At 65.6% G+C, this 57,671-nt stretch carries 48 protein-coding genes; 23 read left to right on the top strand and 25 right to left on the bottom strand.

The annotated features are described in order from the left end of the window. Positions 1-5: 5 nt before the first annotated feature. Genes ACH6CV_RS05010 through ACH6CV_RS05000 form a run of 3 tightly spaced genes read left to right on the top strand, consistent with a single transcriptional unit; the run spans position 6 to position 3,515 of the window. Positions 6-1,040: an extracellular solute-binding protein gene (locus ACH6CV_RS05010; protein ID WP_456357074.1), complete on the top strand. Its 1,035-nt coding sequence runs from the start codon at positions 6-8 to the stop codon at positions 1,038-1,040. A 2-nt stretch (positions 1,041-1,042) separates the two neighbouring features. After that, positions 1,043-2,755, top strand: coding sequence for an adenine deaminase C-terminal domain-containing protein (locus ACH6CV_RS05005; protein WP_456357073.1), 1,713 nt, complete (start codon positions 1,043-1,045; stop codon positions 2,753-2,755). 13 nt (positions 2,756-2,768) lie between these two features. Continuing rightward, positions 2,769-3,515, top strand: coding sequence for a nucleoside phosphorylase (locus tag ACH6CV_RS05000; RefSeq protein ID WP_456357072.1), 747 nt, complete (start codon positions 2,769-2,771; stop codon positions 3,513-3,515). 21 nt (positions 3,516-3,536) lie between these two features. Here the strand turns inward: ACH6CV_RS05000 and ACH6CV_RS04995 are convergent, their stop codons facing one another. From ACH6CV_RS04995 to ACH6CV_RS04970, 6 genes are all read right to left on the bottom strand, one after another. Continuing rightward, positions 3,537-4,895 (bottom strand): hypothetical protein, encoded by a 1,359-nt coding sequence (locus tag ACH6CV_RS04995; RefSeq protein WP_456357071.1) that lies wholly within the window; start codon positions 4,893-4,895, stop codon positions 3,537-3,539. A 2-nt stretch (positions 4,896-4,897) separates the two neighbouring features. After that, positions 4,898-5,425, bottom strand: coding sequence for a sigma-70 family RNA polymerase sigma factor (locus tag ACH6CV_RS04990; protein WP_456357070.1), 528 nt, complete (start codon positions 5,423-5,425; stop codon positions 4,898-4,900). Positions 5,426-5,544: 119 nt separating this feature from the next. Continuing rightward, complete coding sequence (gene whiA, locus ACH6CV_RS04985) at positions 5,545-6,486, bottom strand: DNA-binding protein WhiA (protein WP_456357069.1); 942 nt, start codon at positions 6,484-6,486, stop codon at positions 5,545-5,547. 1 nt (position 6,487) lies between these two features. Further along, a complete protein-coding gene (murB, locus tag ACH6CV_RS04980; protein ID WP_456357068.1) occupies positions 6,488-7,396 on the bottom strand; it encodes a UDP-N-acetylmuramate dehydrogenase in 909 nt (302 codons plus the stop codon). A 192-nt stretch (positions 7,397-7,588) separates the two neighbouring features. Next, positions 7,589-8,794 (bottom strand): alginate O-acetyltransferase AlgX-related protein, encoded by a 1,206-nt coding sequence (locus ACH6CV_RS04975; protein WP_456357067.1) that lies wholly within the window; start codon positions 8,792-8,794, stop codon positions 7,589-7,591. A 19-nt stretch (positions 8,795-8,813) separates the two neighbouring features. Beyond that, on the bottom strand, positions 8,814-10,217 hold the full coding sequence (locus ACH6CV_RS04970; protein ID WP_456357066.1) for an MBOAT family O-acyltransferase: 1,404 nt from the start codon (positions 10,215-10,217) through the stop codon (positions 8,814-8,816). Between the two features lie 177 nt (positions 10,218-10,394). On the opposite strand from ACH6CV_RS04970, the gene ltaE reads away from it, so the two are divergent. Next, positions 10,395-11,423, top strand: a complete 1,029-nt coding sequence (ltaE, locus tag ACH6CV_RS04965; protein ID WP_456357065.1) for a low-specificity L-threonine aldolase — start codon at positions 10,395-10,397, stop codon at positions 11,421-11,423. Between the two features lie 67 nt (positions 11,424-11,490). On the opposite strand, the gene ACH6CV_RS04960 is transcribed toward ltaE, so the two are convergent. After that, complete coding sequence (locus ACH6CV_RS04960) at positions 11,491-12,117, bottom strand: flavodoxin family protein (RefSeq protein ID WP_456357064.1); 627 nt, start codon at positions 12,115-12,117, stop codon at positions 11,491-11,493. A gap of 15 nt (positions 12,118-12,132) precedes the next feature. After that, positions 12,133-13,611: an FGGY-family carbohydrate kinase gene (locus tag ACH6CV_RS04955; protein WP_456357063.1), complete on the bottom strand. Its 1,479-nt coding sequence runs from the start codon at positions 13,609-13,611 to the stop codon at positions 12,133-12,135. A 190-nt stretch (positions 13,612-13,801) separates the two neighbouring features. Between ACH6CV_RS04955 and ACH6CV_RS04950 the strand changes: the two genes are divergently transcribed. From ACH6CV_RS04950 to ACH6CV_RS04915, 8 genes are read left to right on the top strand one after another with little or no spacing between them, the layout of a single operon-like run. Then, positions 13,802-16,639 (top strand): hypothetical protein, encoded by a 2,838-nt coding sequence (locus tag ACH6CV_RS04950; protein ID WP_456357062.1) that lies wholly within the window; start codon positions 13,802-13,804, stop codon positions 16,637-16,639. Then, entirely contained in the window at positions 16,636-17,571 is a 936-nt protein-coding gene (locus tag ACH6CV_RS04945; RefSeq protein WP_456357061.1) for an ABC transporter ATP-binding protein, read from the top strand. Before ACH6CV_RS04950 ends, ACH6CV_RS04945 begins: the two co-directional genes overlap by 4 nt. Beyond that, positions 17,568-18,476 (top strand): ABC transporter permease, encoded by a 909-nt coding sequence (locus ACH6CV_RS04940; protein ID WP_456357060.1) that lies wholly within the window; start codon positions 17,568-17,570, stop codon positions 18,474-18,476. The genes ACH6CV_RS04945 and ACH6CV_RS04940 overlap by 4 nt, the downstream gene beginning before the upstream one ends. Then, entirely contained in the window at positions 18,473-20,068 is a 1,596-nt protein-coding gene (locus ACH6CV_RS04935; protein WP_456357059.1) for a hypothetical protein, read from the top strand. The genes ACH6CV_RS04940 and ACH6CV_RS04935 overlap by 4 nt, the downstream gene beginning before the upstream one ends. 5 nt (positions 20,069-20,073) lie before the next feature. After that, positions 20,074-21,057, top strand: coding sequence for an AAA family ATPase (locus tag ACH6CV_RS04930; protein ID WP_456357058.1), 984 nt, complete (start codon positions 20,074-20,076; stop codon positions 21,055-21,057). Beyond that, positions 21,058-21,909, top strand: a complete 852-nt coding sequence (locus ACH6CV_RS04925) for a DUF58 domain-containing protein (RefSeq protein WP_456357057.1) — start codon at positions 21,058-21,060, stop codon at positions 21,907-21,909. Positions 21,910-21,922: 13 nt separating this feature from the next. Continuing rightward, the gene (locus tag ACH6CV_RS04920) at positions 21,923-23,665 is read left to right on the top strand and encodes a vWA domain-containing protein (RefSeq protein WP_456357056.1); all 1,743 of its coding nucleotides are present in this window, start codon (positions 21,923-21,925) and stop codon (positions 23,663-23,665) included. Further along, the gene (locus ACH6CV_RS04915) at positions 23,655-26,309 is read left to right on the top strand and encodes a VWA domain-containing protein (RefSeq protein ID WP_456357055.1); all 2,655 of its coding nucleotides are present in this window, start codon (positions 23,655-23,657) and stop codon (positions 26,307-26,309) included. Before ACH6CV_RS04920 ends, ACH6CV_RS04915 begins: the two co-directional genes overlap by 11 nt. On the opposite strand, the gene ACH6CV_RS04910 is transcribed toward ACH6CV_RS04915, so the two are convergent. Together ACH6CV_RS04910 and ACH6CV_RS04905 are read right to left on the bottom strand one after the other, a co-directional pair. After that, positions 26,304-26,768 carry a hypothetical protein gene (locus ACH6CV_RS04910; protein WP_456357054.1) on the bottom strand — a complete coding sequence of 155 codons (465 nt, stop codon included), beginning with the start codon at positions 26,766-26,768 and terminating at the stop codon, positions 26,304-26,306. The two genes, ACH6CV_RS04915 and ACH6CV_RS04910, sit on opposite strands and share 6 nt — an antisense overlap. Continuing rightward, positions 26,765-26,998, bottom strand: coding sequence for a helix-turn-helix transcriptional regulator (locus tag ACH6CV_RS04905; protein WP_456357053.1), 234 nt, complete (start codon positions 26,996-26,998; stop codon positions 26,765-26,767). Before ACH6CV_RS04905 ends, ACH6CV_RS04910 begins: the two co-directional genes overlap by 4 nt. 159 nt (positions 26,999-27,157) lie before the next feature. Between ACH6CV_RS04905 and ACH6CV_RS04900 the strand changes: the two genes are divergently transcribed. Continuing rightward, entirely contained in the window at positions 27,158-27,787 is a 630-nt protein-coding gene (locus ACH6CV_RS04900) for a helix-turn-helix domain-containing protein (RefSeq protein WP_456357052.1), read from the top strand. Further along, positions 27,784-28,650 carry a diacylglycerol/lipid kinase family protein gene (locus ACH6CV_RS04895; RefSeq protein ID WP_456357051.1) on the top strand — a complete coding sequence of 289 codons (867 nt, stop codon included), beginning with the start codon at positions 27,784-27,786 and terminating at the stop codon, positions 28,648-28,650. Before ACH6CV_RS04900 ends, ACH6CV_RS04895 begins: the two co-directional genes overlap by 4 nt. 61 nt (positions 28,651-28,711) lie before the next feature. On the opposite strand, the gene ACH6CV_RS04890 is transcribed toward ACH6CV_RS04895, so the two are convergent. Next, positions 28,712-30,229 carry a DUF3794 domain-containing protein gene (locus ACH6CV_RS04890; protein WP_456357050.1) on the bottom strand — a complete coding sequence of 506 codons (1,518 nt, stop codon included), beginning with the start codon at positions 30,227-30,229 and terminating at the stop codon, positions 28,712-28,714. Between the two features lie 129 nt (positions 30,230-30,358). Between ACH6CV_RS04890 and ACH6CV_RS04885 the strand changes: the two genes are divergently transcribed. Continuing rightward, positions 30,359-31,456, top strand: coding sequence for a DUF362 domain-containing protein (locus ACH6CV_RS04885; protein ID WP_456357049.1), 1,098 nt, complete (start codon positions 30,359-30,361; stop codon positions 31,454-31,456). 53 nt (positions 31,457-31,509) lie between these two features. On the opposite strand, the gene ACH6CV_RS04880 is transcribed toward ACH6CV_RS04885, so the two are convergent. The 4 genes from ACH6CV_RS04880 to udk form a co-directional block, all read right to left on the bottom strand. Continuing rightward, entirely contained in the window at positions 31,510-32,877 is a 1,368-nt protein-coding gene (locus tag ACH6CV_RS04880) for a phage terminase large subunit (RefSeq protein ID WP_456357048.1), read from the bottom strand. Next, positions 32,877-33,185 (bottom strand): hypothetical protein, encoded by a 309-nt coding sequence (locus ACH6CV_RS04875; protein WP_456357047.1) that lies wholly within the window; start codon positions 33,183-33,185, stop codon positions 32,877-32,879. The genes ACH6CV_RS04880 and ACH6CV_RS04875 overlap by 1 nt, the downstream gene beginning before the upstream one ends. 78 nt (positions 33,186-33,263) lie before the next feature. Further along, a complete protein-coding gene (locus ACH6CV_RS04870) occupies positions 33,264-35,780 on the bottom strand; it encodes an AMP-binding protein (protein ID WP_456357046.1) in 2,517 nt (838 codons plus the stop codon). A 593-nt stretch (positions 35,781-36,373) separates the two neighbouring features. Then, positions 36,374-36,988 (bottom strand): uridine kinase, encoded by a 615-nt coding sequence (gene udk / locus ACH6CV_RS04865; protein ID WP_456357045.1) that lies wholly within the window; start codon positions 36,986-36,988, stop codon positions 36,374-36,376. Between the two features lie 63 nt (positions 36,989-37,051). Here udk and ACH6CV_RS04860 point away from each other — a divergent pair, with 63 nt between their 5' ends. The 4 genes from ACH6CV_RS04860 to ACH6CV_RS04845 all read left to right on the top strand — a co-directional run bounded on the left by ACH6CV_RS04860 (position 37,052) and on the right by ACH6CV_RS04845 (position 40,598). After that, positions 37,052-37,783 carry a hypothetical protein gene (locus tag ACH6CV_RS04860; RefSeq protein WP_456357044.1) on the top strand — a complete coding sequence of 244 codons (732 nt, stop codon included), beginning with the start codon at positions 37,052-37,054 and terminating at the stop codon, positions 37,781-37,783. A 249-nt stretch (positions 37,784-38,032) separates the two neighbouring features. Continuing rightward, on the top strand, positions 38,033-39,046 hold the full coding sequence (locus ACH6CV_RS04855; RefSeq protein ID WP_456357043.1) for a methionine ABC transporter ATP-binding protein: 1,014 nt from the start codon (positions 38,033-38,035) through the stop codon (positions 39,044-39,046). Continuing rightward, positions 39,043-39,705: a methionine ABC transporter permease gene (locus tag ACH6CV_RS04850; protein WP_456357042.1), complete on the top strand. Its 663-nt coding sequence runs from the start codon at positions 39,043-39,045 to the stop codon at positions 39,703-39,705. The genes ACH6CV_RS04855 and ACH6CV_RS04850 overlap by 4 nt, the downstream gene beginning before the upstream one ends. 68 nt (positions 39,706-39,773) lie before the next feature. Continuing rightward, positions 39,774-40,598, top strand: a complete 825-nt coding sequence (locus tag ACH6CV_RS04845) for a MetQ/NlpA family ABC transporter substrate-binding protein (protein ID WP_456357041.1) — start codon at positions 39,774-39,776, stop codon at positions 40,596-40,598. Positions 40,599-40,714: 116 nt separating this feature from the next. Here the strand turns inward: ACH6CV_RS04845 and ACH6CV_RS04840 are convergent, their stop codons facing one another. The 4 genes from ACH6CV_RS04840 to glmS all read right to left on the bottom strand — a co-directional run bounded on the left by ACH6CV_RS04840 (position 40,715) and on the right by glmS (position 45,452). Next, entirely contained in the window at positions 40,715-41,980 is a 1,266-nt protein-coding gene (locus tag ACH6CV_RS04840; protein WP_456357040.1) for a methylaspartate ammonia-lyase, read from the bottom strand. A 244-nt stretch (positions 41,981-42,224) separates the two neighbouring features. Next, positions 42,225-43,673 (bottom strand): methylaspartate mutase subunit E, encoded by a 1,449-nt coding sequence (locus ACH6CV_RS04835; RefSeq protein WP_456357039.1) that lies wholly within the window; start codon positions 43,671-43,673, stop codon positions 42,225-42,227. Next, on the bottom strand, positions 43,657-45,024 hold the full coding sequence (gene glmL, locus ACH6CV_RS04830) for a methylaspartate mutase accessory protein GlmL (protein ID WP_456357038.1): 1,368 nt from the start codon (positions 45,022-45,024) through the stop codon (positions 43,657-43,659). The genes ACH6CV_RS04835 and glmL overlap by 17 nt, the downstream gene beginning before the upstream one ends. Next, positions 45,021-45,452 carry a methylaspartate mutase subunit S gene (gene glmS / locus ACH6CV_RS04825; protein WP_456357037.1) on the bottom strand — a complete coding sequence of 144 codons (432 nt, stop codon included), beginning with the start codon at positions 45,450-45,452 and terminating at the stop codon, positions 45,021-45,023. Before glmS ends, glmL begins: the two co-directional genes overlap by 4 nt. Positions 45,453-46,011: 559 nt before the next feature. Here glmS and cysE point away from each other — a divergent pair. Together cysE and cysS are read left to right on the top strand one after the other, a co-directional pair. After that, on the top strand, positions 46,012-46,725 hold the full coding sequence (gene cysE, locus ACH6CV_RS04820; protein ID WP_456357036.1) for a serine O-acetyltransferase: 714 nt from the start codon (positions 46,012-46,014) through the stop codon (positions 46,723-46,725). After that, on the top strand, positions 46,712-48,112 hold the full coding sequence (cysS, locus tag ACH6CV_RS04815; RefSeq protein WP_456357035.1) for a cysteine--tRNA ligase: 1,401 nt from the start codon (positions 46,712-46,714) through the stop codon (positions 48,110-48,112). The genes cysE and cysS overlap by 14 nt, the downstream gene beginning before the upstream one ends. Positions 48,113-48,241: 129 nt before the next feature. On the opposite strand, the gene ACH6CV_RS04810 is transcribed toward cysS, so the two are convergent. The 3 genes from ACH6CV_RS04810 to ACH6CV_RS04800 form a co-directional block, all read right to left on the bottom strand. Further along, positions 48,242-49,465 carry a L,D-transpeptidase family protein gene (locus ACH6CV_RS04810; protein ID WP_456357034.1) on the bottom strand — a complete coding sequence of 408 codons (1,224 nt, stop codon included), beginning with the start codon at positions 49,463-49,465 and terminating at the stop codon, positions 48,242-48,244. 318 nt (positions 49,466-49,783) lie between these two features. Beyond that, positions 49,784-50,566 (bottom strand): HAD-IIA family hydrolase, encoded by a 783-nt coding sequence (locus ACH6CV_RS04805; RefSeq protein WP_456357033.1) that lies wholly within the window; start codon positions 50,564-50,566, stop codon positions 49,784-49,786. A gap of 17 nt (positions 50,567-50,583) precedes the next feature. Further along, a complete protein-coding gene (locus ACH6CV_RS04800) occupies positions 50,584-51,153 on the bottom strand; it encodes a xanthine phosphoribosyltransferase (protein ID WP_456357032.1) in 570 nt (189 codons plus the stop codon). Between the two features lie 134 nt (positions 51,154-51,287). Between ACH6CV_RS04800 and ACH6CV_RS04795 the strand changes: the two genes are divergently transcribed. Then, a complete protein-coding gene (locus tag ACH6CV_RS04795) occupies positions 51,288-52,694 on the top strand; it encodes an NAD(P)/FAD-dependent oxidoreductase (RefSeq protein ID WP_456357031.1) in 1,407 nt (468 codons plus the stop codon). 65 nt (positions 52,695-52,759) lie between these two features. Then, a complete protein-coding gene (locus ACH6CV_RS04790; protein WP_456357030.1) occupies positions 52,760-53,305 on the top strand; it encodes a hypothetical protein in 546 nt (181 codons plus the stop codon). A gap of 87 nt (positions 53,306-53,392) precedes the next feature. Here ACH6CV_RS04790 and ACH6CV_RS04785 read toward each other — a convergent pair whose 3' ends face one another. From ACH6CV_RS04785 to ACH6CV_RS04775, 3 genes are all read right to left on the bottom strand, one after another. Beyond that, positions 53,393-54,892 carry an FGGY-family carbohydrate kinase gene (locus ACH6CV_RS04785; RefSeq protein WP_456357029.1) on the bottom strand — a complete coding sequence of 500 codons (1,500 nt, stop codon included), beginning with the start codon at positions 54,890-54,892 and terminating at the stop codon, positions 53,393-53,395. A 13-nt stretch (positions 54,893-54,905) separates the two neighbouring features. Further along, positions 54,906-55,823 carry a homoserine O-acetyltransferase MetA gene (gene metA, locus ACH6CV_RS04780; RefSeq protein ID WP_456357028.1) on the bottom strand — a complete coding sequence of 306 codons (918 nt, stop codon included), beginning with the start codon at positions 55,821-55,823 and terminating at the stop codon, positions 54,906-54,908. Between the two features lie 225 nt (positions 55,824-56,048). Next, a complete protein-coding gene (locus tag ACH6CV_RS04775; protein WP_456357027.1) occupies positions 56,049-57,344 on the bottom strand; it encodes an O-acetylhomoserine aminocarboxypropyltransferase/cysteine synthase family protein in 1,296 nt (431 codons plus the stop codon). Positions 57,345-57,671: the final 327 nt, after the last annotated feature.

The raw sequence follows: 57,671 nt of genomic DNA, 5'->3' as shown, positions 1-57,671 counted from the left end.
CTACCATGAAGAAGGTCATCGTCACCCTGCTGGTCCTTATGCTGCTGATCGGCTGCGCGTCCGCCCTGGCCCAGGAGAAGCAGAAGCTGGTCATCTCGGCCTGGCCCACCAACATCGACCTGATCGAGAAAAACGTCCACAAGCCGTTTGAGGAGGCCAACAACTGCGAAATCGTGGTGGAGGTGGGCAACAACGCCGACCGCCTGACCAAGCTGCGCGAGAACCCGTCGGCCTACGACATCGTCTACTTCTCCGACAAGTACGTCAAGGACGCCGCCGCCGAGGGGCTGCTCGAGGCGTTCGACAACACGAAGCTCGCCAACCTCGGCGAGCTGTACGACATAGCGCAAAACCCCAATCCCGGCTACGGCCCGGGCTACACCTTCACCGGCTTCGGCATCGCCTACGATCCGACCGTGATTACGACCCCGATCACCAAGTGGGCCGACCTGTGGCGCGAGGACGTGACTTCCCAGCTGGTCGTGCCCGCGATCACCGTGACCTCCGGCCCCTACTTTGTGCAGGTGGCGGGCAAGGTGGCCGGCACCGACGTGGCGGTCGACGACGGCCCGGCCTTTGCCAAGCTCAAGGAACTGGCCCAGGGCGGCGCGTACTTCTACGAGAAGTCGGGCGACATCGCCAGCAAGTTTTCGCTGGGCGAGGTGGCGGTCGCGGTGCTGCAGGACTTCGAGTATTCGACCGTCAAGCAGGCCTGCCCGGACGTCGAGTACGTGATGATCCCCGAGGAGGGCACCTTCCTCGGCATCAACCAGATCAACATCGCCAAGGGCAGCAAGAACCAGGAACTGGCTTACAAGTACATCGACTGGGCGATCAGCCGGCAGGCGCAGCTTGCGCAGGCGCTCGACAAGGTGGAGGCCCCGGCGAACAAGCTCGTGGAGCTGACCGACGAGCAGGCCGTGGGCCTGTGCTACGGCGAGCCGGTGACCGAATCGCAAGCCCCCAACTGGGACCTGATCCGCGCGAAAAATGCCGAGTGGGTAGACCGCTACAACAACGAAATCTATCTGGGGAACTGAGCATGGTAATGCGCATCCGCAACGCGAAGGTGTTCAACAGCGCGCTGCGCCGCTTTGTGGACGGCGACATCGTGGTCCGGGACGGCCGCTTCCTGTACGCCTTCCTCGATGAAACGGCGGATGTGCAGGCGGATCAGACGATCGACGCGGAGGGGAGATTCGCTCTCCCCTCCCTGATCGATATCCACCTGCACGTCGAAAGCTCGATGGTCACGCCGCGCGTGTTTTCGGACATGCTGATCCGAAACGGCGTGACCACCTGCGTCGCCGAGCCCCACGAGATCGCCAATGTGTTCGGCGTGGAGGGCGTGGAGGCGTTCCTGCGCCAGGGCCGCACCTGCGCGGCCGATATCTTTGGCGCGATCCCCAGTTCCGTACCCTGCACCCCGTTTGAGACCACCGGCGGCCGGATTGAGCTCGACGATGCGCTGCGCCTGATCGAGCGCAATCCGGACATCGTGGCGCTGGGCGAGGTGATGAACTGCGTGAGCGTCTTGAACGAGCCGGACGGCAAGATCCGCACGTGGCTTAAAGTACTCCGCGAACGTTATCCGAATCTCACGCGCGAGGGGCATATCAGCTATTACAACGGCAAAGAGCTGTGCGAAATCGCCTATCACGGCGTCGACTCCGACCACACCTCGCAGGGGCTCGACTGCTTCATCAACCGCATTACGCAGGGCGTGTTCGTGGAATTGCAGGAAAAGACGCTGACGTCTGAAACGGTTAAGTGGATCGAGGACAACGACCTATGGCAGGGTTTTGGCATCGTGACCGACGACGTGATGCCCGACCGGCTCTTTTCGCGCGGGCATCTCAATGTGCTGTTCAGGAAGGCCATTGCGCTGGGCATGAAGCCCGAGCGCGCGATTATGGCCACCACTTACAACCCCGCGCAGCGCATGAAGCTGCACGACCGGGGCATGATCGCGCCGGGCAAGCTGGCCGACTTCGTACTGCTCGACAGCGTCGAGGACTTCAAAATCCACTCGGTTTACAAGGGCGGCGCGCCGGTCTTCGAGGCGTCGAATCCTGCGCCGGTTACCCGGAAGACCGAACCGTTCTTCCCCGCGCACTTCTACCAAAGTGTGCGGCTCGACCCATTGACGGCCGAAGACTTCCGGCTCCGCGCCCCCGAAAACGCGGGCGCACGCGTTCTGGCGCGCATCATGGCGATCGAATACGCGACCACGCTGACCATGGAACGCTTTGACGAGCTGTCGGTCGATGACGGCCTCGTGGACTACGAAAACTCGCCCTACTGCCTGATCGCGGTGTTCGACCGCTACAGCGGCGAGGCGAAGCGCGCCTACGGGCTGATCGGCGGGCCCGACTTCATCCACGCCGGGGCGATCGCCAGCAGCTATGCCCACGATCACCACAACCTGCTGGTGGCGGGCAAGACCGCGCGCGACCTGATGACCGCGGCCAACTGGGTGATCGAGCATCAGGGCGGCATCTGCGTCGCGAACGACGGCAAAGTGATCGCGGCGCTGGGGCTCGAGGTGGGCGGCATTGTGACCGAAGCGCCGATGGCCGAAGTGGCGCAAAACGCGAGTGCGGTCACAAAGGCGATGGAAGCGCTCGGCTACCACCACCCGAACCCGCTGATGTCGTTTGGCTGCCTGGGCCTCGGCGTCTCGCGCGCGCTGCGCCTGACCGACATGGGCTACGTCAAGACTGCCGAAGGGCGGCTGGTGCCGCTGTTTGAATGATATGGGGGATACCATGCCAGAGATCAAACTGCAAAAACACATCCGCTGCGTGCCGGGCGACGTGGCGCGCTACGTGCTGATTCCGGGCGACCCGGCGCGCGCGCACCGAATCGCGCGGCAGCTTACCGGCGCGCGGCTCGTAGCCGAAAACCGCGAGTACACGGTGCTCACCGGCAGCTACGAGGGCGTGCCCGTCTCGGTGTGCTCGACCGGGATCGGCGGGCCGTCGACGGCGATCGCGATGGAGGAGCTTCAGCGCGTGGGCGCGGACACCTTCATCCGCGTGGGGTCGGCGGGCGCGCGCCACGACAGCATCCCGATCGGCAGCGCAGTGATCGTGAACGCCGCGGTGCGCGCGGGCGGCACGGCGCGCGCGTACCTGCCCGACATCTACCCGGCGGTGGCGAGCCACGCCGTGACCTGCGCGCTGGAATCGGCGGCGCGATCGCTGGGCATAACGCCGCGCGTCGGCTGTTCGCTGAGCCGCGACGCCTATTACCAGCAGGACGAGGGCCTGAACGACGTGCTGCGCGGCGTGCGCGATCTGCTGGTCAGCGAGATGGAGTGCGACACGGTCTACGTGGTCGGCGCGCGGCGGGGCCTGCGCACCGGCGCGGTGGTGGGCACCGACTCCAACCGCTACCTTGCGGTACAGCCGCCGCTCGAGGAGCTCGAGCACCTTTACATTGGGGCCGAGCGGCAAACGATCGCCATCGCGCTCGCCGCCGTTTCGATCCTGGCGAAGCGGGACGCGGGGTAACCCCCGCGTCCCGCCCCTTGGCTATTTGAGCTTGTACGAGCGCAACACCTTCCCACTCTCGTCCCTGACATTCAGCGTGAGGGTATCCTGCTTCTGCGTCAGGCAGTACATGGTTGCCCGGTAACGCGTCGCGCCATCGTCCTGATTGACCTTCTCTATCGAATCGAGCTCGGCGATCGTCTGCCCGCCTTCGTCCACCAACGTGAATCCGGGAAAACGCGGCCGTCCATAGAATATGGAGTTGGCATTCGACGCCACAGGTTCTCTGAACACCCGATCATCCAACGCATGAAAATCGACCGTGACGTACGCGGGATAGATCACCGCGCCATCGATGGTGTACGCCAAGTCATCCATGGTAATGCGCCCGCCGATCGGCACTTCGGTGCGTTCTTCCATGCTGCGCGGCATTTGAAACCTAAGTTTCCAAACGCCGTCCAGCGCCGGAGCCTCGCGCGCGTAGTCCACGATCAGCTCATAGTCTAAAACCTTTTCCAACTCCAACCCGGCAAATCCGTGATGCGATTGGACTGCCGATTGTTCCCCTAACATCCTGTTGCGGCTGCTGCCGATTTTGTCCATCAGCCTGCTGCCCGGCGCTCTGAGCGCCAGGCCGCCAAACCTCATCAACCCATCGGAGGGCCATTCGACCGAGATGACCAAGCCGCCCTCCGCCATACGGATGGCCGTGAACCGGGCCTCGGGCACACCGGGCACCGGGAAGGGCATGGGCTTTTGCACGGCCTCGCCCAGCGTGAGCGCGGTGGGTTGGCTGTAGAACCTTTGAATCTCGGGTATGATGCCGTCGATGGTAAGCTCTACATTTTGTCCGGCCAGCGATTGATCATTCGGGAAGGTCACCAGTGCGTTCGTCCTTCCGTCCGGCGATTTCTTGGGCAAGTAATAAGAACCGCCTTCGCTGCCGGTGAGGGCCAAATTACATTCCATCCCCTCGCCCAACCGCCCCTGCGCGTCCTCGAAGCTCAGCGCGACCATGCTCTCCGCTTCGCCGGCAAAGGCAGCCTCCACGCGCACGGTGAGGCCGTCCTGCGTATCCTTGCAGCCGACCGCGCCGCCATATACACCGAGCGCATCCAGTACCTCCTTTGGCCCACCGTAATCTCGGAACATGTCCGCGACCATCACGCCCAGGTCGGTGGTCGCCAGCGCCGTGGCGAATGCCAGCATCACGGTAAGCAGGGCCGCCAGCACGATCGCCGCGCGCCTGCCCGCGCGCCGCCTGCCCGCGAGGCGCGGGGCGAGACCCACGCGCTCAAGCACCCGGTCGCGTACGCGCCGCATCGCGTCCTCGTCCCACACATCCCGCAGCTCCGCATCCCGCTCGCGGGCGGGGATCGTCTCGCTCAATTTGATCTTCACGCTTACAGCCTCCCTTCCAAGTAGGCCTTGAGTTGCCTGCGGCCGCGGTACAGCCGGCCTTCCACCGCGCGCTCCGTCAGCCCGAGCGCACGGGCGATGTCTGAAAGCGCCTCGCCCCAGTAGTACCGCCGCTCGAAGATTTCGGGGTCGGGCGGGCCCAGCGACCGCACGGCCTCGCCCAGCAGCGCTTCCAGCTCGGCCTGCTCGTATTGCGCGGGCGGATCGGGCACGTCGAGCTCGAGGATGTCCTCGTCCAGCGGCAGGAACGGGGCCGAGCGGCTCAGCCGTTCGCGCAGCTTGACCGCCTTGTTGCGCGCGATGGCGGCAACATAGGGCTTGAGGTCGCCCTTCTCGGGGTCGTACCGGTCCCGCGCTTGCCAAAGTGCCAACAGCGCGTCGGCGGCGCACTCCTCGACGTCCTCGCGCGTGGCGCGATTCCCGGCGACGCGGCTGACGATGGCGTAAACGTACCCGCCGTACCGCGCGATCAGCGCTTCGCACCGCTCGCGCTCGCCGGAGGCGTCTTCCATTGCGCACCGCCTCATGGCCTCACCCGCTTTCTGCCGCCCTCATCCATCTATTTCCCCCCGCGGAGCAAAAACCCACGCGGAATCGCATAAAAAAAGTGGCTTCCCAAGCCACCGGTCATTCACCCGTTCACCAGTTCTTCCGCCAGCGCCTCCAACTTCCGCATGCGCGCCTTGACCCCGGATTTCCCCAGCGCGGGCGTCAGCATGCCGCCCAGTTCCGCCAGCGACGCGTCGGGGAAGCGCACGCGCAGCTCGGCCACATCGCGCAGCGGTTCCGGCAGCGCCTCCACGCCCAGCTGCCTGTCGATCACCTCGATCACGCTGAGCTGCTGCTCGGCCGCGGCCAGCGCCTTGTCCACGTTGGCCGAGTCGCAGTTGGCCTGGCGGTTGGCCTCGTTGCGCAGATCCTTGACGATGCGCACGTTTTCGAGCTGAAGCATCGCCTGGTGCGCGCCGATCAGCGCCAGCGCGGTCGCCATGTGCTCGCCGTCCTTCAGGTACACCACCCACTGCGCCTTGCGCTGCACGCGCCGCGCGGGCAGCCCAAACGACAGCAGCACCGCCTCGGCGCAAGCGGCCAGCGCTTCGTCGCCGACCGCGATCTCGAAGTGGTAGGACCTGCGCGGGTCGCCCGTCGAGCCGCCCGCGAGGAACAGCCCGCGCAGGAACGCCTGCTTGCAGCATTCCCCCTGGATCAACTCCGGCGCGGGCACGCTGCGCATGCCGAACGGCTGATCCTTGTCGAGCAGCTTGAGCGCCTTGAGCACGCGCGGCAGCTCGTTTTCGGGCGGGCTCACTTCATAACGCACTTGCCCGCCCAAGCGGCTCGATTTGACCGCCGCCATCAGGCAGTCGCAGTGCAGAAAACGCTTGAACAGCCGCAAATACCGCTCGGCCGCAAAGGCGCCGCCCACACTCAGCGACAGCGCGTACCGGCCCGGTCCCTTGAACGTCAGCGCGCCCGAGCCCAGCGCCGCGCCGGAAAGCTCGGCCAGCGCGCAGCAACGCTTCTCGCAGGGCACGCGCGCCGCCTCCTTGCGCGCCTCCACCGAAAAGGACAAGCTAATCCTCCCCTACGATGCGCACCTCGGGCGTCAGCAGCACCCCTGAATGCGCGTGTACCTTCTCGCGCACCAACTCGATCAGCTCGATCACGTCGCGCGCGGTCGCGCCTCCCGCGTTTACCACGAACCCGGCATGCTTGGTCGACACCATCGCGCCCCCGACCGCCAGCCCCTTGAGCCCGGCCTGCTCGATCAGCGCCGCCGCGTAATGGCCCTCGGGCCGCTTGAACGTCGAGCCCGCCGAGGGCAGGTGCAGCGGCTGCTTGTCGCGCCGGCGCTCGGCCAGGTCGCGCATCCTCTCCTCGATCGCCTCGGGGTCGCCGGGTTTGAGCTCAAACACCGCGCTCAGCACCACGCCACCCTCGCGCATCACGCGGCTGTTGCGGTAGCTGAACTCAAAACCCCGATTGTCGTACTCGGTCACGATGCCGCCGCTGAGCACCCGGCCGCTGATGAGCACATCCACGATCTCGCCGCCGTAGGCGCCCGCGTTCATCAGCACCGCGCCGCCCACCGAGCCCGGAATGCCGGCGGCGAACTCGAAGCCGGAAAGCCCCTCGCGCTGCGCCAACAGCGCCACCGCCTTGAGCCGCGCGCCCGCCTGCGCGTGGATCCGGTTGTCCCGCTTCTCCAGCCGCGCGAACCGATCCGCCAGCTTCACCGTCAGCCCCCGCACGCCGCCGTCGCGCACGATCAGATTCGATCCCCCGCACAGCGTCAGCACCGGTACGCCCATCCCGCGCGCGATCTCAAGCGCCGCGAGCAGCTGCGCCTCGCCGTCCGGCTCGACCAGCAAATCGGCCGGGCCGCCCACCTTCATCGTGGTGTGCCGGCTCATCGGCTCGCGCTCGTATAGCTGTCCGTCCGCAAAACCGGCCTCGCGCAGCCGCCAAATCAATTCGCGCATGCTCGTCACCCCGATCTATATGTTATTTCAGGCGGCCGGGGCGCATACGCAAAACCCCGGGAGGGTCGGAAGGCCGCAGCCCTCCATGTTCAATCGTACCGGCGCCGCCCGGAAAATCCCTCAGGCTTTTTAGGCGCCGTCCCCCGTCACCCTCTCACGCGAATACGGCCGCAGCCAGATTCCCGTGACCTGTCAGTCGACAAACACATAATTCTTGCTGCCCCTGAACATTTCCTGGCAATGCACCACCAGCACCGCGTCGGGCTTGAACTCCTCGATCATCTGCTCGGCCGTTATGCGCGTACGCCTGAGGTCCAGCGTGCACACCTCGCGCGCCGCCAGCGATAAAAACGACGCGGTGGGCGTGCCGAACGAGTCCTTGATGACCAGCACTCGCCCCGCGGGCGCGGCCTCGTTGGTATAGTATGCCTGATCGGTATGGCGGCCATAGGCGTCGTAGATGTTGTGCGGCAGCGCTCCGTTATCCAGCACGTCGCGGTTGAGCACCGCGGCCTCGAATGAACCCTCGCGCTCCTGCCACTCATTCGACGAGCGCTTGACGCGCGAGCGGATCATGGTCGCGTACTTGGGCGTGATCCAGTAGAAATCGTCGGGCGCGACCGCATCCGCCCCGATCCGCGCGCCCACGTCGCCCAGGTGCGCGCCGGGCAACTGCTTGATTTCAAAGTTGTCCAGGTCGATCGCCTGGTCATCCAGCGCGACCTTGCCCGTCTGGTTGAGCGCCTTGACCGCCGCACGGTAGGCTTCGAACGCCATGCGGATCGCCCAATGCTGGTCGGTGCGCATCGCGGCTTCCTGCATCGCAAAGCCCTGTTCGCGGTACAGCGCGCGGCTGTCGATCGTCGTCACCCCGCTCGCGCGCAGGCCGTCCACGATCTTATCGGCGGTCTGGTTGTTGAAATCCCGCACCCCGGTCGGCAGCAGCCCATCCTCGTACAGCTCGCTGTGCGCGTACACAAAGGCCATCGGAATGCCCTGCTCGTCAAGTTTGTCCTTCAGCCGTGCCATCGCGTCCACCTCGGACCCAATCCGCTCGTCGCTGGCCGGCCCCTGCACGTCGTAGAGGTGGCCGGTCTTGAGCCGAACCATCGTGGTGCCGCCGAAGGACAGCATCTGCTTACCGAGCGAGAGCTGAAACCGCGCGTTGAGTTTTTGAAACTGATCCTTGCCCAAGAGGTTCGCGTTGATCTCGCCCCTCAGCGATTCAATGCGAGGCTTGAGCGTTTGCAGGCCTCGCTCGCCCTTGGCGTTTTGCGTGTAGGTTACGAAGAAGGCATAGGCCATGCCCTTGTAATTTTTCGCCAACGTCACGCCGCCGATGGTAAAGACCGCGATCAGCAGCGCCGCCGCCAACACCATGTTCACTTTCTTGGTCATATCGCACCCCGTCTTCGCATTAGAAGTTGAAGTAGATGAACGGGTTGTAGCCGCCCATTACCACATAGCTCAGCGCCAACACGAACGCCGCCAGCAGCCCGATGCCGCCGAGCACTTGCATCGCATTGTCCGAAATACGCAGCGTGCGCCGGATGAACGGCCCGACCGGCAACGACGCCACGACGCCCGCCAGCACAAACCAGCCGTACTCGCGCACGTACATGGTCGCGGTGGCATCCCAGAATCCGCGCCCCGCGGCACCGTACATCGCCGCGATGAACCGGCCCGCCTGCGGCAAGGTAGCCGCCTTAATCAGCACCGTCACCGTGAGCACCATCGCCGTGGTGTACAGGTAGCCGAGCGGCCGCTTCCCGATCCACTTGCCGAACGGCGTGTACTTCTCGATGACCAGCAGTACGAAGAAGCCGAGGCCCCACATAAGGAATGTCCACGCCGCGCCGTGCCACAGGCCGGTCAGCGCCCACACCACGAACATATTGAAAATGGCGCGCCCCTTCTTTACCCGGCTGCCACCCATCGGGAAGAACAGGTAGTCGCGAAACCAGGTGCCCAGCGATATGTGCCACCGACGCCAGAACTCGGTGATCGAGCGCGACATCATCGGATAATTGAAGTTTTCGAGGAAGTGGAAGCCGAACATCCAGCCCATACCGATCGCCATGTCCGAATAGCCGGAAAAGTCGAAGTACACCTGCCAGTGATAGGCGAATGCGCCCAGCCAGGCCGCGGCGGTGCTCAGTTCGCCCGCGGGCAGAGCGAACGCGTCGTCGGCCAGCATCGCCAGGGTGTTGGCCAGCAACACCTTTTTGCACAGCCCGATCAGGAACCGCCGGCAGCCCGCCGCAAATTCGTCGGGGTTTTCATGGCGTTCTTCGATTTCCGCGGCCACCGTCTCATAGCGCACGATGGGGCCCGCGATCAACTGCGGGAAAAACGACACGTACAGGCAGACGTTGAAAAAGTTCTTCTGCATCGCGCCGTTGCCCCGGTACACGTCGATCACGTAGCTCATGGCCTGGAACGTGAAGAACGAAATGCCGATCGGCAGCGCGATCTTGGGCACGGGCCAACCCAGCCCGAACGCCCAGTTCAGGTTGCTCATGATGAACATCAGATATTTGTAGACGCCGAGCAGCCCGAGGTTGAAGATCACCGCCAGCGTAAGCGCCCACTTACGGCGCTTCTCGGACGCGCCCGGCCAGCCCACGCCCAGCCCGCCCAGCCAGTTGACGGTGATCGACAGCAGCATCGTAAGCACGAACACCGGCTCGCCCCAGGCGTAGAAGATCAGGCTCATGAACGTCAGGAGCAGGTTGCGCGCCGTGCGCCCTCTGAGCAGGAAGTAGACCAGCAGCACGATGGGCAAAAAAAAGAACAAAAATATCGAGTCCGAAAAGACCATGGCGTACTTTGTCCTCCGTTCGTAAGTGTACGGCGAGCCCTATATTACCATACTCACGCCGATTTGTCGACCGGCGTGTTTGCGCCGTGTCTTAAGTACGCGCTAAAATTGGCGCTTGACAGCGGCTTTTTCGGCTCCTATAATCGGAAATTGAAGCACACAAAGGGGGGATCATCCATGAAGATCATCGATCTGCGCAGCGACACCGTAACGGAGCCCACCCAGGCGATGCGCGAGGCCATGTTTCGCGCCGAGGTGGGCGACGACGTCTACCGCGACGACCCCACGATGAACGCGTTCGAACGGGACGCCGCACACATCCTCGGCAAACAGGCCGCGCTGTTCGTGTCCTCGGGCACCATGGGCAACCAGTTGGCCATCATGAGCCAGACATCGCGCGGCGACGAGATCATCGTGGGCGCGGCCTCCCACATCTTTGAGCACGAGGTGGGCGCGGTAGCGGTGCTGTCGGGCGCGAACCAGCGCCAAATTCCCTTTGAAGACGGCATCCCGGACGCCCGGTCCATCGAGCGCGCGATCCGGCCCGCGGGCGACATCCACCTGCCCGAGACCCGCCTGATCTGCCTGGAAAACGCGCTGGCGGGCGGGCGCGTGGTGCCGCTTTCCACGATGCGCGAGATCTACGCGATGGCGAAGCGGCGCGGCATCGCGGTGCACCTGGACGGCGCGCGGGTGTTCAACGCGGCGGTGGCGCTGGGCGTCGAGGTCACCGAGCTGACCGCCTGCTGCGACACGCTGTCCTGCTGCCTGTCGAAGGGGTTGTGCGCGCCGGTGGGCGCGCTGCTGGCGGGACCTGCGGACGTGATCGAGCGAGCGCGCAAATACCGCAAGCTGCTGGGGGGCGGCATGCGTCAGGTGGGCTTCCTCGCCGCCGCCGGCCGCATCGCGCTGACCGAAATGACGCGGCGGCTGCACGTAGATCATAAAAACGCCCGCCGCCTGGCCGAGGCGCTTATGGCGTTGCCGGGCGTGACGCTCGATCCGGACGCGGTCGAGATCAACATGGTGTTCTTCCATCTGGACCGCGACCGCGACTTCCTCGATAAACTGCCGGGCCTCATGCTGGCCGAGGGCATCAAGATGAACGGCCACGAGGAAGGCGTGTTCCGCTTTGTGACGAGCAATGACGTGACCGAAGCCGACGTCGATCGGGTGGTCGATGTGCTGGGTCGGTTGATCGGATGAAGCATAGGCGGTGCCCCCTCCCATTCCCCTCCGGGGAGGAGAATGGGAGGGGGCTTCCGGTCTCCCGTCACCGGATGAAATTCATCCAGACCCGCCGCTCTTCCTCGGGGACCGGCACCGCCGCCTTTCCGGCCTCGACGACCTTGAGCAGCCAGGCCATCGAGCGGGCGTTCTTGCGCAAGGTCTGAATGCCCTCCGCGTCCCGCGTCACCTCGCCCTCATCGGCCCCATAGGCCAGCGTCCAGTATTGGGACGGCGGCAGGATCGTCTGGGCCAGATGCAGGTAGTTGTTCAACTGATGCACCACGTCCACGCCGCCGGCGCGTCGCGTAACCGAGATCGAGGTGGCGACCTTGTACTTGAAATAACGGGAACTGGTGTAGAACACCCGGTCGAGGAAGGCCTTCATCGTGCCTGCGATGCCGGCGTAGTAGGTGGGCGAAGCCAGGATGAAGCCGTCTGCCTCGCGCATCTGTTTCGCTGTTTCGTTGACGGCATCATCCTCGAACACGCAGCGGTTGCCCTCGCTCGTCTTGCAGTATCCGCAGCCGATGCAGCCATGGATGTCTTGCCCGCCGATTTGAATGGTTTCAACATCGATGCCCTGCTTGGAAAGCTCGTCCGCCATCACCTCGAGCGCCTGATAGGTGTTCCCGCCCTTGCGGGGGCTGCCGTTGATCGCAATGACCTTCATGCCGTCCCGTCCTCCTCAATAGATCTCCTTGACCGCCCGATACAGCGCCTTGTAGCGCCGGTAGTGCGCCGCGTAGGCGGCGGTGTGCTCTGCGCGCGGCTCGAACGAGCGCGCGTAGCCCACCAGCGCGCGCTGCGCCGTCCACGCGTCGGGGTAGAGCCCGAGGCCCACGTAGCACAAGAGGGCGCTGGCCAGCGTGCCCGCCTCGCTGATCGCGCTCAGGTACACCGGCCGGCCGAACAGGTCGGCGCGCAGCTGCATCCACAAAGCGGATTTCGCGCCGCCGCCCGCGGTAATCACCTTTGATATGCCGATGCCCGCGTCCTCGAGGCACTCGATATTGAGCATCATCTCGTAGGATTCGCCCTCGAGGAACGCGCGAAACAGCGCGCCGCGCGAGGTGCCGAGGCGCAGCCCCGCCACCACGCCCGGGGTGGACGCGTCCATGTAGGGCGTGCCGCCGCCGGCAAGGTAGGGCAGCACGATCAGCCCGGTCGGCTCGCCCGGCGCTTCCCGGTTCAGGATGTCGTAGGCGTCCGCGCGGTCGGCTACGTCCGTCGCCAGCACGTCGCGGAACCACTTGACCGCGCAGCCGCCCGACATGTTGAACGCATAGGTCACGTACAGAGCGCTGTCGAAGTAGGGCACCATCGGGAAGTTGTACTTGAGCAGCTTGCCGGAATCGAGCGCGGCCTCGTCCATCACGCAGGTGATGCAGTCCACCGTGCCCATGCCGTTCATCACGTCGCCCGCCTCGCGCGCGCCGCTGCCGAGCGCCGCCAGAATCTGGTCGTGGCCGCCCACGATCAGCTTCGCGCCCGGCGCAAGGCCGAGCGAGCGCGCCGCCCCGGCGCTCAGCTCCCCGACGACGCTGCCGCCGGGCACCGGGCGCGGGAGGCACCGCGCACTTAGCCCCGAAAACGCCACGGCCTCGTCGATCCAGCGCTTTTCCCGGACATCGAACATGCCGCTGCGCGCCGCCAGCGAGTAGTCGCAGGCGTGCTCCGCGCCGAGGCTGTAGGCGATGTAGTCGGCGATGAAGCAGATCCTGCGCGTGGCCGCCATCTGCTCGGGCCGATGCGCGCGCAGCCAGTGCAGTTTGTAGATTGAGAACATCGGATCGACGAACTGGCCCGAGCGCTCGAACACCTGCTCGCGCGTATGCAGCTGCAAATACGCCTCGCAGGCCTCGCTGCCGCGCTTGTCCATGTAGATCATGGTGTTGCCCAGCGGCTCGTCCCGCTCGTCCAGGCAGACGAACGACTCGCCGAACGAGGTCACGCAAATCGCGCGCACGTCGCCCATGCCGCGCGCCGACTGCTCGATCACCGCGCGGGCACTCGCAAGCAGCACCCGCGGGTCGAGCTCGTACTCGCCCTTTTCCCGCCCGATCAGGTCATACTCGCGGTAGGCATGCGCGAGCACGTTCGCGCGCTCGTCAAAGACCGTACTCTTGACCCCCGATGTGCCCACGTCCAGGCCGATCACCCGCATGTGTAGGCCCTCCCCTTTGCGCATGCACGATTGTATGTAGTTTTATCCTTTCGCCGCGCCCGGTGAAAATCCTGCCTCTCGCCTTGGAATCAATTCTTAACATATCCATCTGCTACATTTTGGTGTGCAAAGTTGTCTTATATCCATAGGACGCGAAATTCCATACCGTGAAACTGAGGAGGGTTGCGTGTTGCGTACCCAAAGCATTCGGCGAGGCTTGCCCATTTTCTTGCTGCTGCTGTGGCTGATATGCGCCGGCGCCCCAGTCGCCCGCGCGCTTGCGCCCACGCCCATGCCGGTCTCCGCGCCGTCGGCGGACTTAGGCGGCGAGGCCGACGACGACTGGGGCGAGGCCATGGCGGGCGACGAGGCCGACGGCGGCGACGAGGCCGACGGCGGCGACGAGGCCGACGGCGAAGCGGGCGAGGCCGACGACATGGACGAAGAAGCGCAAGGGCCATCTCTGCGCGCGGACGAGCATCAGGCGCTGGTCAATGCCGAGGAGCAAAGGCGCGTCGCGCTGCTGCACACCGAGGTCGATCATCCGGATCTTACGATCGACGCCATGCTGGGCTACGGCGGCGTGATCGGCTACGGCCGCGCGATGCCCATCGCCGTGACGCTGCGCAACGCGGGCGGCGACCTGGACGGCAGCGTGTGCCTGAACCTGTACCAGAGCCAATCCGAGTACGACCGGGTGGAGTATCCGCTGTTTTTGGCCGCCGGGGCCGAAAAGACGATCACCATGCCGGTGACGCTTTCCATGAAGCAGCCCGATTACACGATCGAATACTGCGTCGGCGGCGCGGTCGTGGCGTCGAAGAACTTCCGCCCCGCCGAGGCGATCAGTCCGGAGGTCCGGCTGATCGGCGCGCTGTCCGCCGATCCGAACGGCCTCGCCTACATGAGCCTGTCGGCCCGCAACGACCCGCTGCTGCGCGGCGAGTTCTTCCGGGTGATCCCGCTCACGGCCGAGCGCTTCCCCGACGACCTCGACCGGCTGAACGCCTTCGCGCTGCTGGTCGTGGACGGCGTCGACCTGCGCGCGCTGGGCGACGCGCAATCCAAGGCGCTTTGCGACTGGCTCGGCGCGGGCGGCATCGCGATTGTGGGCGGCGGCGCGGGCGCGGCGTCCGGCTACCCGTTCTTTGAATCGTTCACCGGCATCCGCGCGGGCGCATTGACCGACGCCGGCGACATCACCCCCGCGCTCATGGCCTACCTGGGCGTCAGCGAGGCGGCGCTCGGCGAAAACATGCTGTGCGCGGATATGATGGGCGCAAGCCATGTGCTGGCCGCGCCCGACCGGCCGCTGATCGCGCAAACGCCCGTCGGCGAGGGGCTGATCTACACGGCGGCATTCGAGCTGGGCGCGAAGCCGCTGAGTCTGTGGCCGGGCGCGTCGGCGCTGTGGCAGCGTGTGCTGCTCAAGAGCGCGCCCGACGCCTATCAGCGCAGCCTCTCCGCCGGCTACGACAACTGGGACTACGACCCCGATTACGACGGCATGAACGCCGTCCGGGAAATCCCGGTGGACAACCCGCCGGACGCGCGGCCGGTGAGGCTTTTGCTGATCGGCTTCGTCGCGCTGGCCGGCATCCCGTCCTACTTCCTGTTCAAGAAGCTCGACAAGCGGGCGCTGCTGTGGCTGACCATGCCGCTGATGGCCGTTTGCGCCGCGCTTTTCATCTGGGGCATCAGCCGTAACGCCGGTTTCGACAGCCCGGTCGCCACCGTTTACACGCTGGCGGCGCTCGACGAGGACGGCGAAGCGCAGGTATCGACCTACGCGGGCGTGTCGAGCGCCGACAAAGCGCCGATTGCGGTGTCGGTCGGCCCGGGCGTGAAGCTCACGCCGATCGATCAGCCCCGCTATGACTACTACGGCGACGACAGGCAGATCAAGACGCCCAATCAGCTGCGCTACCGCCACCTGCGCGCGGACGCGCCGGCCATCACCTTCCCGGCCGCGCCCTCGTGGAGCGAGCGCACGGTGAAGCTGGACGCGCCCCAGCCGTTTACAGGCACGATCGACGCGCGCATCTGGATGGAGGAGGACGGCCTGCACACCGAGGTTCGCAACGACACCCCCTACCGTCTGAACGGCTGCGGCATCATCACCTCGGCGGGTTATGCGTCCATGCAAGACCTCGAGCCCGGCGCGTCCGGACGTGCGACGCTGACCTATCTCACGGACGCCGAACGCAAACAGCTCAAGGACGCGCAAGCCGCGCATTTGAACGGCGAATTCACCCCGGTGTTCGACGGACGGATGACCGACGCAAGCATGAACGGCGCCGACCCGGCCTACCTCTATCGATTCGTCGACGCGCTGTACCTGCCCGAGGAGAGCGTCCCCGACCCCGCCGAGCGCTCGGCCAACATCCGCAAGAACAGTGGCGACCCGGCGGGCAAGGAGCGGCGGATGCGGCGCGACCGGCTGCAGCAGCGCGTGTACCTGTGGGGCGGCGAGGACCGCGTGCAGGCGGTGTTCCGCTTCGTGGCCTTCAGCGAGGACTTGGGCAAGGTTACGCCCACGTGCGGCGGCCGTCCCGCCGAGCGCGTCGCGCGCCGGGCGCTGATCGATAAGGCCATGGCCTACGACCCGGTGGGGCCGACCGGCGTGGTGTTCTGCCCGCGCGGCACACTCGCGGCGTACAAGGCCGCGCTTGTAAGCGGCGCGCCGGCAATCGGGGACGCGGTGAGCGGCCGGGAATCGTTCTCGCTCGCCGAGCAGCCGATGTTCGCGTTCGAGCTGCCCAAAGGCATGACGGTCGATGAATTGAACATCATCGGCGTCTTCTACGGCGAGCAGATGCCCAAGGTGCAGTTGTACAATCACAAAACCCGCGCGTGGGACGAGCAGCGCACCGCGTTCATCAACTTGAAAGGCGAGGCCGCCTCGCCCTACATCGGGCCGGACGGACGGCTGTACGCGGGCTACGTGCCGGGCGAAAATGTGTCCGCTCCCGGCGATTACGGGCTGCAAGCGCCGTACATGACGCTGACGGGGAGGGTAAAGCCATGATTGAGGTACGCGGCCTTACGCGCGACTACGGCAAGTTACGGGCGCTGGACCACCTCGACATGGTGATCGGGGACGGCGCGCTGCACGGCTTCGTCGGCCCCAACGGCGCGGGCAAGACCACCACGATGCGCATTCTGGCGACGCTGTTGCCCGCCACCTCGGGCACGGCCACGATCGACGGCGTGTCGGTCACCCGCAACCCGCGCGCGGTGCGCCGGATGCTGGGCTACATGCCCGACTTCTTCGGCGTGTACGACCGGCTGCACGCCTGGGAATACCTCGACTTCTACGCGCGCTGCTACAGCCTGCACGCGCGCGAGCGGGCCAAGCGGATCGACCAGTTGCTGGAACTTACCAACCTGACCGACAAGAAGGACGCCTACGTGGATTCGCTGTCGCGCGGCATGAAGCAGCGGCTGTGCCTGGCGCACGCGCTGGTTCACGACCCACGCTTTTTGATCCTCGACGAGCCGGCCTCGGGCATGGACCCGCGCGCCCGCGCCGAGATGAAGCAGATCCTGCGCACGCTCAGCGCAATGGGCAAGACCGTGCTGATCTCCTCGCACATCTTGCCCGAGCTATCGGAAATGTGCGACGCGCTGACGATCATCGACCGGGGCAAGTTGGTGTTTTCCGGCCCGGTCGAGGAACTCGCGCGCAAGATGCAGGGCGATGCGGAGCTGTGCATTCGCCTGCGTCAGGACGCGGGCGAGGCGGCGACGGAACGGCTGGTGCGGCTGCTCAAGGAATTCGCGGGCGTGACCGGCATCACCGAGGCCGGGGACCATGTGTTCAGCGTGGAGATGGACGGCGGCGAGGACGCATGCCACGCGCTGCTTAGACTGCTGATCGACGCGCAGGTGCCGGTGGTGGACTTCCACCGGCGCAGGATGAACCTCGAAAAGGTATTCATGGAGGTGACGGAGGCGTGACGAACCCGATCTTGGTGACCTCGGCGCGGCGGCGCATGCGCTCGCTGCGCACGATCCTGATCTTCACGCTGTACACGGCGGCGCTGCTCGGCCTCTCGTGGCGGGTGCTGTCGCGCTTCGGCGCGAAAACCATCGAGCTGACAGCGATGCGCGCCGGGATCGACGGCTACATCATGCTGGTGGTCATGCAGTTTCTGCTGATCGTGCTGGTCGCGCCCGCGATGACCTCGGGCGCGATATCGGGCGAGCGCGAGCGGCAGACGCTCGATCTCTTGCTCGTGACCGGCACCGGCTCGCTGCGCATCGCGCTGGGCAAGCTGCTCGAGAGCTTTCTGTTCCTGGCGCTGCTGATCGTGTCGAGCGCGCCGTTCCTGGCGGTGGTGCTGCTCGGCGGCGGCGTGTCGATCCTGGACATCGCCTGGTCGCTGCTGTTCCTGCTGACGGCGGCGTTCGCCGCGCTGTCGGTCGGGCTGTTCTGCTCGGCGCTGTTCAAGCGCGCCGCCACCTCGGCGGTGGCCGCCTACCTCGTGATCTTCGGGATCGGCGTCGCGACGCTCATGCCCATCGCGGCGGGCGTGAGCGAGACATTCCAGAAATTCGCCGACGACCCCAGCCTGACGGCCTCGCTGACGGCGGCGGGCGCGCTGGCGCTCATGTCCAAGGCGCTGCTAATCAGCCCCGCGATCGGGCTGTTTTCGCTGCTGACAGCGCAGACCGAGCTGATGCGCACCACCTTCCGGGGTTATGTGCCCTACGGCGGCACCTGGTACGCGCTGCTCGAGAAGCTTGGGTTCGCGCATGTGGCGCATATCAACATGGCGATTATGCTGACGGCCTCGCTCGTGCTGATCGCGCTCAGCGCGCTGCTGGTGCGCCCGCGCGCCATACGGCGCAGGAAGAAATGAGCGCAATTTCAAAGGCGCTCGGGCCGGTCAGGCGGCGGTTACGCGCGGTGAGGGCGCTCAAGGCGTCGGACATTGCGTTGGCCGTCGGCGCGACGCTGGGGTTTATCATTTGGCTGATCGCATGGCTTTTCTTCTGGCCTCAGGCGCGGTTGTGGATGATCGTGGTATTCACCGCTTCGGCACTCGCTCCGCTGATCGCGTATCTCTGGCCGGTCCCGCCCGCGCGCGCGGCGCGGGCGGCCGATGGCTGCGGGCTGAACGAACGGGTGCAGACGGCGCTGGAATATCCGTCGGGCGAGCCGATTCATGCATTGCAGCACGCGGACGCGCTTAAGGCGCTTTCGGCGCTCGATCCGCGCGAGAAGATGCCGCATAAGCCGATGCGCGCCGCGCAGATCGTTTCCAGCTGCGCGCTGCTGGCGATGAGCGTGTTCTCCTTCATCCCCGGCCCCCAGCAGGCGCGCATGAGCGAGTATGATGCGCTCAAGCACACGCTCAATGCACAGGCCGAGGCGATCGAGCGCACGGCGGACAAACTCTCACCCGAGGCGCAGGCCGAGCGCGAGCTTCAGCGGCTGGCGCGGGCGCTGGCTCCGGCGCTCAAGCGGGCCGAGACGCGCGAAGAAGCGCTGCTCGAAGCGCGCAAGGCCGTAGACGAACTCCTGCGCATCGAACGCCCGCGCGCGCAGGCGCTGCGCGAGCGCGCCGCCGAGGCGCTGGCCGAAGCGGGACTTAAGGCGCTGGCCGAAGCCGCGCGGAGCGGCTCGGAAGACGCCGTGCGAAAAGCTGCCCAGGCGCTCCAGCAACAGCCGCAGCAGGCGAGCGACGCGCTCGCGCAGGCGGCCGAGGCGCTTTCAAACGACGAGGCGCTCTCGGACGCGCTGAACGCGGCGGCCCAGGCGGCGGCCCAGGCGGCGGCGCAGGCCGCGACCGGCTCTCCCGCGCTGAACCGCGCCTTGGGCGCGCTTGCGGGGCGGCTCGCCAATCCCCCGATGACCGGCGCGGTCGGCAGCCTGGCGGCTCAACTGCGCGGCCTGCGCTCGGCGCTCACCGGCGGTCAATGTCAGGGGCAGTGCGAAGGACAAGGTTCGGGAAGCGGACAAGGTTCGGGAAGCGGACAAGGTTCGGGAAGCGGACAAGGTTCGGGAAGCGGACAAGGTTCGGGAAGCGGACAAGGTTCGGGAAGCGGCCAAGGCCCGGGCGGCGGCCAGGGCGACGGCTCCGGCTCCGGCGCGGGTCAGGGCAGCACCAATCAGGACATGGGTTATCGGGAGGACAACCGCGCGCGCTCATCCGCCGGTGGCGGCCCGGCGACGCTGCGCACCGGCGCGTATGAGGAAATCTACGACCCCACGCGCCTGGGCGACGGCGGCGAAACGACAAACGCCTCGGGCGAGGTGCGCGAGGGCGAGGTCAATCAGGTCCAGCTCGCGCCGGGCGCGGGCGATACCGGCGCTCGCGTGCCCTACCGCGCGGCGATCGGCGAATACTGCGCGGCCGCGTCCCGCGCGGCGGGCGATCCCGCCGTGCCGCCGCACGCGCGCCTTTGGGCCGACAAGTACTTTCAATCGCTGATCGACCGGGAGGGTTAGGCGTCATGAATCAACCGGCAGACAAAGTTCAAATCGAGGCGTTCTTAAAGACGACGGAGGCCCTGCGCGCCGAGATCGCGCGCGAGATCGTGGGACAAAAAGGCGTGATCGACCACCTGCTGATTGCGCTAGTCGCGGGCGGCAACGTGCTGCTCGAGGGCGTACCGGGGCTCGGCAAGACCCGGCTCGTGCGCGCGCTTTCGCGCGCGGTGGGCTTGCCGTTCTCGCGCATCCAGTTCACGCCCGACCTGATGCCCGCCGACATCACCGGCACCAACATCGTGATGAAGACCGAGCAGGGCAGCGCGTTCCAGTTCGAGCCCGGCCCATTGTTCGCGCAAATCGTGCTGGCCGACGAGATCAACCGCGCCACGCCCAAGACCCAGTCGGCGCTGCTCGAGGCCATGCAGGAGCATTCGGTCACCGTGGCCGGCCAGACGCGCGCGCTCGCCGAGCCCTACTTCGTGCTGGCCACCCAGAACCCGGTCGAGCAGGAGGGCACCTATCCCCTGCCCGAGGCGCAGCTCGACCGCTTCCTGTTCAAGGTGCTGGTGCCGTTCCCGACGCTCGAAGAGCTTTCCGGCATCGTCGATATGACGGTCACGCAAGCGCCGAGCGAGGCCCGAACGGTGGCCAGCGGCCAGGACATCCTCGCCATGCGCGCGGTGGCGCGGCAGGTGCCGGTGGCGCGCGCGGTCACCGAGCGGGCGCTGAAGCTGGTCATGAACACCCACCCGGAGCTTGAGGGCAGCCCGGAATACGTGCGCAAATACGCCCGTTTCGGGGCCAGCCCCCGCGCGGCGCAGGCGCTGATCGCCGCCGCGCGCGTGCGGGCGCTGATGGAAGGGCGCTACAACGCCTCGATGGACGACATCGACCGCCTGGCCGCGCCCTGCCTCAGGCACCGGGTGGCGCTGGGCTTCGAGGGCCTGGCCGACGGCGAGACGGTGGAGAAACTCATTGAACGGCTGATCGGGGAGACCAAGTAGATGCTGAGCGACGCCTTCCTCGCGCGGCTGGACGCGCTGTCCTTGCCGATGCGCGAGCGCGCCCGCGGCGCGGCGGGCGGCGCGCGCCGCTCGCGCGCGCTCGGCTCCTCGGCCGAGTTCTCCGATTTCCGCGCCTATGCGCCCGGCGACGATCCGCGCCGCATCGACTGGAACGCCTATGCCCGCTTTGACCGGCTGTTCGTCAAGCTGTTCATGGAAGAACAGGACGCGCTGCTCACCGTGCTGCTGGACGTAAGCGCCTCGATGGAAGGCGGCAAGTGTGCGGCGGCGGTCAAGGCCGCCGAGACGCTGATCTACCTGGCGCTGATCGGCGGCGACCGCGCGCGCGTGGTGGCGCTCACGGATAAAGACGCGGTCAGCCCGATCTTCGCCGGGCGCGCCGCGTTCGCCCGCGCGTCGGCCTTCCTGGCGGCGATTCGGCCCGAGGGCGCGCTGCGGCTCAACCAGCGCGTGCCGCGCGTCAGGCTGCCGCCGCGCGGCGTGACCGCGCTGATCGGCGACTACCTGAGCGAGGACGGCTACGACCGGGCGATCCAGTCGCTGACCTTCCGCGGGCAATCCCCGCTGCTCGTGCAGGTGCTGTCCGCCGAGGAGCTCTCCCCCGCGTTGTCGGGGGCCGTTCGGCTGATCGACGCCGAGGGCGCGGACGCGCTCGAGCTGGTGGCCGACCATCACTCGCTCGCCGCCTACGACCGCGCGCTGCAAGCGCTGCTCGGCGACTTGGGCCGGCAGGCGCATCGATGCGGCGCGCCCTACGCGCTGCTGAACGCCGACGAGGACTTTGAAAGCGCCGCGCTCGCCGCCATGGTGCGCGCCGGTCTGATTGCATAAAGGAGACTGCCCCATGCAATGGCTCAACCCCGGCGCGGCGTGGGCGCTGCTGGCGCTGGCCTACCTGCCGCTTTTGTACCTGCTCAAACGGCGGCACCGCGACGTGCCGATTCCCAGTTCCTTGCTGTGGCGGCGCGCGCTGGCCGAACGGCTGTCGAATCGCCCGTTTCAGAAGATGCGGCGCAGCTTGCTGCTCGCGCTGCAGCTGCTGCTCGCGCTTTTGCTGTCGCTCGCGCTGATGCAGCCCGTGTTTTCAGGCGGCGCGGCGCGCGAGCTGTTGCTGGCTTTCGACCTGTCGGCCGGCATGCAGGCGGACGCCGGCGGCCGGACGCGGCTTACGCGCGCGCTCGAGCACGCGGCGGGCGTCGTTTCCGCACTGCCGCCGGGCAGCCGCGTCAGCGTGGTGACCGCCGGTCGGCACACGCGCCAGCTGCTGTCGCGCTCGAGCGATTTCGCGGCGGCACACCGGGTACTCGCCGGGATAACAGCCGAGAACGGCTCTGCCGACCTCGCGCCCGCGCTGTCGCTCGCCCGCGCGATGGCGCGCGAGGCTGAGGGGCTCGAGACGCTTTTCTACACCCACGCCGCGCTCGAAGCAGAAGCGGGCGTTTTCCTGATGACCCCGTTCGAGGGCGTCGACAACGCCGCCGTGCTGTCGCTGTCGGCGGCGGGCGGCCAGGCGCTGTGCCGGGTGGCAAACTACGGCGGCGCGCGCACGCTGACCTTGAGCTGTTACGCCGACGGCGCGCCGGCGGATGCGGCGATGCTGTCCCTGGGCGCGGGTGAGACCGGCCAGGTGCGCTTTGATGTGCCAGCCGACGCCGTGCACCTGCGCGCAGAAATCCTAGAAACCGACGCGCTGCCGCTCGACAATGCCTGCGACTTCATCATCCGATCAACGCGCGCGCGCCGGGTCGTGCTGGCGGGCGAGGGCAACGTCTTCCTCGAAAGCGCGCTGACGATCGGCGGCGACGTCGAGCTGTCGCGCGGCTCGGCCCGCGAGGCCGCGCTGGCCCCGGGTTACGCGCTGTACGTGTTCGACGGCGCGCAGCCGGACGCCCCGCCCCCGTCGGGCAGCCTGATGCTGCTTAAGCACGGCGGCGCAGCCGGCCCCGGCACATTGAGGCGCGCGCCGGGCGCGCTAGCCGAGCGGCTGACGCGCGGTATGCCGCTGAAGGATGTGGCCGTGCGCGCCTACACCCCGCTGACGGCGGGCACGCCGCTGCTTTTGGCGGGCGACGACGCGGTGGCGACGCTGGACGTGCGCGACGGGCGGAAGATCGTCCGCTTCGGCTTCGACCTGCACGACAGTAACCTGCCGGTCAAGCTGGACTTCCCCTTGCTGATCCAAAACCTGCTGTCCGAGCTAATCAGCGAGAGCGCGGCGGTGGGCGCGGACGCGGCCTGCGGCCGGGACGTCTACCTGACGCCCGATCCGCGCGCAGCCTCGGCGCGGCTGATCGCGCCGAGCGGAGCCGAGTATTCCATCGACGGGCCGGGCCCGTTCGGCGAGACGAATGAAGCCGGGGTATACCGTTTCGAGCAGGTCGTCGAGGGCGAAACGCGTGTTGATGCGTTCGCGCTCAACATGCCGCGCGGCGAAAGCGAAACGCGCATGGTCCCGGAAGGCGACAATTGGGACGCGGCGACCGCGCCGGGCCGGGGCATAGGCATGCACGCGCTTGCGAAGCTGGCGGCGCTGATCGCGCTGATTGTGCTGATGGCGGAATGGTGGGTGATTGCGCGTGGGCTTTGACTTTGGCGAACCGATCTGGCTGCTCGCGTGGCCGGCGGCGCTGCTTGCGGTCTTCTGGATCGCCCGCGCGCCGGGCAGGCGCGGGCCGGGCCGCGCGGCAATCGCGCTGCGCGCGCTGGTCGCGTCGCTGTTGGCACTGGCGCTGGCCGCGCCGCAGGTCTTAGCACCCGCGCCGGAGGGCGCTACCTGGGTGCTGGCGGACGCGTCGGACTCGATGCGCTGGGGCGCGGACGACAATGACGCGCTGCGCCGCGCGTTTGAAAACGCGCCCGCCGACCTGAAGACCGGGCTGATTGCCTTCGGCGCGCGCGCGTCGGTCGAAGCGCCGCTGTCGGATGCGCACCGCTTTGTCCCGCCCTCGGTTACCGACGCCGGCGAGAGCAAATTGTCGTCGGCGCTCGAGCTGGCGCTTATGCTGCTTCCCTCCAGCGCGGCGGGCCGGATCGCGGTGGTCAGCGACGGCCTGGTCGATGATCTTCACACCCAGACCGATATGCTGGCCGCGCGCGGCGTGCCGGTCGACGTGCTGATCGCCGCCGCGCCGTCGGTGAGGGACGCCCAACTCACCGAGCTGACGTTGCCGGGCAGCGCGCGCGAGGGCCAGTCGCTGCCGATCGAGATGGCGATCGATGCCAACTTTGAGACCGACGCGACGCTTGTGCTGTACGCGAACCGCGAGCCGGTCGCCACGCGCGCGGTACACCTGCGCAAGGGCGAGAACCGGTTCGTGTTCGAAGATGCCGCGCGCAAGAGCGGCGTGGTGACCTATGAGGCGCTGCTCAGCGCCGAGGGCGACGAGCGGCCGCAAAACAACCGCCGCGCGGCCTATGTGCGGGTGGCCGGCACAGCGCGCGTGCTGCTGGTCGAGGGCGGCGCGAGCGAAGGGCGCGAGCTGTCCGAGATGCTGTCAAAGGCCGGCTACGAAAGCGAAGTGATCTCGCCCGCCCAGCTGCCGCCCGCCGCCGAGGCGCTGCGCGCCTACGACGCGGTGGCGCTCGTCAACGTGGACGCGGCCGACATCGCCCCCGCACAGCTCGATGCGCTCGATACGGCGGTGCGCGCGCTCGGGCGCGGGCTTGCCGTGTTCGGCGGCGACGCAAGCTATGCGCTCGGCGGCTACCGGGGCAGCGCGCTGGAAAAGATACTGCCGGTCAGCATGGACGTCAGGAGCACGCTCGACCTGCCTTCGCTTGCGCTGATGCTGGTGATCGACAAGTCGGGCTCGATGGCCGAAGGGCGCTACGGCACCAGCCGACTGGAGCTGGCCCAGGAGGCCGCGATGCGCGCCTGCGAGGTGCTGACCGAGCGCGACCAGGTGGGCGTAATCGCGTTCGACGACAGCGCGAAATGGGTCTCGCCCTTACAGCTCGCCGAGGATGTGCCCGCGATCCAGGCGCAGATCGGCACGATCCGCCCCGGCGGAGGCACCGCGTTCTTTGGGCCGCTGCATGAGGCGTATGAGGCGCTTGAGCGAAGCGACGCGCCGCAGAAGCACATCATCTTTTTGACCGACGGGGAGCCTGCCGACAGCGGGTTCGAGGCTTTGGCCGCCGCCTACGCGGGCGCGGGCATCACGCTGACCACGGTGGCCGCCGGCTCGGGCGCGAACGCGCAGCTGCTCGCCCGACTCGCGGCCGCGGGCGGCGGGCGTGCCTACGCCCCGAGCGAGTTCGACGACCTGCCCAAGATTTTTACCAAGGAAACCTACCTGGCCGCCGGGGCCTATGTACAGAACCGCCGCTTCACGCCCGCCATTGCCGATCACGGCTCGCTCACCGACTATCCGGGCTTCCCCGCCCTGGACGGCTACCTGGCGACCACCGCCAAGGCGCTTGCGACCGTAAGCCTCGTCAGCGACCGGGACGACCCGATCCTGGCGCACTGGCGCTACGGCGCGGGCACCGTGCTTTGCTGGACGAGCGACTTGGGCGGCGCGTGGACCGGCGACTTCCTCAATTGGTCCGAGGCCGCCGCGTTCTTCTCCGGGCTGATCGCCTTCGCGCTGCCCGAGGCCGATCAGTCGGGCGTGCTGCGAGCCGAGGTGGCGAACGGCGCGCTGCGCGTGCGCTACGAACAACCGGCGGACGCGACCGAAGAGGCCCTCGATACGCAGGCCCAGGCGCTGCTGCCGGGCGGCGCCGAGGTCGAATTCGCGCTGACCGAGGTCGCGCCGGGCGCGTTCGAGGGCGAGATACCCTCCGACGGCCCGGGCGCGTACGCGCTGACCGTGCGCCAATGGCAGGGGCGGCGCACGGTGCGGCTGCTCGAGGGCGGCGCCGCGGTGAACTACTCGGGCGAGTACGACCTGCGCAATGCCGGCGGCGCGTCCGCGCTCGAGGCGCTGGCCGGGCAAACCGGCGGGCGCGTGCTCAGCGACGCCGCCGAGCTGTTCGCCGAGCGCGGCGCGCCGGTTCGCGCGCGGATCGACCTCACGCCCTTCCTGCTGGCGGCCGCGCTCGCGCTGTTCCTGCTGGACGCCACGCTGAATCGGTTGGGCTGGCCCCGCAAATCGGCGCGCGCGCCCAGGCGATTCACGCCCATCGCAAAACCCCGCAAGCGTGTTCCCTCGCCCCCGCCCCCCGCCGCCACTCCGGGCGACGTCGAACGGCTGCTCGAGGCGCGCCGCAACCGGAAGAAGCTATGAATCGCCGTTTTGCTCCTCGATCAGCGCCTGCGCCATCGTCTCGATCGCCTGCTTCTGGATGCGTTGGCAATGCCGCTCGCAGATGAACACCCGAAGCGAAATCGCGCGCCACGACTTGCCGTCGAGCCAACGCAGGCTGATGATGCGCAGCTCCACCTCGCTCAAACGCTTGAGCAGTCGGTCCAGCAGTGCGCGGCGGGTGCGGATGTGCTCGATGCGCTCGCCCGCGCGGCGCACCTCCTCCGCGTACACCTGCGCCATCCGCTCGCGCGTGGGGGGCGGACTGGCTGCGCGCCTGCGCCAGGGCGAAGGGGCCGCTTGCGCCCCCTGCTCCGACAACCGCAAGCCGTTCTCCGCCTCGCGCAACCGCAAACGCAAATCGCCCAACTCCTGGTTGTAGTGACGCGCGATGCGCAGCATCTCCCGCACCTCGTGCGCCGCCTCCGCCGCTTGGCTCATGTGTTTCCCTCCTTAGTAACCATATTGTTCACACCGTAGCGTGAAAAAAGCTCCTCGACGCTGCGCCCGAGCAACTGCGCGATGACGATGCCCTCATCGATCGAAAAGCGGCGCTCGCCCCGTTCCTTGAGCGCGTAGGCGTTGCGGCTGGTTAGCCCCAACAACCGGGCAAATTGTTGCTGACTGAACCCTTGGGCGACCCGCGCTTCCCTTAAGACGTCGTACAACATATGCTTTCCTCCAATTTCTTCTGTCTTTATCGTTCATTCTAGGGAAATTTCGACATTCAGTCAACATTTTCGAGACTTTTCGTCCCCAAAAGTCGCATTTTGTGCTTTACTGTAACCATTTTGTTTGCTATACTAACGACGATATGCGCGGTAGGAGGGATGGCTGTGTCGTTCGGGCACAATCTGCGCGCACACCGGCTGGGGATGGGCTGGACGCAGCAACAACTGGCCGACCGGGTGGGCAAGACCAAGAACAACATCTCGCAGTACGAGTTGGGCAAGCGCGAGCCCAATTGCGAGCAGCTCAGGCAGTTTGCGCGGCTGATGGGGGTCAGCACCGACCAGTTGCTGGGCTTCGGCGCGGAGCCCGCGGCCCCCGCGTCGAAGCTGCGCGAGGACGCCGCCCCCAAGCGACCGTCCGGCGGCGGGCCCGTGCTGGCGGCGGTTTACGCCGACGCGGCGCTCGACAGGCCGACCGACTTCCGGTACCTGCCCGGAGAGGTTCACGACCCGGCGTCTCTGTTCTACTTCTACGCGCCGGACGACAGCATGATGGACTTCCGCATCCGTCAGGGCGACCTCATGCTGCTGCGCCGATCGGACGCGCCCGAGGGCGGCGGATTGTACCTGCTGCGCGGGCAGGATGGACGGGTACTGCTGCGCATGGTGCGCCTGGGCCCCGACGGCCGCTGCCTCGTGCAGGCCTCGGCGCGCCGCGCGCCCGAATGGACGGAGCCGGACCGGCTGCGCACACTCGGGCGACTACTCAGTGTGGAGTTTACCGTATGATGATACGGGTGATTGTCAACCCCGCCGCAGGACGCGGCAAGCCGCTTAAGCTGCTGGACGCGGTATGCGCGGAACTGGAAAAGCGGGCGCTCAATTATATCGTTACGCATTCCGAGCGCGCCGGGCACGTGGCGGAGCTGGCGCGCGAGGCCGGCCAGGCTACCGCGCTGCTGGTCATGGGCGGCGACGGCACGCTGTCCGAGGTGGTCTCGGGCCTTAACGGCCGCCCGGCGCGCCTGTATCTGGTGCCCAGCGGCACCGGCAACGACTTCGTCAAGACGCTGCGGCTGCCCCGCGATCCGCTGGCGGCGCTCAGGGCACAGCTGGACGGACCGGCCGCGCCGATCGACCTGCCGCAGCTCAACGGCCGCGCCTTTCTCAACGTGGCGGGCACCGGCTTCGACGTCGACGTGGTGCGCAAGGCCGAGCGCTACAAGCAGCGCTTTTCGGGTTTCATGACCTATCTGCTGGGGCTCATTCAGGCAATCCGGCATTTCAAGCCGATCGCGGCGCGCATTACGATAGACGGCGTAACCTGCGTAAAACAGCTCACGATCATCGAGGTGGCCAACGGCCGTTACTTCGGCGGCGGCATGAAGGTTGCGCCCGACGCCGACCCCTCCGACGGGCTGCTCGACCTGGTCTACGTGGACGCGGTCAAGCGCTGGCAGATCTGGTTGCTGCTGCCGCTGTTCATCCCCGGCTGGTTCACCCATCTGCCGATCACCCACCAGGCCCGCGTCAGCGCGCTCACGATCGAATCGGAAGGCATGACGATGATCGTCGACGGCGAGCTGTACGCGACAGACCGCGCCGAGTTCGGCATCCTGCCGGGAAGGATTTCGGTCTGCGGACCGCAGTAAAATACGCCTGCGGCGTGTGAAATGTGCCGCAGGCGCATCCCGTGTGTCCGAAGGGCAAGCTTCACGTGCGCAGCACAATCGGCTGCCCGCTCGCAAGCGTCTCGTTTCCCCCGCCCATCGACGCCAGCTTGCGCTGCGAAAGTCTGTAACGCTTGCCGAGACTCCACGTCGTCTCACCCTCGCCCGGCCAGTAGATCACCATACCGGCCGCGCGCTCGGGGGCGGCGCTCGTCGCGGCGCCGCTCGCCACCACCACGCGCCGGGCGACGCGGTAGAACCCGGTCAGCGAAAGCGTGCAGCGGATTTCCAGCCGGTCGCTCATCAGCGCGCCGGCGTCGGCCCCGGTCGCCGCGATGCGCACCCAGGCCGCTTCGGGCCATTCGCCCGCGCACTTGATCGCAAACGGCAACTCGCCGCGCACCGAGGTCACCTGCTGCGAGCCGCCGGGCAGGTACAGCGCCTTGACGTCGAGCGCGCCCTCGACGACGGTCGATCCGCCCTGCGCCATCCACTGACTGATTACGGGGCGCACCCGCGTGGCCAGCACCGTGCCGACCGCGCTGGCCCCCTCGGGCAGCAGCAGCGTGCCGCGAAACGGCTCGGAGACGTTGATCTGCTCGCTCCGCTGCGCCACGTCGATCGTCGTCTGCATACAGTTGACCGCGGTCGATCCGGTCGCGTAGGTGTCCGACAGCGCAGTGGCGCAATCCTGCGCGTCGGCGCGTACGCAAATCTGCGCCTCGGCCTCGAGCTTCAAAATCGCCTCGCCCTCCTCGTCGCCGGGCGCGATTTCAGTCGTCAGGCGCTTGACCTCGGCGTCCGCCGTGACATTGCCGGCCAGCCATTCGGGCAGCTCGACCAACTGCTCGAACGGCATCATCACCTTGACCAACGCCACCGGCCGCGACGGTACGCCGGTGCCAATCAGCGCCTCGGCCTGGATCTCGCCGCGCGCGCGCACGCCACCCAGGTCGCGCTCGGCGGCAATCAACCGCGCCTGCGCCCAGTCCATCAGCGACACCCGCGCGTCCAGCCCGCTGGGCAGCGCCACCTCCTCGCGCACCAACGCATCGGCCGACGACTCGGCTGCCAGCTTGCTCGAGCACACCTCCTCAAACCGCGCCTCAAGCGCGTCCACGCCGCCGATTTGCGTAATCAGCTCCGTCGGCTCGAGCGAGAGCGCCTGGACCCTGAGGCCCACCACCACGACGAACCGGATGCGGCCGTTGTCATAGCTGGCGCGCACATCCTCAACCACGGCCTGCGCGCGCACAATCGACTTGGGGCCGACACCGGTAAGCTCCGCCACCTCGCTGAACCGCGCCGGCACGGCCACCGCGCGCGTCGCGCCTTCGCCCGGTCGGTACACCGCCTGGCACATCACCGTGCCCTCCACCACCACCCGGTCGGTCTGCGGCTGCGCCGAGTCGATCGTCGCCTCGGCCTCCTCCATCAGCACCTCGATCGCCTCGCGCCCCGCGCCCGGCGTCGCCGTCTCCGTCGACACCTGCAGCTGCATCCGGCTTTCCCCGATCAGCTTTTCGACCTCTATGGTCTGCCGACCCAGCGTCAATTCCATAAAAAATCCCTCCTCACCCATTGCTTAAACCTATGCGCCTCCCAAAAAAGCTATGAGCGCTTGTTCACGCGCGCCGCAAGTGGTATAATCAACTGGTCAAGCCTACACATCATATGGAGGGATACGTTCATGCCATCCACCGTGCTATTCGCGCCCATGGCCTATACGCGCTACGAGGCCACCCAGACCCTGCCCGAGAAGTTCGACCGGCTGCTCAAGGCGTCCGGCCTAAAGGATCGTCTGAAAGGCAAGGCGGTCGCCATCAAGATGCACGTGGGCGAGGGCGTCGGCTATTCCACGATCGCGCCGGTCTTCGTGCGCAAGCTGGTAGACTTCGTCAAAAAGAGCGGCGGCGACTGCTTTGTCACCGACCACTACGTGGCCAAGCGCAACCCCGAAATGCGCGGCTACACCGACAGCGCGCTCGGCTGTCCGGTGCTGGACGACTGCGGCTATTTCGGCAAGTACTTCTACACCAGGGAAGTGGACTTCAAGACGCTCAAGCAGGTCGACGTGGCCGGGCTGATCCACGACGCCGACTTCCTGATCGACTTCTCCCACGTCAAGGGCCACGGCTCCTGCGGCTACGGCGGCGCGTGCAAGAACATCGCGATGGGCTGCGTGACCGACCGCACCCGCCATCAAATCCACGCGCTCGAGGGCGGCCTTCTGTGGGACGAGTCCAAGTGCACCCGCTGCGGCAAGTGCATCAAGTCCTGCAACCATGAGGCCAACCGCTTCACCGAGCCGGGCACGCAGGGTAGGTACGAGGTCAACTACCACCACTGCACGCTGTGCCAGCATTGCCTCAAGGTGTGCCCGACCGGCGCGATCACGCTGGACAGTCACGACTACGCCGATTTCCAGCAGGGCATGGCGCTGACCACGCGCACGGTTCTCGATACCTTCGGGCCGGGCAACAGCTACTTCATCAACGTGCTCACGCAAATCACCGCGCTGTGCGACTGCTGGGGCATGACCACGCCCTCGCTGGTGCCCGACATCGGCATCATGGCCTCGGACGACATCGTGGCGGTCGAGCGCGCGTCGCTGGACGCCATCAAGACCTGCGACCTGATCCCCGCCGGCGTGCCCGCCGGCCACAAGATGGAGGGCGAGGGCCACCTGTTCGAGCGGCTGCACGGCAAGAACCCCTACGTCCAGCTGGACAAGCTGCAAGAGCAGGGGTTGGGCACGCAGGCGTATGAATTGAAAGTGATTAAGTAAATGGACAAACCGGAGGCCGCCGCGGATTTGCGCGACGGCCTCCGGTTTTTCGTTCACTCGTCCAGCGGGCTATACCCCCGCCGCTTCTTCGTCTGCGCGCGCGGGGCGACCGGGCGCTCCATCAAGAAATACCGCGTCTCGTCGTACACATGGTCCTCGCCCGCGCTGTCGATGTCCTCGGGGCGCGCGCTGTCGTAAGCCAGCGCGGGCACGGTCTGGCGGAACGCGCGGCAACTTTCGAATACGTACAGCCCGGGCAGGCCCTCCCCGTCGAACTTGAGCCGCTCGTGCAGCTGCATCTTGCCGCTCAGGCGCGCGTTATCGCCGGGCAGGAAGAATACGCCCTCCCGCTCCATCTGCTCGGCCACGCTCTCGCCCCGGCTGGCGTCCCAGATCGACGGATCGGCCACGCCCGCCACATGTGTCTCGCCCGCCGCCGCCTCGACCTCGCGGATGCGCCGGGCGATCGCGCGCGGGGACAGCTTCAAGCCCTGATTATGCTCGCCGCCGTACCACTCGCGGTAGCGGTACACCCGCCCGTCGAAATCCACCGCCCACCAACCCACCGAGAACGGGCGCGAGTAGCCAAAGTCGAAGCTGCGGTAGCGCGGCCAATTCGCCGGCACCGTGAACGGCGCGATCACATGGGTGAAGCGCCGGTCCTCGCGGTGGGCTGCGTCGTCGGTGAACTCGGGGAACGCCTGCCCCTCGAACGCGTCCCAGCGCCCCAGCAGCAGCGCCTCACGCAGCGCGCGCGGCTTCTGCTCGAGCTCAAAGATGTAGTCGGCGGTCAGGTGTGGGTTGTCGGTGGCGCGCGCCGGGATATACTGGATCCGGCGCAGCTGCGAGCGCCCGAGCAGCTGCGAATGCACCTTGCGCAGGTGCATCACCCCCGGCTCGGCGGCGTCGACAAAGTACTTCTTGACCCAGGCATGGCCCGGCCCGCCGGGATTGGTGGTGCAGCGTACGACCGGGCGGATGTTCAGCCGCGCGGGCGCGCGCAGGCGGGTCTTCAAGTAGTCGTACATCTCCTTGGAGAAATGGGTCAGCTCGTCGATGAACAGCCAGTGTATCTCCGCGCCCTGGTACAGCAGCAGGTCCTTGGCGCTCTGGCAATGGCGAAAGCGCAGCACGCTGCCGTTCGCAAGCATCATGTCGTGGGTCGCGGCCCTGTACTTGAACAGCGCGCCCGGCAGCGCCCTGAGCGCCTCGGGGACCAGCGTATCGTCGAGCTCGCGCAGGCTGCGCCGGAACAGGTAAGCCTGGGTGCCCGGGTGCTCGAGACAGCGCAGCAGCGCCTCCATGACGACCGCGCGGCTCTTGCCGCCGCCGGCCGCGCCGCCGTAGAGCAGCTCGTCGGCGGTGGAGGCGTGGAAAAGCGCCTGGCGCTCGGTGGGCACGTAGTCGAGCTCAATCTCCACTACGATTCCCCCTCTTCGCCCGGGCGAGGCACCCGGCTGATGACGCGGATCACGCCGCCCGCGCCGGCTGAGTTTTTCTCACCCTCGTCGCGCCACCGCTCGGGCGCGCGCTCGCGCAGCCACGCCTTGATGGCGTCGAGGTCGGGCGGCAGCTGTTTGATTACGATCTCCCTTTTCTCCTTCATGCCGCCCTTGCCGTCGTCCTCGGTGGTGCTCTTCTCCTCGCGCTGCGTGATGCCGCCCACCGCCTTCTGGTAGAACGCCTCCTCGACCTGCCCGGTCAAGCGCCTGTCGGATGCCTTGCCCATTCGATCCCTCCTCGCGCCCATCCTAGCGAGGCGGGGCTGACACAAAGCGACCGGGGGGGGTGGACTGTTGTAACGGCCCTACGCCGTTTCGATCTTGCTGTCCGCCACCAGGTTCAGCTTCTCGGTGAACTCCTCGCGCATCTTGTACTTGAGGATCTTGCCCGCGGCGTTCATCGGGAAGGCGTCCACGAACTGGACGTACTTCGGGCACTTGTGCTTGGCCATGTGCTTGAGGCAATGCGCGCGGATTTCCTCCTGGGTCGCCGTTTCGCCGTCCTTGAGCACGACGCAGGCGCAGATTTCCTCGCCGTATTGCTTGTCGGGCACGCCGATCACCTGCACGTCCCGGACCTGCGGGTGCGCGTACAGGAATTCCTCGATCTCCTTGGGGTAGATGTTCTCGCCGCCGCGGATAATCATGTCCTTGATGCGGCCGGTGATCTTGTAGTTGCCTTCCCTGGTGCGCCGGGCCAGGTCGCCGGTGTGCAGCCAGCCGTCCTCGTCGATCGCGGCGGCGGTCGCCTCGGGCATCTTGTAGTAGCCCTTCATGATGTTGTAGCCGCGCGCCACGAGCTCGCCGTCCACCTCGTCGGGCAGCTCCTCGCCCGTTTCGGGATCGACGATCCTGCACTCGACGCCGAACATCGCGCCGCCCACGGTCGATACCCGTACCTCGATCGGGTCGCTGGTCTTGGACATCGTGCAGCCGGGCGAGGCCTCGGTCTGACCGTAGGTGATGCAGATCTCGTCCATGTGCATCTTGGTCAGTACGTCCTGCATGACCTTGATCGGGCAGGGGCTGCCCGCCATGATGCCGGTGCGCATATGGCTGAAGTCGGTCTTTGCGAAGTCCTCGTGCTCGAGCATCGCAATAAACATCGTGGGCACGCCGTGGCAGGCGGTGATCTTTTCCTTGTGGATGCACTCGAGCGAGGCGCGCGGCGAGAACACCGGCAACGGGCAGATCGTCGTGCCGTGGGTCATTGCGGCGGTCATACCCAGCACCATGCCGAAGCAATGGAACATCGGCACGTGGATCAGCAGCCGGTCGGCGGTCGACAGGTCCATGCAGTCGCCGATGGCCTTGCCGTTGTTGACCACATTGTGGTGGGTCAGCATGACGCCCTTGGGAAAGCCGGTCGTACCCGAGGTGTACTGCATGTTGCACACGTCGTGCGGCATAACGCGCGCGGCGCGGGAGAGCACTTCGCTCAGCGGCACCTGCTCGGAAAGCTCAATCGCCTCCTCCCAGGTGTACGCGCCGGGCAGCATGCTGTCGACGGTCACGATGTTCTTGAGCCGCGGCAGACGCTTGCTGTTCAGCTGACCGGGGGCGCTGTCTTTTAGCTCCGGGCATAGCTCGGCCATGATCTCGAGGTAGTGCGAGTCCTTGCAGCCCTCGATCATCACCAGCGTGTGGGTATCCGATTGGCGCAGCAGGTACTCGGCCTCGTGGATTTTGTAGGCGGTGTTGACCGTGACCAGCACCGCGCCGATCTTGACCGTCGCCCAGAAGGTGATGTACCACTCGGGCACGTTGGTGGCCCAGATCGCCACATGGTCGCCCCGGCCCACGCCCATCGCGATCAGCGCGCGCGCGAAGGTGTCCACATCGTCGCGGAACTGGGCGTAGGTGCGCGTGTAGTAGCGGCTCGTGTAGCGCAGCGCGACCTGATCGGGAAACTCCCGCACCATGCGGTCGAGCACCTCGCTGAACGTCAGCTCGATCAGCCGTTCCTTCTTCCACACGTACTTGCCGGCGTTGCGCTCGTCGTCCTCGAGCAGGCTCCGGTCTATGTAGCTGTGCATGTAGTTGGCATACTGCGGGAACACCACGCCCGGATCCTGCAAATCGCGCGCCCAGCGCTTGACCCACTCGAGCGACACGTAGCCGTCGTAGCCGATGGCGCTCACCGCGTCCAGCATCTCGTCGATCGGCAGGTCGCCGTCGCCCATCATCCGGTAGCACACGGCCCCGTCCTCGATCACCGAATCCTTGACGTGCATGTAGCGGATGCAGCCGCCCAGATTCCCCACCGTCTGTTCGGGCGACTCGCCGAAGAAGCGATACGGATGGTGCACATCCCAGAGCGCCGCCACCTGCGGCTCGGCCACCCGGTCGAGCAGGCGCCTAAGGCGCGCGGTGTCGGCGTACACGCCGTTGGTCTCCACCAGCAGCGTGACGCCCGTGCCGTCGGTCAGGCGCGCCAACCGCTTGAGGAAGGCCGCGATGGAATCGTCGTCCACCGGGCCTGTGACCTGCGGCTCGCGGTCGGCCAGGATGCGGATGTAGGGCGTGCCGAGCGTATCGGCCAGATGGATGTACGCGCGAATTTCGGCCTCGGTCTCGGCGCGCTTGTCCTCAAACTTGAGCGCGCAGCCGGTCGACAGGCAGGGAATCTCGAGGCGGAGCTTCTTGAGCTTCGCCATCGTCTTGTCGATCTGGCCGGGCGCGAACGGGGGCGCCTGGCAGGCGTCGAGCGCCCGGCCCAGCCCGCGCACCTCGATGCCGTCGAAGTGAAAGTCCTTCGCCATCGAGTAGATGTCCGTCCAGCTGAATTCCGGACAACCGAGCGTCGAAAATGCGATCTTCATGGGCGTCTCTCCTTGCGTCTTATCTTGGCCTCCCCGGCATCAGGGCAACAAAAAACCGCCCTTCATGCCTGAAAGACGGATGGTTTCGATCCGCGGTACCACTTTCCTTGCCGCGATATGCGCGGCCGCTCTGACGCAGCCAGGTTGCCCTGAGTGCGCGTCCCGGTAACGGAGGAAGCCGTTCCAGCCTACTTGGCGCCCCGCGGGCATCCGTTCAGCCGACCGCTCACGGGTCAGTAGGGTTTCGGTCCTTTGCCGCCTCGCAGCGAACGGCGGCTCTCTGTGAAAGGACGCCTGAAGCCCATGCTCCCGATCGTCGCGTTTATATGCGATTGTGTGAAATTATACCGGCACGCCGCGCGCAAATCAACGAAGATACGGTTAAATTCACCCGACTCACAGCCGGCGCGCCCGGGATGCTGTCCTCGCACGTCTGAAAGCCCGACCCCTGCGCAAACAGTTGAAGCTCCTTCTTCCCCGGCCCCCTTCTCCTACACGTCCACCGTCTGGAATTTCACGCCGCGCTCCTTGAAGAAGCGCCCGGCCTTTTGCGCCTCGGAAACGCGCTTGTAGACACAGATCGCGATCACATGCTATAATCCCCCCAGGCGGCCGCTGTTGATGTAGCACGCCAGGATGTCCACGATGCGCTTGTTCTTGCCGCCGCCGGCCACGATCACGTCGGCGTAGTCGATGTAGCCGCGGATGTAGCGCTCGTACATGGGCTTGACGGTGGTCATGTACTGCTGGGCGATGCCCTCGATGTGACGGCCGCGCTTGATGATGTCGCGCTTGACGCGCCGCAAAAGGCAGATGTCGGGGTCGACGCGGATGTAGATCTTGAAGTCGAGCTCGGCGCGCACCGCCTCGTCGTAGAAGCAGTGGATGCCTTCGAGGATGATGACGTCCTTGGGCTCGATCAGTTCGCCTGAATCGCAGCGCAGGTGCTGGGTGTAGTCGTAGGCCTTGCGGGTGATCGCACGGCCGGCCTTGAGCGAACGCAGGTCTTGGAGCAGCGAATCGTGCTCGAACGCGTCGGGCTCGTCGTAATTGATCCGCTCGCGCTGGTGGAACGGCAGTTCCAGGTGGTTTTTGTAGTAGCTGTCTTGCGCCAGCAAGATGCACTGCTGATCGATCGCGCGCGCCAGCGCGGCCGACAACGTGCTCTTGCCGCTGCCCGACGCGCCGCATATGCCGATGGTGAGCACAAACATCGCCCCTTTATGACCTATGTCGGTATCAGTATATCTGGCTTGGGAGGGTTTGTAAAGATGCGCTCCGAGGAGTTTTTGCTATTGTACCGCCAACTCGAGGAAGCCCTCGAAAATAAGTACGCCCGCTCGCTGCGAACCACCGGCAGCGTGGTCATGGAGTATTTGCACGACGACGACAGCCTGCCGTTTCGCGACCGGCTGAACCTGTGCCGGGAGATCCGCAACATCCTGACCCACAACGCCGCGGGCGACGACAGCGCGGTGGTCGAGCCGAGCGAGGCGATCGTAGGCGCGCTGCGCGAGATCGTCGAGGAGCTGAAAAAACCGCTGCGCGCGCTGACGTTTGCGACCGGAGTGGAAGGCGTGATGCGCGCGCGGATGGATTTCGCCGCGATCCGGCTGATGCGCGACATGCAGCAGCGGGGGTTCTCCCACATCCCGGTGTACGACGGGGGCGCATTCAGGGGCGTGTTCAGCGTTTCGACGGTGTTCTCCTACCTGGCCGCGCATCCGGGCAGCGCGATCGATGAAAACACCCGCCTGTCGGATTTCCGTGCGTTTCTGCCGATCGAGAAACACATGACCGAGCGGTTTCTGTTCATGCCGCCTGCGGCCACCTACATGGACGTCAAGCGCGCGTTCGAAGCCGACATCAAGAAGCGCAAGCGCGTCGCGGTGATCTTCATCACCGATACCGGCGACGAGTCGGGCGCGCTGCTCGGCCTCATCACACCATGGGACGCGCTGTCCAAGGTGCAGGGCCTGAGCACGCTGATCGAGGACATTTAACTTGACAACCCGTTCCCACTGCTGTAGAATGGCCAAAACGTAACACTGAGGAAGGGAGATTGCGCAGCAATGAAGGCAACGCTCTTCGTAAACGCCATGATGATGCCCACGAACATGCGTCGCACTTGCGGCGGCATGTTCGTTTTCGCACCTCGTGGCCTGCGCAACGTCCGCCTTTAGCCTGTTTATGGGGCAATGTCGGCAGATCGCAAGGTCTGCCGTTTTTTTGTATGAATCGGAGGGATGATCTTGGCTGAAACGGGCGAGCCCATGATTCGCATCGAGGGGCTGTCGAAGGTCTACGGCAGCGGCGCGGAAGCGGTGACGGCGCTCAGCGGCGTGAATCTGACGGTGAGGCGCGGCGACATCCACGGCATCATCGGCATGAGCGGCGCGGGCAAATCCACGCTGATCCGCTGCATCAACCGGCTGGACACGCCGACCGAGGGGCGTATCTTCATCGACGGGCAGAACGTGCTGGAGCTTTCCGGCCGTGAGCTCGGCGTCATGCGCAAACGGGTCAGCATGATTTTCCAGCAGTTCGGGCTGCTCATGCAGCGCAATGTCTCCCGCAATGTGCGCTATCCGCTCGAAATCGCGGGCGTGCCCCGCGCCGAGGCCAACAAGCGCGTGAAGGAGTTGCTCGAGATCGTGGGGCTGACGGGCAAGGCGCGCGCCTACCCGTCACAGCTGTCGGGCGGACAGAAGCAGCGGGTGGCAATCGCCCGCGCGCTGGCGCTGAACCCCGAGGTGCTGCTGTGCGACGAGGCCACCTCGGCGCTCGACCCGATGACCACCCAATCGATCCTCAAGCTGCTTCAGGACATCAACCAGCGCATGGGCATCACGATCGTGCTAATCACCCACGAGATGGCGGTCATCCGTCAAATTTGCAACATGGTCACGATCATCGACGGCGGCTCGATCGTCGAGGAAGGCGGCGTGGACCAGGTGTTCACCCACACCAAGAGCGCGGCCGGGCGGCGGCTGTTCGGGGTCATCCAGCAGGAGAACGAGGACGAAATCACCCAGGCCTTGCGCATCGTGTTCGACGGGCAGAGCCGCAACGCCCCGATGCTGTCCGACTTCGTGCTCAAGCACCAAATGCCGGTCAACATCCTGTCGGCGAACATGCACCGGATTGGCGGCAAGGCCTACGGGCAAATGCTGCTCGAGCTGCCCGAATCCTACTCAGACCGGGAAAAGCTGGTCAAGGGGTTGACCGAAATGGGTTTGACCGTCGAGGAGGTGCACGCCAAATGACGATGGACAACATCTGGGCGCTGGTCGCGCAGGGCGTCGCCGACACGCTGTACATGACGCTGCCCTCGGCCATCCTCGCCTACCTGGTCGGCCTGCCGCTGGGCGTACTGCTGGTCATCACCGGCAAGGGCCACATCAAGGAGTCCCCGACGCTCAACGCCGTGCTCGGCGCGATCGTCAACTTCCTGCGCTCGGTGCCGTTCTTGATCCTGCTGGTGATGCTGTTCCCGGTCACCCGCGTCGTGATGGGCACCGCGATCGGCACCCGATCGATCATCTTCCCGCTCACGGTCAGCGCCTTCCCGTTTGTGGCGCGCATGGTCGAGGGCGCGCTCAAGGAGGTGGACTCAGGCACGATCGAGGCCGCGCAGTCGATGGGCTCGTCGACGTTTGAGATCATCCGGAAGGTGCTGCTGCCCGAGGCCCTGCCCTCGCTGATTAACGGCGCGGCCATCTGCGTGACCACGATCCTGGCCTACACCGCCATGGCGGGCGCGGCCGGCGGCGACGGACTGGGCAAGATCGCCATCACCTACGGCCTCAATCGGCGCGAATACGGCGTGATGTACTTTGCCTCGATCGCCCTGGTCGTGCTGGTGCAGCTGTTTCAAATCGTGGGCGGCATCCTGACCCGCGTGAGCGACCACCGGCGGCGTTGATACCAAGCGGCATCGTCCGCTTCATATAGATTTTCTGTTGTATCGCAATAATTTGAGGAGGTATCCCCATGAAGAAGCTGTTGTCCGTTTTGTTGGCGCTCGGCCTGATCCTGTCGGTTTCCCCCGCGTTCGCCGCCGAGAAGATCGTCATCGGCGCGACCCCCTCGCCGCACCAGGAGATTCTGGAGCTGATTAAGCCCGACTTCGACGCGCTGGGCTACGATCTGGAAATCATCACCTTCACCGAGTACCCGCTGCCCAACCCGGCGCTGGCCACCGGCGAGCTGAATGCCAACTACTTCCAGCACATTCCCTATCTTAGCGCCTATAACGCCACGGTTCCCGAGTCCGAGCAGTTGGTCGCGGCGATCGGCGTGCACTATGAGCCTTACGGCATCTACGCCGGCCGCGTGAACTCGATCGAGGCGCTGAGCGACGGCGGCGTAATCGCGGTCACCAACGACCCCTCCAACGAGACCCGCGCGCTGCTGCTGCTCGAGTCGGCCGGGCTGATTGTACTGCCCAAGGGCACGACGCCCGACTCCTCGGTGACCGCGCTCGACATCGTCGAGAATCCGAAAAACCTGGACATCCGCGAGATGGACGCCAACCTGATCCCCTCGACGCTGAACGACGTGGACCTTGCGGTCATCAACGGCAACTTCGCGCTGGACGCGGGGCTCAGCCCGGCCACCGACGCCATCTACCTCGAAGCCGCCGACAGCGAAGCCGGCAAGGTCTACACCAACTACGTCGTGATTCGCCAGGCGGATCAAGATGCCCAGTGGGTCAAGGACCTCGAAAGCGTGCTGTGCTCGAAAAAGGTCGCCGACTTCGTGCTGACCAGCGACACCTATAAGGGCGGCGTGATCCCGGCGTTCGAGGTAAAGTAACGCGCACAGGTTGACATCAGGGGGCTGCGACGCCATGAAAAGCGCCGCAGCCCCCTTAACATTCTCCATTCCCTCCCCGGAGGGATGCCCGCAGGCGGGGTGTCGCCTTCCTTCCTCTATCTAACCGGGTTATACCGCGGCCCGCGCGCCTTGCGATACGCGAGAATTCGCTGCATCTCATTGTAGACGATCATATAGCCCTCGTCCACGCCCATGCCCGGCTTGGCCAGAATCTGAACGGGGTGGGTGGCCATGGCTACGTGTACGCAGACCTGCGCCGAGCGGTCGGTCTCGTTGCAGGTGCCGCCCTGGTACGCGCCCATGCCGTGCGCCTTGCAGTAGAGCACCGCCTTGATCGTATTGTCGATGCCGCCCAGATCCGGCGTCTTGATTTGCACCATGTGCCCGGCCTGGTTGTCGGTGAAGTACACCACGTCCTCGTAGGTGTTGCACCACTCGTCGGCGACCAGTTCGACGGCGATCTCGCGCGCGTCGATTTCCTTGCGCAACTCGCGCAGCGCGACCATCTGCGCTTCGCGGCTGCCCGCGTCCATCGGGCCCTCGATGCGCAGCTTGAACGGGTAGGCCGCCTCCGCAAGCTCGCTCAAGTAGTCGGCCATGCCCTTGTAGTTGTTGTTGCCGAGGATCAACCCGATCGTGCCGTACACGTCGATGTGCAGGACGGGCCTGTACTGCTCGTCCGTGCGCAACTGAATGATGCGGTCCCGCAGCCATTCGACGTACTTGATCAGCCTTTCGCCGTGCTCGCCCAGCTTGGTCGCCACGTGGTTGATAAGCGCGTGCGGCAGCACGTCCGCGTGCTTCATAATCATCTTGTCGGCATTGTCGTATCGGGCGTCGCCCGACTGGGTAAAGATCGGGATCAGGCGGCTGGAGACATTCGTGCCGTATTCCTCGGCCACCACCTCGCACATCAGCCGGTGCTGCGCGCGCGCGACCGCGTCCAGAATCGCCTGGCTGACGCCATAGCGAATCGCAGTGTGCAGCTTCTTGCCGTCCACCTCGATCTCGTCCAACTCCTGGCACAACTTCTTGAACGAGTCGGCCTCGCGGTCCACAAGCAGCGGCTTCACGTGGCTGTCGATCACCTTGATGAAATCGCCGGCCAGGAACAGCGGGTCGCGCCCGCCCGTGCCCGAATACTGCACCGCGGCGCAGTCGCCGTAGGCCACCTGGCCATCCTCAAGCAGCAGCATCACCGAGATCGACTCGCCGGCCTGTCGCACCGCGCTGAAGCCCTTGGTGACCGGCTCGCCGACATAGGCCGAACCATCGGCCCGCGCGCCCTTCTTGATCGCCTGCTGATCGTCGAAGAAGAACCCGGTGCGTCCGGGCGAGCAAATGACGTCGATGATCTTCATGATTCCTGACCTCCTTGTATTATAACCCCACGATCAACGGGGGTTCATCCTCACCATCCGTCCTCCGCTCTCTATCCGGGAGCGTCCGGGAGGGCCGCAGTCCTCCCGGAGCGTGCCCGCAGGCGTGTACGAAGGGCGTGACTGCGATTCCGACCAAGGAGGGCCGCAGCCGACCGACTCGGAATCGCTTCCCGTCCGGCAGTCCGCGAAGCGGGCGGACGGGAAGATTTCGAGGCCCCGCGCGCTAGCGCGGGCGTCCTACCAGGCGTCCCTTTGATATCGCGTAGATGTCGTCGATGACCATCTGGAACGACACGTCGCGCTTCTCGGCGCGGGCGCGCTGCTCGATCTGGTCGCGGTGCCAGGCCTTAAGCTCGGCGGTGAAGGGCAGCGCGGCGGTCTCGAGCAGCCGCACCGCGCCCTGATTGTCGCGCGCGGGCAGGATCTTGCCGGCGTTGAAGCGGCTGGGCGCAAACGGCACGTCGAGCACGCCGGCCTGGAACGCGCGCACCGTGCCCAGCGCGATGTCGCCGCCGCCGAGCTCAAAGCACTTATCGACGATCAGGCGGGTTTCCGTAAGGATGATCTCGACCTCGCGCCGTACCGCGTCCTCGGGCAGCGATTGATCGGCCAGCATCGAGATCACCTGCTTGGTGGCGCGCAGCCCCTGCGCGTTGGCCTCCATCGTGGGCACGCCCATCGCCTCGTGCGGGGTCTTGACGATGACCTTGGTCGCGTGTGACAGCGCGGCGGCGGCACTGCCCCAGGAAATCACGCCGAACGCCTTGGCCTCGTCCTGCGGGAAGCCGCCCATCCACTGGTGCAGCACGGTCGTGACCTCGACGTCTTCGTAGCCGTACTTTTTCAGGTATTCGTTGGCGACGATCTCGAGCGACCGGATCGCGGCCACGTCCTGGACCAGGTTGCCCAACTGCCCATAGCCCACGGTGATGTTCCTGACGCCCTGCTCGGCGGCGACCAGCGCCTCGATCACGGCCACGGCGTGCGACATGCAGGGCGGTACCAGCGTACCGGTCAGCGGGCCGAACGGCTCGCGGTTGATCGAGATACCCTGCTCCTCGTACAGCCCGACCAGCCGGTCGCAGTACATCCAGTCGGTCATCGTGCGCTCGAGCGACACGCTCTTGGCGTAGGGGATGTTGTAGGAGATGCCGCCGCCCTCGTAGCTGGTGAAGCCGCCCGCCAGCGTGATCTCGGCCAGCAGCCGCGCGTCGGGCGTGCCGTGGCGCACCTGCACCGGCACCGAGGTCGACTCGGTCACGCGCCGGCAGCCGGCCACGCCGTGGTTGACGCCCGGAAAGCCGTTCAGCATGGCCTTGCCCTGGCGCCGGCTCTCCTTGATCCCCACCTCGGCCTCCTCGTAGCGGTTGAGGCGGGTATAGGAGTCGATCGTGGTGGGCAGCAGGTCGGCCTCGCCCTTGTCTTCCAAGTAATTCAGCAGTTTGATGTGCTCCTCGATCAGCGGCACGCCGGCGCGCGGCTGGATCAGCGTCTCGCCCCGCGCGCGCGCGCGGCGCAGCTTGGCCGAGAACCGCTTGGCCTCGGGGATCGCCTGCTGATAGGCGAACGCTTCATCAAGATTCACGTCCTTGCCGGTCGGCCACTGACCCAGCACCGCCTCGCGAATGGCGGAAAACTCATCCATGGTCAGCTTTTTATTGCGAATCTCCATACACAAACTCCTTCATCATGATGCTCCGCGCCAGTTGCGGATGGTTCTGGCTCAATATCCCCATGGCGGATAGAATGTAGCGCCTGTCGATGAACACCCGGGCGTCCCGCGGCATCAGCGAGCACATGTGGTCCGGTGCCGCCATCGCGCGGCGCGCCATCTGCTCGACGCGCGGCGAGTGAGCGAGCGCACCGCCGGTCAGCAACAGCGCGCGTATTTCGGTCAGGTCCTTGCCGGTCTGCTGGTAGGCCACGCCCATCGGCGTGTAGACCTGCTCGATCGTGCCCGCATGGCGGCTCAGCCCCAGCTCGATGGCCAACGTAGCCAGCGCGAAGTCAACGTCCGACTCCTCGGGCTTTGCAGGCAGTACGCCCGGCTCCGCATGGATGCGGTCCAGCCAGCGCCGAACCGTCTCAGCGTCCCGCCCGGCGGCCTCGGTCAATGCCTCTATGCCCACCGCGTCGACGATGCCCTGCGCGCTGTAGCGCATGCCGATGTCGCCTTCCACCGTGCGCTTGGCGTAGGGCTCGGGCAGGCCGCGCAGCACCGTGTTCGGACGCGTGGGCAGGCCGGCGGTGATCGAGTAGATGTCGGTGGTCGCGCCGCCGAGGTCGACCGCCATCAGCTCACCCATGTCCTCCTTGAGCAGCGTCAGCGCCTCGAGCACCGCCGCGGGCGTGGGCATCAAGATGCCCGAGATCAGCTCCGCCGCCTGCGAAAGGCCCTTGGCCCGTATGATGCGCTTTAAAAACAGCTCGCGGATCACGGCCTGCGTCGGTTCTACATTGAGCCTGCCGAACTCGGCCATCACGTTGCCCGCGGCGATCACCTCGCGCCCCGCAAGCGCCTGTTCACAGGCGCGGCGCGCGGCGCGGTTGCCCGCGATGACCACCGGGCATCGGTAGTCCATCTGCGCGACCATGCGCGCGTTGTGCTCGACGCAGGCCCGGTTGCCCCCGTCTGTGCCACCGCACAGCAGCAGGATATCGGGCGCGAGCCGCGCAATCTCTTCCGTGTCGTCACAGGTCAGCTCGTAGGCGTAGGTCTTGACCACCTTCGCGCCCGCGCCCAGCGCCGCGCGCTTGGCGGCCTCGCTGGTCAGCGAGGGCACAAGCCCCGACGCGATCATCCTGAGGCCGCCCGCCGCCGACGAGCAGGCGTAGCGCTCGGAAAACTCGCGCGTCCCGATTTGGCGGGCCAGCTTCGTAAGCGCGTCCGCAAGCCCGATCGATACGTCGGTCGTCACCGTGGTGTAGCTGTCGGCCGTGCCGATCACACGCCCGGCATCCGGATCGACCGCCAGGACCTTGGTGTAGGTCGAGCCGAAATCGATCAGCAGGATCGGCTTCATGACCGCCCCAGCGCCTCAAGCGCCTCATAGTCGCGCTTCAGCGCCTCGATCGTCACCTCGGGTGCGGTTCCGGGCCCAAACACCCGGTCGAAGCCCATCGCCTTGAAGCGTTGCTCCACTTCCTCAAACGGCTGCTTGCCCACCACGATGTTGCCGCCCACGTACAGCAAAATGCCGTTAAGCCCCGCTTCGTCGCACTTCTCGCGCAGCCCCCGGCAATCAAGCTCGCCGTGACCGTACAGCGACGACACCACGATCGCCGTGGCCGCCGATTCCACCGCCGCCTCGATGAATTCCTCCTGCGACACCATCACGCCCAGGTTCACCACCTTGAACCCGGCCTGTGTAAACGCGAAGTTCAATATCTGGTTGCCCACCGCGTGCACGTCCGCGCCGATCACACCCAGCACCATGGTCCGCTCACCCATGTCCGCGTTCCCCTCCATATCCAATAATCCATGTTAATCCACGGTATGGTGTATATCATTATTTTAAATTGAATGACATCAATTGTCAAGTGCAACTTGGTCTCGCGTTTAACCTGCTCTTCGTTGACGCCGCGCCGTCCCGTTCATATAATGATGTTGACTGAGAACGGGAAGAGTAGGCGGAAATGGTCGCACGCACAGAAAAAGGGGTCGCCGGCTGAGAGCCCCGATGTGTTGCCTCCGCCGAACGTGCGCCCGGGAGTCATCGCGTAATGGCGACGGGCGCGCCCGATACAGCGCGAAAAAGCGGAGGGGATGCCCCTTCAGCAGAGTGGAACCACGCCAGCGCGTCTCTGTAGGTTGGAGGCGTGCTTTTTTATATCATACCAACGGAACCACCCCCGCATCCATCAGGCGGCGCTTTCCCGTCCTCGCCTCGCCTGAAAACCTTGACGTAGCGCCGCTACGCCCGCGGTTTCCAGGCGTAGCGAGGGCGAAAAATCCACTCGCCCGACGTACGCGTGGCGATTCCGATTGGTATATGAAGGGAGGGACTCGCTTGTTTAGCCAATGGAAGTCGGACATCGACGCCGTGATCAGCCGCGACCCGGCCGCGCGCAGCGCGCTCGAGGTGGTGCTGTGCTACCCGGGCTTCCGCGCGGTGCGAAGGCATAGGCGCGCGCACTGGCTATGGACACATGGCTTCAAGCTGTGGGCGCGCATGGTGTCCCAGCGCACGCGCAAACTAACCGGCATCGAAATTCATCCCGGAGCCGCGATTGGACGGGGCCTGTTCATCGATCATGGTATGGGCGTGGTGATCGGCGAGACCGCCGAGATCGGCGACGATGTGACGCTGTACCAGGACGTGACGCTGGGCGGCACCGGCAAGGATGTGGGCAAGCGCCACCCGACGCTGGGCAACAATGTGGTCGTGGGCTCGGGCGCGAAGGTGCTGGGCCCGTTCGCCGTAGGCGACGGCGTCAAGATCGGCGCCAGCGCCGTGGTGCTCAAGGCGGTGCCGCCGGGCGCGACCGTGGTCGGCAACCCCGGCCGGATCGTGAAAAAGGCCGGCGAGCGCGCTCCGATCGACCTCGATCAGGTCAATCTGCCCGACCCGGTCAAGGAGGTCATTCAAAAACTGCTCAGCCGCGTCGAGCGGCTCGAACACTGTCTCGCACAGGGCAATGTGAACTGCGACGCCTGCGACGAAAAAGCGATGCCCGACTGCCCCAGGATACGCAAGGAGGACATGCACATTGAAGATCTATAACACCATGACCCGCAAGAAGGAAACCTTCGAGCCGGTGCATCCGGGCGAAGCGCGCATCTATGCGTGCGGCCCCACGGTGTACAACTACTTCCACATCGGCAACGCCCGCCCGTTCATCATGTTCGACACGCTGCGCCGGTTCCTTAAACACAAGGGCTACAAGGTGACCTTCGTGCAGAACTTCACCGACATCGACGACAAGCTGATAAGCCGCGCGCGAGAAGAAGAGACCACCGTGCCGAAGCTGGCCGAACGCTACATCCGGGAGTACTTCACCGATGCGCAGGCGCTGGGCGTACTGCCCGCCGACGTGCACCCGCGCGCGACCGAGCACGTGGGCGAGATCATAGCGTTGATCGTTAAGCTCGAAAAGAGCGGCCACGCCTACGCGGTGGACGGCGACGTGTACTTTGATACCGAGTCCGACGAGGACTACGGCAAGCTGTCGGGTCAGAACATCGAGGATCGCGAGGCGGGCGCGCGCATCGAGGTGGATGGCGTCAAGAGAAACCCGATGGACTTCGCGCTGTGGAAGGCGCAAAAGCCGGGCGAGCCGGCCTGGAAGAGCCCCTGGGGCATGGGCCGTCCGGGCTGGCACATCGAGTGCTCGGCCATGTCGATGAAATACCTGGGCGAGACCTTCGACATCCACTGCGGCGGCGTCGACCTGGTCTTCCCCCACCACGAGAACGAGATCGCCCAGTCGGAATGCGCGACCGGCAAGACCTTCGCCAAGTATTGGATGCACAACGGCCACATCAACGTGGACAACCGCAAGATGTCCAAGTCCCTCGGCAACTTCTTCACCGTGCGCGACATCGCCAAGGAATACGACCTCGAGGCCGTGCGCATGTTCATGCTGTCGGCGCACTACCGCTCGCCGGTCAACTTCTCGCGCGAGATGATCGAGCAGGCCAAGGCCTCGCTCGATAGGCTGTACACCGCGCGCAACAACGCGCTGTTCTTGCTCGAGCACGCCGAGGACCGGCCCGCGAACGAGGCGGAGCAGGCGCTGATCGAGCGCGGCGCGCGCGCGCTTTCCGAGTTCGACGCGGCGATGGAGGACGACCTGAACACCGCCGACGCGCTGGGCGCGATCTTCGAGTACGCGCGCGAGATGAACACCGCGCTGACCGCGGAAGCCGCCCCGTCGAAGGCCGCGATCGAGGGCGCGGTCGCGCGGCTGCAAGCGATGACCGACGTGCTGGGCATCCTCTCAAAGGAACCGGATACTACGCCCGCCGAGATCGCCGCGCTGGTCGGAGCGCGCGTGGCCGCCAAGAAGGCCAAGAACTTCGCCGAAGCCGATCGGCTGCGGGAAGAGGCGCTCAAACTCGGCTACGCAATCGAAGACACCCCCAAGGGCCCGAAGGTGCGCCGGTTGTAACGCGGCGCAGTGAAATTTGCCCTTCGGGCGAGTGAAATGCCGCTTCGCGGCGTGAGATGCGCCGCGGCACATAAGAGGGATTCCCCCTCCTATGCGCCGCGGCGCATCTCACATGCCCGAAGGCATCTTTCACTTATGTATAACCACCGTCGTCCCATCGAGCACATGCTCGTGCATCCACCGGGCGTCGCTTACGGCCAGCCGGATGCAGCCGTGCGAGGCGCGCCGGCCGAGCGACGACACCGAACCGCTGGTGGGCCGCCCGCCCCGCTTCTTGAACAGCACCGAGTGGAACATGATGTTGCCGGTCGAATCGATGTGGATCGCGTATTGCGCCCAGACGCCGAAGTCCTTGAAATAGTGCCACTCCTCGCCCCGACGCACCGTCTCGTCGAAGGTGCCGGTGGGCGTGGGCGTACCGCGCCCGCCCGTCGAGCACTTGAACTTCTTGACCAGCTTGGTGTAATCCTCGGTCTTCTTGTCCCACTGATAGGCGTATACACGCTGCTCGGAAAGGTCCACCCGGATCTTGTAATCGCGCAGCGGCCGGTCGCTCTTGACGGCGCTGCCCGAGAACAGCATCGCCTGCGTGTTCTTGTCGGCGATGCCGGTCTGCGGCAGGTCGTTGAGCTGTTGGAAGTACATCAGCGCGTCCTTGGTGGTCGCGCCGAACGCGCCGTCCACGCCCTTGTAGACGTAGCCCAGCGTATTGAGCCGCGACTGCACACGCTTAACCGCGCCGCCCGTGTCGCCCTCGGCCAGCGTGTCGAAGGTGTCGCTGATCGCGCCCGAGTAGATGGCCTCGAGCAGCTTCCAATCCGCCTCGCCGTTCACCGCGTAGGGCAGCGTCTGCTGCGCGGAGGCCGTTTCTCCCTCCCCTTGCCCTTCAAGCCCTCCCGCGCCGTCCTCGGGCGGGAAGTAGGCGATCGCGGCCGGCTCGGGCGTGGCCATCTTCAGGTATTGCTCGTTTAAATAGGTCTTGACGTCGTTGATCGCGGTCACCGTGGCGTTGCCGTATTGGCCATCCACCTCGCCCTGCAGGAAGCCCAGGTTAATCAGCTCGTGCTGCAGGCGGGTCACGTCGTCGTTGCGCATGCCCTTGACGAGCGGAGTGGGTTCGGGCGTGGGTACCGGCGTCGGCACGGGCGTCGGCGAAGGTGTGGGCACGGGCGTCGGCGTCGGGATCGGCGTGGGCACCGGCGTGAACCGGGGCGCGTCCTCGCCCTCCGACTGCATCGCTTCGCCGGCCGGCGCGCCGACCGGCACGGCCGAATCCAGCCGGATTTCGTCGCTCGGCATGAACACGAACGCCAACAACGCAATGAAGAACACAAGGGGCGCTATCCGTCGCAATGGTTTCACCTCTCAAAACGCGTGGTCATGTCATTTTACCACATTTAGCCGGTATAGTCTGTTAAAAAAATCGGATGTTTCATAGGCGGCCCGCGCCGTCCTCCCTCCGGGGGATTCCCGGGCCGCAGCCTTCCATATTCTATCATAGATGCCGGCTCTGCCGGTTTCTATGGATTCCGGCAAAGGGCGAGCTCGCCCGCCCGACTCGGAACCAATGCCACCAGCCGGATTGCGCCCGGAAAACCCCGCAGGGTTTTCAGCAATCCGGCCCTGTTCCCTCTTCACGCGCAGGCGGCCGCAGCCGATTGCGCGTGATTGCTACAGCATCGGGATCAGGTCGGCCAGCCGCTCGAGCGTCAGATCCGGTTTGGTGGCCGACGCTGCCGCCATCTCTTTTGTCGTCTCGCCGCTGAGCACCAGCACCGACAGCATGCCATGCCGGATGCCGGTCTCGACGTCGGTGTACAGTCGGTCGCCGCACATGGCCAGTTGATGGTTTTTGAGGCCGGTGCGCCTAAGCGCGGCCTCCACGATGCCGGCGTGGGGCTTGCCCACGATCAGGTCGGCCTTTCGGCCGGCGGACGCCTCGATAAAGGCCATGATCGCGCCGATGTCGGGCGCGAAGCCTGACTCGGTGGGGCAGTTGAAGTCGGGGTGGGTGGCCACGTAGGGCAGCCCCGCGCGCACGAAGTCGCACACCTCGGTCATCTTTTTGTAGTCAAGCGTGGTGTCGTAGCCCACGATCACGTAGTCGGGCGACCCTTGGTCGATCTCGATGCCACCCTCGCGCAGCTCGGCGCGCAGGTACTCGTTGCCGAGCACGTAGGCGCGCTTGCCCGGATAGAGCGCCGCCGCCTTGCAAGCCGTGGCCTCGCCCGAAGTCAATATCTTTTCGCGCCCAACGTCCAGCCCCATGCGCTTCAGGCGCTCCACGTAGTACAGCGCGTTGTGCGATGAATTGTTGGTGAGAAATAAATAATCGCGCCCGCTTTTCTTCACCGCGTCGATGAATTCGAGCGAGCCGGGCAAGACCCTGTCGCCCAGGTAGAAGGTGCCGTCCATGTCAAGCAAAAAGCACTTAATGTCCTCAATCGCAGGCATACTTTGTTCTCCTTTGTTTATGCAAACTCGATGCTGCCGACATCCATCCACTGGATGCTGGCCAGCGAGATTGGCGCGTATCCGGCGGCCGCAAGCCGCGCGCGGCCGGGTTGAAACGCCTTTTCGATCACGATGCCGATGCCGGCCACCGCGGCGCCCGACCGCTCGATCAGCCGCGTCGCGCCCAGCGCCGCTTCGCCGTTGGCCAGAAAGTCGTCGATGAACAGCACGCGGTCGCCCTTCTCGATGAAGCGCGACTTGAGCGTCAATTGGTAGGTGGTGCCCTTGGTGTAGGAGTGCACCGGCGTCTGCCGGACCTCCTCGGACAGGATGGCCGAGGTCGATTTTTTCATGATAACCATGGGCACGGCAAGCTTCAGCGCGGCCATCACGGCGGGCGCGATGCCGCTCGATTCAATCGTGGCCACGCGCGTTACGCCCGCATCCGCGAACAGCTTCGCGAATTCCTCGCCGATCAGGTCCATCAGTTCGGGGTCCACCTGATGGTTCAGGAACGAGTCCACCAGCAGGATTTCGCGGCCGAGCGCCTTGCCGTCCGACAAGATCCGCTGTTTCAACAAATCCATGCAATCCACTTCCTTCGACGCTATTACACCTATTCAGCCTATTGTAGCGAAACGTCTGCCAAAGGTCAACCCTTGACAGCGTTGGCCACATCTGGTACGATATAAGGTGGATTTTTGGCGAGAGGTTTGGAACCATGTCAAATTACGACATCATCGTCGTCGGTGCCGGCCCTGCCGGCATTTTTACCGCGCTTGAGACCATGAAGCTGAACCCCGGCGCGCGGGTGCTGGTGGTGGACGAAGGGCTCAAGATCACGCGGCGCACCTGCCCGGCGCGCAAGCTCGGCCGCTGCGTAGGGTGCAAGCCGTGCAACATCATGAGCGGCTGGGCGGGCGCGGGCGCGTTCTCCGACGGCAAGCTGTCGCTCAGCGAGGAAGTCGGCGGCAACCTGACCGACTACCTGCCGGTGGGCGAGGTGCGCGCCCTGATCGCATACGCCGACTCGATCTACCTCGACCACGGCGCGCAGCAGGTGGTGTACGGGCTGGGCGACCCAAAGGTCGATGAGATCAAGTACGAGTGCAGCAAGCATAACATCAAGCTGATCCCCTGCCCCGTGCGCCACATGGGCACGGAGCTGGGCTTCAACGTGCTGACCAACATGTACAACACGCTCGAAAAATACGAGGGCTTCACCTTCCTCGAAAAGACGGCGGCGCAAGCGTTGATCGTCGAGGACGGCCGGATCGCGGGCGTCAAGCTCCGGGACGACCAGCACGCGTTCGAGGCGCGCGCGCCCTATGTGGTGGCCGGCCCTGGCCGCGGCGGCGCGCAGTGGCTGAACGGCATCGCACGCGAGCATGGGATCACGACGGCGAATAATGAAGTGGACATCGGCGTGCGCGTCGAGGTGCCGAATTCGATCATCGACCACCTGACGCGCCATCTGTACGAGGCCAAGATGATCTACTACGCCGACACCTTCGAGAACAAGGTGCGCACGTTCTGCATGAACCCCGGCGGGCTGGTCAGCGAAGAGCATTATGAGGGCGGGCTGGCCGTGGTCAACGGCCATAGCTACGCCGACCAGAGCCTGCGCACGGCCAATACGAACTTCGCGCTGCTGGTGTCGACCCGGTTTACGGAGCCGTTCAACCAGCCGATCGAGTACGGGCGGTACATCGCGCAGCTGGGCAACACGCTGACCGGCGGCGGGATCATGGTGCAGCGGCTGGGCGACCTGCTCAAGGGCCGCAGGACCGATTGGTCGCGCCTGAAAAAATCGACGACCGAGCCCACGCTGACCACGGCGGTGCCGGGCGATTTGTCGTTTGTGCTGCCGCACCGGCACCTGACGAGCATCATCGAGACGCTGCGCGCGCTCGACAACGTCGCGCCGGGCATGTACTCGCAGAACACGCTGCTGTATGGCGTGGAGGCCAAGTTCTATTCGTCGAAGCTCATGGTCGCGCCCAACATGGAGACCTCGATTCAGGGCTTCTACGCGATCGGCGACGGCGCGGGCATCACGCGGGGGCTTATGCAGGCCTCGGTCAGCGGCGTGATCGTCGCAAGGGACATCGCGCAGAAGGCAAAATAAAGGGATGACGATGCTTGATTCCTCCACCGACACATGGTACAATACCTCGCACGGGGGATGATCGCATGGACGAATCCAAGGTTCTGCAAGCCATCGAGCAGCTGGGAACGATGTTGCGCTCGGAGTTGCGCTCGGAGATCGGCGCGCTGGAAGCAAAGGTGAACGCTCGCTTCGATGCCATAGACGCAAGGATCGGCAAGCTGGAATCGCGCCTCGACAAGTTGGAATCGCGCTTCGACGTGCTCGAATCGCGCTTCGATGTACTTGAAGCGCGATTTGACAAGCTCGAGTCGCGCTTCGACGTGCTTGAAACGCGATTTGACAAGCTCGAGTCGCGCTTCGACGTGCTTGAAACGCGATTTGACAAGCTGGAATCGCGCTTTGACGTGCTTGAAGCGAAGGTCGAGACCATGGACTTGAGGCTGGTCAAGTTCGAAGACAAGGTCTACGGCTTCAACAGCCAGATCGACAAGTACGCCGTCGCCTTTAGGCAACAAATCGATGCGCTTGAGCAGCAAGCAGCCTGCAACGCCAAGGCAATCGCATTGAATACCAAGGTGATCCAACAGCTAACGTACGATGCCTTTGTGCATCGCAGTATCGCCCAATAACCCATCAAAAAAGCCGGCCGCTTCACAGCGCCCGGCTTTTTCATGCCTGTCGGTTCCGGGGGCAGCCAAACATCGGCAATCCCCTTCCTACAGAATCCCCCAACACCCGCGCATCGCCCGTTCGATCCGCACATACCGCTCGTACTTCTTTTGGTACGCTTCGGCCTTCGCGGGGTCGGGCCGGTAGATCTTCCCCACCCGCACCATGGCCCCTGCGGCGGCCTGAAGGTCGGGATAAGCCCCGGCGGCGACCGCCGCGGCCATCGCCGCGCCCAGGCAGCCGAGCTCCTTGGCCTGGATGGTCTCGATGGGCAGCCCCAGTATATCGGAGAACATCTGCACCCACATGGGGCTGTTGACCACGCCGCCCGCCATGCGCGCGGCGCGGGTCTGCCTGCGGTGCGTCATCAGACGGTCGACATGCAGCTTGTGGCCAAACGCGATGCCCTCGTACACCGCGCGCATCAGGTGGGCGCGCGTGTGGCGGCTGTCGATGCCGATGAACGAGGCGCGGGCGCGCGCGTCGTCGGCCCCGCCGAACAGGTAGGGCAGGAAGACCGGACAGTCCTCGCGCGCCGGGATCGACTGCACGAGCGCGCCTGCGACCTCATAGACCGGCGCGCCTTCGGCCGCCGCCAGTTCCTTCAGGAATTCGCCGACGAACCACTCCTGGTTGGACGCGGAGGTGGGCGAGCACTCCTCGATCAGGTAGTAGCCGGGCAGGCAGTAGAGCGAGTTCATCTTGACCGAGCGGTCGAGCACGGGATCCTTTGCGATGTACTCGTTGATCGACCAGGTGCCCGCGATCACGGCCAGATAATCCTCGCCCACGACCCCCATCGAAATCGCGCAGGCGTCGATGTCGAACAGCCCGCCCGCGACCGGCGTGCCGGCTTTAAGCCCGGTCAGCGCGGCGCACTCGGCGCTCACCGTCCCGCACACCTCGCTCGAATAGCGAACCGGCGGCAGCTTGCCCGCGAGCTCGGACAGCCCCCACAGCGCGAGCAGCTCCTCGTCGTAGCCGCGCGTATTGAGGTTGAGCAGGCTCGAGCCCGACGCGTCGGTCACCTCGGCGAAGGCCTCGCCGGTCATCCGGTAGCGGATGTAGTCCTTGACGCCGAACACCCACCGCGTGCGCCCCAGCGCGTCCGGTTCGTTGTCCTTGAGCCAGCGAAGCAGCGCCACCGGCTGGCTGGCCAGTACGCTTTGGCGCGTCTTTTCAAACGCGCGGTCGGCCGTGCCGTCCGCGTTCCACCGCTCGATGTAGGCCGCCGCGCGGCTGTCGGTGGACACGATGCCGCCCCGCACCGGGCGCTCGTCCGCGCCCCACAGGTACAGCCCCTTGCCGTGCCCCGAGAACGACACGCCGGCGATATCCGACGGATCGACGCCGGCATCCTCGAGCGCGCGGCGGATCACGTCGCAATTGACGCGCCACAGCGCCTCCATGTCGCGCTCGGTCTGGCCCGGCCCGGGCGTCAGCAAGGGCGTCTTGCCGCTGGCCGAGGCAATCTCGTTGCCCGTGAGGTCAAACAGCACCGCCTTCGAACTGGTGCCGCCGTGGTCGACGCCCATCACGTACTTCATCGGCTTGCCCTCCCTACTGAATTTCTTCGATATTATACGGCGTGGTCTGGTAGACAAAGTAGTTGAGCCAGTTGGAGAACATCAGGTTGGCGTGCCCGCGCCAACCCACGCGAGGCTCACGCCGGTCGTCGTCGTTCGGGAAGTAATTGACCGGCACCTCGATCGGCAGACCCGCGGCCTTGTCGCGCAGGTACTCGCGCTTCAGCGTGTCGGCGTCGTACTCCGAATGGCCGGTGATGAAGATGCGCCGGCCCTTGTCGGTCGCCATGGCGTAGATGCCGGCCTCGGACGACGAGGAGAGGATCTTGAGCTCGGGCACGCGCTCAACCTCCTTGCGCCAGATCGTGGTGTGGCGCGAGTGGGGCGCGAGGAACACGTCGTCAAAGCCCCTCAGCAGCATCGAGGTTCTGCGCTCGACGAAGTGGGGGTACACGCCGAACAGCTTCTGCTCAAGCGGATGCTTGGGGACGCCGTAGTGGTGGTACAGCGCCGCCTGCGCGCCCCAGCAGATGTGCACGGTCGAGTGCACATGGGTCGTGCTCCAATCCATGATCCGGGCGAGTTCCGGCCAGTAGTCCACCTCCTCGAACGGCAGCTGCTCGACCGGCGCGCCGGTGATTACCAACCCGTCGAACTTGAGGTCTCTGACCTCGTCGAACGTATGGTAGAACGCCAGCAAATGCGCCTCGGGCGTGTTTTTCGGCTGGTGGGAGCGCGTGTGCAGCAGCGTCAGTTCCACCTGCAGCGGCGTGTTGCCCAGCAGCCGCACGAACTGGGTCTCGGTCGAAACCTTCGTGGGCATCAGGTTGAGCAGCGCGATCTTGAGCGGGCGGATGTCCTGCGTACGCGCGCGCGTCTCGGTCATCACGAAGATGTTCTCGTCCTGCATCGTCTCGATCGCGGGCAGGTTGTTGGGCACCTTGATCGGCATCGGGATATCCCCCTTATTTCGCACTTGGTCAGGGTAGTCGCTCACGCAAAACCCCGGGAAGTTTGGAGGGCCAGGGCCCTCCGTGTTCAATCGTACCGGCGGCGTGTACGCCGGGGCGGGCGGCATTTCGTCCAGGAAATGCGCACCCGATCCCGGCACCGGGCGAAGGTCGCCCCCCGCCGGAAAATTCCGCGGAATTTTCAGGTGCCGTCCCCCGTGGCCCCCTCACGCGAATCCGCCCGCAGGCGGATTCGCGTGACCTAGCGCCTGGTCGATGTCGGCCCAGATGTCCTCTACGTGCTCGATCCCGATCGACATGCGCACCATGTCGGGCGCAATGCCGGCGGCCGTAAGCTGCGCGTCGGCCAACTGGCGGTGGGTGGTGCTGGCCGGGTGCAGCACCGAGGTGCGGCAGTCGGCCACATGCACCACAATCGCGGCCAGCTTGAGCGCGTCCATGAACCTGACCGCCGCCTCGCGCCCGCCCGCGACCGCGAACGAGATCACGCCCGACGCGCCGCCGTTCAGGTATCGCTTCGCGAGCGCGTACTCGCTCGATCCCTCGAGCAGCGGGTAGTTGACCCAGGCTACGCGCGGATCAGCCTGAAGCCGCCGGGCGATCGCAAGCGCGTTCTGGCTGTGGCGCTCGACGCGCAGCGCCAGCGTTTCGAGCCCGTGGTTGAGCAGGAACGCGGCCAGCGGCTGCGGCGTCACGCCGAAATCGCGCATCAGTTGCACCCGCGCCTTGGTCACATAGGCCACGGCGCCAAAGTCGCGCGCGTAGGCCACCCCGTGGTAGGACGGGTCGGGCTCGGTCATCTCGGGGAATTTGCCGTTCGCCCAATCGAATCGGCCGCCGTCGATCACGACGCCGCCCACCACGCTGGCGTGGCCGTCCATGTACTTCGAGGTGGAGTGGATCACGACGTCGGCCCCGTGCTCGATCGGCCGGCACAGCACCGGCGTGGCGAATGTGTTGTCCACAAGCAGCGGCACGCCGTGCCGGTGCGCAAGCTCGGCATAGCGCTCGATGTCGAGCACCTTGAGCGCCGGGTTGGCGATGGTCTCGCCAAACACGCAGCGGGTACGCGCGTCAAACAGCGCGCAGGTTTGCTCCGGGGTCATGTCGGGCGCCAAGAAGCGCGCCTCGATGCCCAGCCGGCGCAAAGTGACCGCGAACAGGTTGATCGTGCCGCCGTAGATTTCCGAGGCGCTCACGAAGTTGTCGCCGGCGCTCGCGATGTTGAGGATCGCCAGCAGCATCGCGGCCTGGCCGGACGAGGTGCAGAGCGCGCCCACGCCTCCCTCGAGCGCGGCGATCTTCCGCTCCACACAGTCGACGGTGGGGTTTGAGATGCGCGAGTACATGTGGCCGGACACTTTCAAGTCGAACAGGTCGGCCAGATGTGCGGACGAATCATACCGGTAGGTGGTGGACTGGTAGATCGGCAGCACGCGCGGCTGACCGTTCTCGGGTTTGTATCCTTCCTGGATCAGCTGGGTTTCGATGCGATAGCCCATGATTTTCCCTCCGCTTGCGTAGTTTGCAGCATAGAAAAAGCAGCCGCTTTAGAAGCGCGGCTGCCTTAAAGCCATACCGGAGCGCAATGGGTCAAGCCCACCGCGTTCCCGCTTTGAAGGCAGGACCGCGCCGACGCATGCCCATCCGCATCATGTTGACTCGCATGCCGAACCCCTCCTTCAAAGCGTTTTCGTGAGTATAGCGCATGCCTCCCTTTTTGTCAAGCGCATTTTGCGTCCTATTGCCGCGCGAATCTTTGTGCTCTTTTTCCTCAATGCGCCGTTGCATATTGAACATTATGTGGTATAATTAATTATATACTCTAA

This window comes from Anaerozeibacter quisquiliarum (genome assembly GCF_051162045.1).
GTDB lineage: Bacteria > Bacillota > Clostridia > Christensenellales > Aristaeellaceae > Anaerozeibacter > Anaerozeibacter quisquiliarum.
The sequence above is the reverse complement of the archived record's forward strand: the minus strand, read 5'-3'. Positions and strand labels throughout refer to the sequence as shown.

What these genes read in the sequence shown, in the direction of transcription:
- ACH6CV_RS05010 (WP_456357074.1), top strand. Translation starts at nt 6, where the DNA reads ATGAAGAAGGTCATCGTCACCCTGCTGGTCCTTATGCTGCTGATCGGC.
- ACH6CV_RS05005 (WP_456357073.1), top strand. Translation starts at nt 1,043, where the DNA reads ATGGTAATGCGCATCCGCAACGCGAAGGTGTTCAACAGCGCGCTGCGC.
- ACH6CV_RS05000 (WP_456357072.1), top strand. Translation starts at nt 2,769, where the DNA reads ATGCCAGAGATCAAACTGCAAAAACACATCCGCTGCGTGCCGGGCGAC.
- ACH6CV_RS04990 (WP_456357070.1), bottom strand. Translation starts at nt 5,425, where the DNA reads ATGGAAGACGCCTCCGGCGAGCGCGAGCGGTGCGAAGCGCTGATCGCG.
- murB (WP_456357068.1), bottom strand. Translation starts at nt 7,396, where the DNA reads ATGCGCGAATTGATTTGGCGGCTGCGCGAGGCCGGTTTTGCGGACGGA.
- ACH6CV_RS04975 (WP_456357067.1), bottom strand. Translation starts at nt 8,794, where the DNA reads ATGACCAAGAAAGTGAACATGGTGTTGGCGGCGGCGCTGCTGATCGCG.
- ACH6CV_RS04970 (WP_456357066.1), bottom strand. Translation starts at nt 10,217, where the DNA reads ATGGTCTTTTCGGACTCGATATTTTTGTTCTTTTTTTTGCCCATCGTG.
- ltaE (WP_456357065.1), top strand. Translation starts at nt 10,395, where the DNA reads ATGAAGATCATCGATCTGCGCAGCGACACCGTAACGGAGCCCACCCAG.
- ACH6CV_RS04960 (WP_456357064.1), bottom strand. Translation starts at nt 12,117, where the DNA reads ATGAAGGTCATTGCGATCAACGGCAGCCCCCGCAAGGGCGGGAACACC.
- ACH6CV_RS04955 (WP_456357063.1), bottom strand. Translation starts at nt 13,611, where the DNA reads ATGCGGGTGATCGGCCTGGACGTGGGCACATCGGGGGTCAAGAGTACG.
- ACH6CV_RS04945 (WP_456357061.1), top strand. Translation starts at nt 16,636, where the DNA reads ATGATTGAGGTACGCGGCCTTACGCGCGACTACGGCAAGTTACGGGCG.
- ACH6CV_RS04935 (WP_456357059.1), top strand. Translation starts at nt 18,473, where the DNA reads ATGAGCGCAATTTCAAAGGCGCTCGGGCCGGTCAGGCGGCGGTTACGC.
- ACH6CV_RS04930 (WP_456357058.1), top strand. Translation starts at nt 20,074, where the DNA reads ATGAATCAACCGGCAGACAAAGTTCAAATCGAGGCGTTCTTAAAGACG.
- ACH6CV_RS04925 (WP_456357057.1), top strand. Translation starts at nt 21,058, where the DNA reads ATGCTGAGCGACGCCTTCCTCGCGCGGCTGGACGCGCTGTCCTTGCCG.
- ACH6CV_RS04920 (WP_456357056.1), top strand. Translation starts at nt 21,923, where the DNA reads ATGCAATGGCTCAACCCCGGCGCGGCGTGGGCGCTGCTGGCGCTGGCC.
- ACH6CV_RS04910 (WP_456357054.1), bottom strand. Translation starts at nt 26,768, where the DNA reads ATGAGCCAAGCGGCGGAGGCGGCGCACGAGGTGCGGGAGATGCTGCGC.
- ACH6CV_RS04905 (WP_456357053.1), bottom strand. Translation starts at nt 26,998, where the DNA reads ATGTTGTACGACGTCTTAAGGGAAGCGCGGGTCGCCCAAGGGTTCAGT.
- ACH6CV_RS04900 (WP_456357052.1), top strand. Translation starts at nt 27,158, where the DNA reads ATGGCTGTGTCGTTCGGGCACAATCTGCGCGCACACCGGCTGGGGATG.
- ACH6CV_RS04895 (WP_456357051.1), top strand. Translation starts at nt 27,784, where the DNA reads ATGATGATACGGGTGATTGTCAACCCCGCCGCAGGACGCGGCAAGCCG.
- ACH6CV_RS04890 (WP_456357050.1), bottom strand. Translation starts at nt 30,229, where the DNA reads ATGGAATTGACGCTGGGTCGGCAGACCATAGAGGTCGAAAAGCTGATC.
- ACH6CV_RS04885 (WP_456357049.1), top strand. Translation starts at nt 30,359, where the DNA reads ATGCCATCCACCGTGCTATTCGCGCCCATGGCCTATACGCGCTACGAG.
- ACH6CV_RS04875 (WP_456357047.1), bottom strand. Translation starts at nt 33,185, where the DNA reads ATGGGCAAGGCATCCGACAGGCGCTTGACCGGGCAGGTCGAGGAGGCG.
- ACH6CV_RS04870 (WP_456357046.1), bottom strand. Translation starts at nt 35,780, where the DNA reads ATGAAGATCGCATTTTCGACGCTCGGTTGTCCGGAATTCAGCTGGACG.
- ACH6CV_RS04860 (WP_456357044.1), top strand. Translation starts at nt 37,052, where the DNA reads ATGCGCTCCGAGGAGTTTTTGCTATTGTACCGCCAACTCGAGGAAGCC.
- ACH6CV_RS04850 (WP_456357042.1), top strand. Translation starts at nt 39,043, where the DNA reads ATGACGATGGACAACATCTGGGCGCTGGTCGCGCAGGGCGTCGCCGAC.
- ACH6CV_RS04845 (WP_456357041.1), top strand. Translation starts at nt 39,774, where the DNA reads ATGAAGAAGCTGTTGTCCGTTTTGTTGGCGCTCGGCCTGATCCTGTCG.
- ACH6CV_RS04840 (WP_456357040.1), bottom strand. Translation starts at nt 41,980, where the DNA reads ATGAAGATCATCGACGTCATTTGCTCGCCCGGACGCACCGGGTTCTTC.
- ACH6CV_RS04835 (WP_456357039.1), bottom strand. Translation starts at nt 43,673, where the DNA reads ATGGAGATTCGCAATAAAAAGCTGACCATGGATGAGTTTTCCGCCATT.
- glmL (WP_456357038.1), bottom strand. Translation starts at nt 45,024, where the DNA reads ATGAAGCCGATCCTGCTGATCGATTTCGGCTCGACCTACACCAAGGTC.
- glmS (WP_456357037.1), bottom strand. Translation starts at nt 45,452, where the DNA reads ATGGGTGAGCGGACCATGGTGCTGGGTGTGATCGGCGCGGACGTGCAC.
- ACH6CV_RS04805 (WP_456357033.1), bottom strand. Translation starts at nt 50,566, where the DNA reads ATGCCTGCGATTGAGGACATTAAGTGCTTTTTGCTTGACATGGACGGC.
- ACH6CV_RS04800 (WP_456357032.1), bottom strand. Translation starts at nt 51,153, where the DNA reads ATGGATTTGTTGAAACAGCGGATCTTGTCGGACGGCAAGGCGCTCGGC.
- ACH6CV_RS04795 (WP_456357031.1), top strand. Translation starts at nt 51,288, where the DNA reads ATGTCAAATTACGACATCATCGTCGTCGGTGCCGGCCCTGCCGGCATT.
- ACH6CV_RS04790 (WP_456357030.1), top strand. Translation starts at nt 52,760, where the DNA reads ATGGACGAATCCAAGGTTCTGCAAGCCATCGAGCAGCTGGGAACGATG.
- ACH6CV_RS04785 (WP_456357029.1), bottom strand. Translation starts at nt 54,892, where the DNA reads ATGAAGTACGTGATGGGCGTCGACCACGGCGGCACCAGTTCGAAGGCG.
- metA (WP_456357028.1), bottom strand. Translation starts at nt 55,823, where the DNA reads ATGCCGATCAAGGTGCCCAACAACCTGCCCGCGATCGAGACGATGCAG.
- ACH6CV_RS04775 (WP_456357027.1), bottom strand. Translation starts at nt 57,344, where the DNA reads ATGGGCTATCGCATCGAAACCCAGCTGATCCAGGAAGGATACAAACCC.